The following is a 46,045-nucleotide window of genomic DNA, read 5'->3' on the forward strand; positions in this document are numbered from 1 at the left end:
CCTTCTCAGGCGGGTTGGCGGCGAGTTCCGCCAGGGCGGTCAAACGTCCGGCGGCCACGATCTGACCCGCGGCATTGCGGTTGGCCGGGACGAGTTCGAGCTCTTCGAGCCGGGCGAGCACGGCGGCCTCATCACCACCGAGCACGGCGGACATGCCGGTCGGCTCCAGTGCGCACGCCTTGGCCATCTCCGCACCGCGGATGGCGGCCAATCGCACCGCATCGTCGGCGGAGATGACTCCGGCGACCGCTGCGGCGGCGAGTTCACCGACCGAATGCCCAGCGACGATAGTATCGGCCGGAAGTGAATCCGACTCGATTTCCGCGAAAGCCAGCAGTGCGGCCGCGGCGACAAGCGGCTGGGTCACGGCGGTATCGGTGATCTCCTCCGCCGTCGCGGTGGTGCCGAGCCGAACCAGATCCAGGCCGGAGGCCTTGGACCAGAGGGCGAGGCGATCAGTCGCGCCGGGAAGGTCGAGCCAAGGCGCGAGCATGCCGGGTGTCTGGGACCCCTGTCCTGGGGCGAACAACGCGATCACACTCTCTAGACAACACTGTGAGGTGTGCCGCACGAGATGTCGACGCGAATGAACCTTGCCGAGCGCTTTTGTGGGAGTCCCACAAAAGCGCATGTGGGGTGTTCCGATCGACCGTTGCGCTGGATGCGTTACAGGCCTTCGTGCCCTACCGGGAATTGAGTGACTTCTGGGGTAGAAGTTGACGATTCGTTACGAGTTCGTGTCAAACGACCTACTGTGGCGGCAATCTGGAGCACATACGCATCCCGCGGATTCATCGGATCCCGACCGGTGATCTCCGCTATCCGCTTGAGGCGATAGCGCACCGTATTTGGATGAACGTACAGCTGACGCGCACACGTCTCGACCGCTCCACCGCAATCCAGATAGGCCTCGAGAGTGTCGGCCAGCGCCGATCCGGCGGCAGCCAACGGTAGGACAAGATACTCGTTCAAGGCGTCGATTGCAGCTCGGTCGCCCAACAGGGCGCGCTCCGGTAACAATTCGGCAGCGTGCACCGGTCGCGGAGCCCCGCGCCAGCCGACAACGGCCTCCATTCCGGCCAGTGCCTCCACCGCGCTGGCATGCGCGGCGCCGAGGGTGCGCATGGTCGGGCCGATCACCACGGGACCGTCGGAGAACACCTCGGCCAGCAGATCCGCGAGAAAGGGGGAGGCATAAGAGGTATCGCCCAGATTCCCGCTGACCACCATCACCAGCCGCGACCCCTGGACCACGGCCAGCGCCGCACGTCCGTGCCGCGCGGCGATGGTGTGCACCGCGCCGACCATCGAAACGCCCTGATCCCCCGGCGGCGTACCGACCAGCACCGTCGCCGGTGCGGTGGCGTCCCAGTTCAGGGTCGCGGCCCGCGAGAGCATGTCCGGGCCGGTATCGCCGCGCACGACCGCGTCCACGACCAGCGCCTCGAGGCGGGTATCCCATGCGCCGCGGGATTCCGCGGCGCTCGCGTACACCGAGGCGGCGGCGAATCCGAGCTCGCGCCCGTAGCGCAGCACCGCCTCGGTGAGTGCGACCAGCTGCCGGTCGTTGCGCGCGAGCGCGGGCAGCCATTGTTCGAAGAACTCCATGGCCACGCGGACCATGTCCACGGTCTGGCGCAGCGTCAACCGCCGTGCCAGATCCTGCGGGATCACTTGGAAGGCATCCAGGCTGAACCGGATATCGCTATCGGGATCCTGGAGCCATTCCAGGAAGTTCACCACCGCGGTCTGCACCAGCATCTGCACGCCCGCGCGTTGCGCGGCATCCAAATCGGCGAAGAACGGCAACCGATCCTGCATCGACCCGACCGCCTCGGTGGAGAGGCGTCCGGAGAACTGCTTCACGCGTTTGAGCAGCGTGTCCGGCAGCGGGTCGCGGGTTTGCCGGTTCGGGGAGAGCGCGCCCGTCGGCAGATACACCTCGTGCTCGGAAGAGCCCTCGGAGATCCGACGCGGCCGCGGCGGTTTACGTTCCACCATCCAATCGTCCGCTATGCCAGTTCATCTTCGGTGCCGGGAGCCGACTTCGGCGCGGCGTCGACATCATCGATGCGGTACTTGGCCGCCGCCTCGACAGCCTTGGCCGGATCGATCTTGCCGGTGCGGCCCAATGCTGCCAGGGCCGCCACCACGATCGACTGCGCATCGACGTTGTAGACCCGGCGCGCGGCGGGGCGGGTATCGGAGAAACCGAAACCGTCCGTGCCGAGCGTGGTGAAGTCACCGGGCACCCACTTGCGCACCTGATCCGGCACCGCGCGCATCCAGTCCGTCGCGGCCACATACGGACCATCGACCCGGGCCAGCGCCTGGGTGATGTACGGGACGCCCGCATCGGTGCCCGGGTTGCGCAGCTGGGCGATCTCCTTGTCGAGTGCCTCCTTGCGCAGCTCACCCCACGATGTCACCGACCAGACATCGGCCTGCACACCCCACTCCTCGGCGAGCAGCGCCTGGGCGCGCACGCCATCGGGCACCGTGACACCCGAGACCAGGATCTGAGCCCGCACATCGCCCGCACCGCCGGGCTTGTACAGATAAATGCCCTTGAGCAGCCCGGCGATATCGAGATCATCGGGCTCGGCGGGCTGTACATACGGCTCGTTGTAGAGGGTGATGTAGTAGAAGACGTCCTCGCCGCCGAAGCCGCCAGCCGATCCGTGCGGATGCGTGCCGGGTATTGCGCCGGGACCGGGCTCCGAAGTGCCGCCGCCATACATGCGACGCAGACCATCCCGCACGATATGCGCGATCTCGAAGGAGAACGCCGGATCGTAGGTCACCACGGCCGGGTTGGTGGAGGCCAGCAGCAGCGAGTGGCCGTCGTTGTGCTGCAGACCCTCACCGGTCAGCGTGGTTCGCCCGGCGGTTGCGCCGAGTACGAAGCCCCGCGCCAATTGATCCGCGGCCGCCCACAATCCGTCGCCGGTGCGCTGGAAACCGAACATCGAGTAGAAGATGTACAGCGGGATCATCGGCTCGCCGTGGGTGGCGTACGAAGTGCCCGCGGCGGTGAACGATGCGGTCGATCCGGCCTCGTTGATGCCTTCGTGCAGAATCTGCCCGACGGCACTCTCTTTGTAGGCAAGCATCAATTCCGCGTCCACGGAGGTGTACAACTGCCCGTTGCGGTTGTAGATCTTCAACGAAGGGAACCACGAGTCCATACCGAAGGTACGGGCCTCGTCCGGAATGATCGGCACGATCCGCTTGCCGATCTCCTTATCCCGCAACAGCTCCTTCATGAGCCGAACCAGGGCCATGGTGGTGGCCACGTTCTGCTTGCCGGAACCCTTGCGCACCGACTTGTACGCCTCGTCCCCGGGAAGTTGCAGCGGCTTTGCCGCAGTACGCCGTTCGGGCAGGAAGCCGCCGAGTGCCTTGCGGCGATCGAGCATGTACTGGATTTCGCGCGCCTCCATACCCGGGTGGTAGTACGGGGGCAGGTAGGGATCCTTCTCCAGTTCGGCATCGGAGATCGGAATCCGCTGCAGGTCACGGAAGTCCTTGAGATCCTGCAGGGTCAGCTTCTTCATCTGGTGCGTGGCATTGCGTCCCTCGAAATGCTTGCCGAGGGTGTAGCCCTTGATGGTCTTGGCCAGGATCACCGTCGGCTGACCCTTGTGTGCCATCGCGGCCGCATAGGCGGCGTAGACCTTGCGGTAGTCGTGACCGCCGCGCTTGAGGTTCCAGATCTCTTGATCCGTGAGGTCCTGGACCAGGGCCTTGGTGCGCGGGTCGCGGCCGAAGAAGTGGTCGCGGACGTAGGCGCCGTCATTGGCCTTGTAGGTCTGGTAGTCGCCGTCGGCGGTGGTGTTCATCAGGTTCACCAACGCGCCGTCGCGATCGGCGCCGAGCAGCGCGTCCCACTCCCGGCCCCAGATGACCTTGATGACATTCCAGCCCGCGCCACGGAAGAACGATTCCAATTCCTGGATGATCTTGCCGTTTCCGCGCACCGGGCCGTCGAGGCGCTGCAGGTTGCAGTTGATCACGAAGGTCAGGTTGTCCAGTCCCTCGTTGGCCGCCACCTGGATCAAGCCGCGCGACTCCGGCTCGTCCATCTCACCGTCGCCGAGGAACGCCCAGACATGCTGATCGGAGGTGTCCTTGATGCCGCGGTCGTGCAGGTAGTGGTTGAACCGCGCCTGGTAGATGGCGTTCATCGGGCCGAGGCCCATGGACACCGTCGGGAACTCCCAGAAGTCGTTCAGCAGCCGCGGATGCGGATACGACGGCAGGCCGTGGCCCGGACCGCCGTGGCTGTACTCCTGCCGGAAGCCATCCATCCGGTCGGTACTCAACCGGCCCTCGAGGAAGGCGCGGGCGTAGATGCCCGGCGAGGCGTGACCCTGGATGAAGATCGAATCGCCCCCGCCGGGATGATCCTTGCCGCGGAAGAAGTGGTTGAAGCCGACCTCGTAGAGCGCCGCCGAGGAGGCGTAGGTCGAGATATGGCCGCCGACACCGATCCCGGGGCGCTGCGCCCGGTGCACCATGATCGCCGCGTTCCAGCGGATCCAGGCACGGAAGCGTCGCTCCACCTCTTCGTCGCCGGGGAACCACGGCTCGTTCTCGGTGGGGATGGTGTTGACGTAATCGGTGGAGGTCAGGGATGGAATGGCGACCCTGCGCTCACCGGCGCGTTCCAACAGCCGGAGCATGAGGTAACGCGCGCGGCCCGGACCTTCCCGGTCGAGCATGTCATCGAACGATTCGAGCCATTCGGAGGTTTCCTCCGGGTCGATGTCCGGTAGATAGGACGCCACCCCTTCGCGGATAACCCGCACCCGCCCGCCGGAAGGCGGCACCTGCGGTCCGTTCGGATCACGCGGCGCGGAGTCGGTGCCAGCGGATTTCGCTGGCGCGGAAGAGTGGATCAGGTCGGTCAAATCTGCTCCTCGTACAGGGGTGGACAAGCTGATAGGCGTCTGTTTCCCCGGGCGGCACACTTGGTTGGCGGACCACCCGTTTTACGAAAGGTTCGGGCGCACCTCCATCCTTGCGGAAGATGTGGCCCAGGTCATCATGTCAGGGGCATCTGCAGTACGGTTCCGCAGGGAACGTGAGTCGAGGACCGCCGGTGAAACAGAGAGGCACGGAGGACAATGAAGGTGCTGGACCCACGCGGGTTCGCAGCAGTGTGCGCGGCAACGGCGGTCGTGGTCGGCCTGACCATCGCCGGTTGCGCGAAACACGTTGACGGCGTTGCCAATCCGAATGCCTCGGAGCTAGCGTCCTACAAGACCGAGGCGGCCTCTTCCTCCGCGGCGGCGACCTCCTCGCGCAAGGCCGCGGCACAGGCCCAGGCGATCAGCGACAATTGCGGTCAATTCCCCACAACCACGGGTGTCGGCGTTTCGAAGTACAACGAATTCGTCGATGCCCACGATGCGAACGCCGCAGACTACAACGCCAAGCGCGATACCGCCGCCCAAACCCTCGAAGACGCCGCGACCAAGGTCGAGACCGGGGTGAACAACGCCAACGGCGCACTGCCCCCGGACCTGCAGGCCAAATTCGCCGAATACGTCGCTGCCGCACGACAGCTCGCCGCGGAGACCCGCAAGATGACCTACACCGCCCCCGTCGGCGCGCTCAACGAGGCGAGCAAGCGGGTCAACGACGCACGCAATGCGGTCAAGGACGCCTGCCCCAAACGCTGAATTCGTCCCACGAACCGGGGGCCGGTGGCGAAAATCGGCCAACGACACGAGGTTGTCATACGACATTCCATGGGTATTTCGTCCGATCAGCTTGCGCTCGAGGCGATAACCATGTTCGCTTGCAACTACCTATTGTCTGGAGTTGAGGAGGACACCACCGTGGTCGCCGCGGCGGACGCGCAGAACTACGCTCAGAAGCTTGGCATTACACACGGCATGGTTGTCCAGGAGCTGGGCTGGGACGAGGACACCGATGACGACCTGCGGGCCGACGTCGAAGAGGCCAGCGGTGGGGAGATGGTCGACGAAGACTCCGACGAGGTAGTCGACGCTGTCCTGCTGTGGTGGCGAGAAGGCGACGGCGACCTAGCGGATGAACTGATGGAAGTCATCAGTCCGCTGGCCGACGAAGGCTTCATTTGGGTGCTCACTCCCAAGACCGGGCAACCTGGTCATGTCGATCCGAGCGATATCGCCGAAGCGGCACCCACGGCGGGTTTGACGCAAACATCGGCGATCAGCCTCGGTGCCTGGTCCGGCAGCCGCCTCGTGCAGCCCAAGGCACCCTCGAAACAGCGCTGACCGCTTTCGCTATGGTTTCGCCGGGCGGTGTTTCACCGCCCGGTGAAGCCCGACACGATGGAGGATCAGTGATGCCAGTCGAGCTCGGCCCGCTGGAAGTCGGCACGCTCGCGCCGGATTTCACACTCAAGGATCAGAACAACCAGGACGTCACGCTCTCGGACTACCGCGGCAAGAAGAACGTGCTGATCGTGTTCTATCCGCTCGCCTTCACCGGCATCTGCCAGGGTGAGCTGTGCAAGGTCCGCGACGAGTTGCCCAAATTCCAGAACGACGCCGCCGAAATCCTCGCCATCTCGGTCGGCCCGCCACCCACCCACAAGATCTGGGCAGCCGAACAGGGCTACATCTTCCCGCTCCTGTCCGACTTCTGGCCACACGGCGCCGTCGCCCAGTCCTACGGCGTCTTCAACCAGAAATCCGGCTACCCCAACCGCGGCACCTTCGTCGTAGACCGCGACGGCATCATCCGCTTCGCCGAAATGAACGGCCCCGGAGAGCCCCGTGACCAGGCGGCTTGGGAGAAAGCGCTCGCCGCGCTAGAGTCCTAGACCGGCCCGTCGGTCACCCACCGACGGATCCCGGGCGTATAGCTCAGTGGTAGAGCTCTGGTTTTACACACCAGCGGTCGGGGGTTCGAACCCCTCTGCGCCCACAAAAGAAGATCGAGATCAGCTCTCACCAGGCACTACGCCAAATCCGTTGGTTTTCGGCGATTACTACCGGCACACCTGCTTGGGGGTCTCGCGCGGCACCTTCTAGAAGCACGTCCCCGGACTCCGCAGCGGCGGCCGGGTGGCCATCGAGAAGTGACCACCCTCTCGCGCGTCTGGCCCTTCGAGGACCAGGTGCCACGTAAGTTGAGCTCGTGGAAGACGAGACCTCTACGCCGAGGATTCCTCGAGAGTCCGCCGGTCCGGCCGAACCTTCGCTGCCAGCGTCCTCGTTCGACCTGGCAGCACTTCAGCGCGATCTGCGGATCGCGACACGGAACGGGCGATACGCACTGGTCACCGCAGTTGCTGCAGCTGTGATTTCGGCTGGAATATCAGCGTGGGCATCCACCAGTGTGAAGAGCACGGAGATGAACCGACAGGAGCACTTCGCCGCAGCGCAGGCGGTGCGGAAGGATCGTCGTGAGGTGTATGTGGAGTATGTCGCTTCTGTTATGGACCTCGCCGGCCAGCTGACGCTGATCAGTGCCTCGTTGAGCGCCCATCCACCCGACCGTGCAACTATCGCAGCGGGATTGAACAAGCTTCCAGAACCCATACAATCGCATTTGCGCGCGGAAGCCGCAGTGCGGATCGTGGGCAGCGAGATGGGCCCCTTCCTCGCCCGCCGGGACCGCGCGCTGACGGCTTTGATGTCTGAACCCGGCTCCTCCTTGGCGGTGGTCAAAAGCCACCTCGAGCATCATTCGGGCGCACTCACAGATGACGACGAGTGGCGCCGGGTCGCGACTGCGGGGATCACGGCGATCGAGAAGTTCCTGAAAGACACCAGCATCGACGAGATCGCCGAACGGGCGCGGGCAGACCTGGGGTCTGGATGATCCGATGGCGACGACGCGATGAAGGCGTTAGCCGGATTCGTCGGCCTACCGCGACAACTGCGAACGGATAGCTGCGGGCCGCCGCCATTCTTCCCGCGATACCCATAGAGGAACTGCTACCTACCGCTCCGCTGCGCCAACGCTTGCCCGGCCCTGACCGCCGACAACATAGGTCATCGGCGGTCAGAACCGTATCGGGACCCCGAGAGTCGTGCCGCGGAAACTCTGGCAACGGAAAGGTGTCGGTCAGGCGACCGCGAGTTCGATAGCTCGCGGCGGCAACGCATAGCCCTCCAGGACGATGAACAGAAGCAGTGCATTGTTCGGCGGATGGTGACCAGACGGGACACCATGGGCGCGGGGTTCGAATGGAGCTAGATGTGGTGGGCTCGTGACGTTGGTTCCACAATGGCGATTCGAGGACGAGTTGTTCGGGTGGACGGATCGCTGGTTCACGCACCAACGAAGTACCGCAGCAGGCGACCGCTGACACCAATCTCATGAGACAACACAAATAGAATGACCAGGTGCAGCGAGCTGCAGCGAGAGATTCTTCGCGGGTCGTGGTGCTCGGGTCCGGGTTTGCGGGTCTGTGGGCGGCGCTCGGGGCGGCGCGGCGGCTTGATGAGCTCGGTGTGGCGGTCGGAACCGTTGAGATCACAATGATCAGTTCCACGCCGTACCACGACATCCGCGTGCGCGATTATGAGACCGATCTGAGCACCTGCCGCATCCCTCTGAGCGCTCTTCTCGATCCGGTCGGAATCACGCACATTATCGGCGAAGTGACGGCGATTGATGCTCTGGCGCGGGTTGTGGAATCCACCGCGGGGACTCATGGCTACGACCGACTGGTGCTCGCGTTGGGCAGCCAGGTGGTCAAGCCCGATATCCCTGGCCTGCGGGAGTTCGGTTTCGACATCGACACCCATGATGCGGCGATCGGACTGCAAGCCCACCTGCGGCGGCTCGGAAAGGGCCCCGCTGACGCGGCGGCCGCGACAGTAGTCGTCGTCGGTGCGGGTTTGACCGGAATTGAAGAAGCGACTGGGCTGCCCGCGATGCTCGCCGACGCCTTCGCGACACGCGCTGTCGCACCGCGGGTCATTCTGATCGACCACAACCCCTTCGTCGGCTCGGACATGGGCGCGTCGGCGCGACCGGTCATCGAGGCTGCGCTGGCTCGCATCGGGATCGAGACCAAGTTGGGCGTCAGGGTCGTCGCCATCGACGAGCGCGGCGTGACGCTCTCCTCGGGTGAAGTGGTGACCGCTGCCACCGTCGTCTGGTGTGCCGGCATGCGGGCCAACCCGCTGACGGCGGACTTCGGAATCGACCGCGACCGGCTGGGTCGACTACCCGTCGACGATTATCTGCGGGTCTGCGGTGTGCCAGGGGTATTCGCCGCCGGTGACGTCGCCACCGCGAAAATGGACGACGAGCATATGTCGGTGATGTCCTGCCAACACAGCCGCCCGATGGGTCGATGGGCGGGATACAACGTCATCGGCGATCTTCTGGGCAAGCCCATGAAGCCGTTGCGGATCCCTTGGTATGTAACGGTTCTCGATCTGGGACCGGCAGGCGCGGTATACACCGAGGGCTGGGAGCGCCACGTGGTCGCCTGCGGTGCGGAGGCCAAAGACACCAAGCGCGCCATCAACACCCGGCGTATCTATCCTCCATTGAGCCGCGACCGCGACGCATTGCTGGCCGCCGCCGCGCCCGAACTGCAGGCCGCGCCCGAGCACGGACCCGAGTCCACCCATTGACGACCAATCGCGCTGAAGGATAAAGAATCCGACAGAAGAGGCAACGATCTCGGTGGTGACGGCTGCCTTCCGCGCAGCACGTGTCTTGCCCCCGCGCTCGAAAACCGAAGGTTCTTACAAATACATCGCCGACCGACCGCACCCGATGCCCGCATGTGTGGGTGCGGACCACCCACTGTGAACGTGCCGACCACGCCCGACCGAGCTCCGCGGTTCAGCTACAGACGCCGAGTGCGCCGGTCCAGCTGGCGGTGTCGATACCGGCGCGCCTGGCCAGTGCGAACATGGCGGCGAGGTCGTTGTCGGTGCGCGGTTCGGGATCGGTCTCGGGGTACTGCTGCGCCTGCAATCGCACCATGGCCTCGGCGAAGGATCGAAGTCCGTTGTCGGTGAGAACGCCACGCTCGGCGTCGTCGAGCAGTTGGTCACACAACTCCCGCATACCGGCGTCGGTGGCATAGAACTCCAGCCGTTCGGCGATCTCGCCGACCGCGCCCGCCCGTGTCGTCAAAGCTGATATGCCGCAGTCGAGTCCGTCGTCGGCCAGATCGTCCGGGTAGGGCACCCGGTGCCAGGCCCCCTCGTCGAACCAGTAGATGCAGCCGACCATATAGTCATCGATCAGGCCCTGCAGGTAGTGCCGTGGCACCCATTCCGGCGCGCCGGCCAGGAGGTCGATCGCGGGCTCGTACCGCTTGACCTCGCTCGATTCGTCCTCCCCGACGAGCACCGCGCGGCCGTCGCCGAACCACTTCAGCACCCACCAGGTGCAACCGCAGTCGTCCCAGTGCAGGCCGTCGTCGTCGATCCAGTATCCCGAACGATGTTGCGGCAGCTCGCGCTCCTCGTCACGGTCGTAGGTCGCGATCGCTACGGCTGCCCACCGCGCCCACAGCACTCGCGCGTCCGGCAGGTCGTCGGGGTGCCCGGGCCGGTGTAGCTTCGCCAATGTTGTTCTCCTGGTTCGGGGTTCCGTGTCAGCGTAGCCTTGGGGTAGGCCGATATGTCATGGGAGGCAGAGACGCAAACGCCATCGTCGTCGACGGCGGCCTATCGTCCGTCTTCGTCCTCTATGCGCTGCCGAATCGCCTGCACCGTGCGATCTTTCGGGATGCGCTCGGGCCAGAAGATCACCGCTAACACCACGGTCAGGGGCAGCCCGAGCACGATCACCCACCCGAGCATGATCCACATGTCGGCACTCATCGGCGCACTCCGCCGATGAGCGACCAGCGTGCGAAAGTCTCACGTGGGCAAGCGCATTCGATGTCGCACGTACCCATCAGTCGATTCAGTGTCGCCGCGTCGATATGGCCGCAACTCGGGCGCAAAACCACGTCGGTGCCCGATGCCTCAGCCTGTTCGGCCAGACTCAGCGCCGAACCCGTGTCGGCCCAGCGCAGCACGTACCCCAACCGGCGCGCCAAGCGGCGCACTTGGGCCGAGTCCCATTCGGGTACCGGCGAACACGGGTCTATCCAGCCGAGCGCGTCCATGCCGCAGCCCTCCTGTCGTTGGCAAGCTCCCACCGCCGAGGACTTCGCATCACCCGGCAGCGGGGCTGAAAAAGACGCTAGGCGTGCGGCTTTGGGGAATGGAGTACTTCGACGGCTACAAGCGTCTACAGCCGGACTACGCACGTTAGGCTGGTCTTATGGACGAGTCGGACGCCGTTACCGGTGCCCGGCTGCGCGCTGCGCGCGAGGCGGCGAGGCTCAGCCTGTCCGCGCTGGCGGCGCGAACTCACTACTCCAAGGCATTGCTCGGCCTGTTGGAGACCGGGCAGCGTCAGGTCAGACCGGAACACGTCCGCGCCTACGCCGATGCCTTGGGGATCGGATCAGCGCTGTTCATCGAACCATCCGATGGGGAGCAGGCAGCGGCGGAATGGATTCATCGGGTTGCCGCGTCAGACCTCGGTGGAGACACTTTGGACCGCCTGGAGCTGGCGGTGGACGACTTGGCGGCGGGGTACCCGACGACTCCGCCGGGCGAACTGCTCATACGCATCCGGCAACATCTCGGCTATGCCGGACGCCTGATGGACAGCCGCAAGACCCTGACCCAGCACCGCCGGTTACTGGTCGCGGTCGGCTGGCTGTCGCTGCTGGGCAGCACCTGCCACATCGACCTGGGCGAAACCTCCGCCGCAGCGGCGCGGGGACACCTCGCCTGGAGGCTCGCGGACGAAGCGGGAAACCGTGAGATCGCGGCATGGTGCCTGGAAACACGGGCATGGCAGCAACTGACCGGCGGTGAGTTCACGGCAGCGGCCGAGTTATCGCGCGCCGCACAGTCCCTTGCCCCGGAAAACAGTTCGGCGTTCATCCAGGCGACTGCTCAGGAGGGCCGTGCTCTGGCGCGGCTCGGGGACGGCAAAGGCACCTACGGGGCGCTGCGCAAGGTCGCCAGGATGGTATCCGGGCTGAGCACGCCAGATCGACCCGAACACCATTTCCGCTACGACCCAGCGAAATCGGATGCCTATGTGGCCACCACGCTGGCGTGGCTCGGTGATCCGGCGGCGGAGTCCTACGCTCGGCACGTACTCGCCGATTTGGCGGGGGCCGCATCCGCCCGCCCGCGTCGCATCGCGATGGCGAACCTTGACCTGGGTCTGGCGCTGGCCGCCGCCGACAAGCCTGATGAGGCGGCGGACGTGGCGCTGGCCGTGGTGACCTCGGGCAACCTGGTGCCCTCCCACTACTGGCGCATATCCGAGGTGATCTCTGGTATCGAACACCGGAATGTCGCGGACGCGGCTATGGTGCGTGAAGCGTTCCGCGACACCTACGCCGTGTAGCAACCGCAGATTCGCGTACGTTTTCTACGCCCGAGCTGCTGCTCCATTGCGCATTCGATGGAGCACGTGACCATTCCGGCCAAGCCGCCTGCCACGGGGCCGCGCCACCGCCCGCTGCCATCCCAGATTCCGAGCACTCACACATCCGCTCGCACAGCGAAGTATTTGTCATGCACCACTCCAGTTCGGAGTGTTGCGACGACCACTAGAACGGGGTTCAGCCGATCGAGAGTTTCACCACCGGATTGGAGCCCAGGTCGGTGACGTATACGTTGCCCTCCGTATCGACCGCCACACCCTGGGGATTCTTCAGGCCGGTGAATGGCAGCGGGGTCGGCGTCGACGCGCCCGCCGCCACTCTCACCACCCATTTGCTGCCCCAGTCGACGACGTATAAGTCTCCCGCCGCGTCGACCGCCATACCCTGGGGATCTTTGAGCCCAGTGACCGGCAACGTGGTCGGCGCCGACGCGCCCGCCGCCAACATCAGCACCCGCTCGGTACTCAATTCGGTGACGTATACGTTCCCCGCTGCGTCGATCGCCACCCCCTGGGGATCGTGGAGCCCCGTGAACGGCAGCGTCGTCGGCGTCGACGCGCCCGCCGCCAACATCAGCACCCGATCATTACCCCGGTCGCCGACGTACACGTCTCCCGCCGCGTCGACCGCCACACCCTGGGGATCTTTGAGCCCGGTGAACGGCAGCGGGGTCGGCGTCGACGCGCCCGCCGCCAATTTCACCACCCGATCGTTACTCGTGTCGGTGACGTATACGTTGCCCGCCGTGTCGATCGCCACCCCCTGGGGATTATTCAGGCCGGTGAACGGCAGCGGGGTCGGCGTCGACGCGCCCGCCGCCAATTCCACCACCCGATCGTTACCCATGTCGGTGACGAATACGTTGCCCGCCGCGTCGACCGCCACATCGGTGAGCAGGCTGACGCCGGAGAACGGCAGCGCAGTCTGCGACGAATAGCCCGAGCCGATAGGTGTGGGCGAGTTGCCACTGCCGCCTGATTCTCGTTGGAAACCGATGAAGACAGCCACGGCGGCCGCCACCGTAACCGCGACCGCGGCGGCGAGCAGCCCGGCGGTCTTGGGCGACAATCTGATTCGCCGCGTGTGGCGCGCAGCCACGCCCCCGGTGGTGCTGACCGCGGAACCGTCCACCACGGCGCAGGCCGCCGCTGCCAGCTCGCGCACGGTCTGGTAACGATCGTCGGGGTTTTTGGCCATTCCCTTGGCGATGACCGCATCGAACTCAGGCGGTAGATCGGGTTTAGCGGTGCTGGGACGCGGCGGCGGGGTGTGCAGGTGATGGGCGATCACACCCTGCACCCCCGCTGAGCTCGCAAACGGCGGCCGGCCGGTCAGGCACTCGTACAACACGCACGTCAACGCGTATACGTCCACTCGGGCATCGGCCTTGATCTCCGAGCCGATCTCCTCCGGCGCCATGTAGGCGATGGTGCCGATGGTCTCGCCGATCGTGGTCAGCGTACGGTCGTCGGCGGCGTGGGCGATCCCGAAGTCGATCAGGGAGGCGAACTCATCGGCCCCCAGCAGGATGTTGGTGGGTTTGACATCGCGGTGGACCAGCCCGGCGTCGTGGGCCGCCTGCAGCGCGCCGGCCACCTGGGCGATGATCGCCACTGCTCGCCGCGGCGACAATGCCCCTTCTTGCGTGATTACCTTGCGCAGGTCGGTGCCCTCGATCAAGCGCATATTCAGATAGAGCCGACCGTCGATGTCGCCGAAGTCGTGGATGGGGATCACATGCGGCTCGGTCAACTGCGCTACCGCCCGGCACTCCCGGCGGAACCGCTCGCGCAGCTGCTCGTCATCGGCGAAGCGCTCGGGCAACACCTTGAGCGCCACCACCCGGTTGGTCAGCGAATCGTGCGCCCGCCACACCTGGCCCATGCCGCCCTGCCCCAGCAGCGACAGCAGCCGATAGCGTCCGAACACCTCCGCTGGCCCCCGAGTGCCGTTCCCGCCACTCACTACCGTGTCATCCATTGTGCCGTCCCATGACCACCCGACTAAAACGGTGTACTTGCTCGCATTCCCCCTGCCCGCGAGCGGGTGGCCCCATTAGTTGATTTAGCCAGGCCGACAGTCGAGTCGGCGCTCGTATTTCCCAGCCATGCTCGAGGCGGCAAGTACGCGGCCCGGCACTGGCCGGTGCGAGTGCGCGGATCGTGTCCGGAAATCCGCCAACAAACCTGTAGCAACTCCAGCGTACCTCTGAGCCATTCGACCAACTTCGTGAATTCGGCCGTCCAACACCACTCGGATGCCGAGCCATCTCGCATAAAACGCCGGTCCGACAGCGAACCGATCACGATGCCCAGGCGCTCGAACCGCCGCACTTCTTGCCCACGCCGAGGTCTACGGTCGCGCCGAACCGCCCTACCCGGCCGCGCTGCGGCAACTACTCCACAACGACGGGCTACTGCGTCGCGCCAACGAACTCGGTGCCGGCACCGGACTGGCAACCGAGCCGATGCTTCAGACCGACGCCATCGTCACCGCGGTTGTGCCCGGCCCAGCCCTTGCCGCCCCGCCTGAGCCGGTTCTCCATCAGCCCCGCGATCGTGGTGATCACCGCCCACTCGCGGCGGACGCCGTTGCCCGCTTCTTGATGGATGCCGACGCACAGCATCGATCTTCGTACAGATCGAGGAACGCCGAGGGGTTTGTGTTGACTACCGACCATCTCGAGCGCTGGAACGCTCACGAGGCTTCGACGGAGGCGATGATTCCGATCCATGAATTCGTTGGGAATCGGTGAGGCCGCAATATGGTCCGGCTCGCGTGCCTAATCGATCAGTGACGAAGAGGCCCGGAACGGCGGCCTCGGCTCCACGGATCGTTGGTATCCCCGAGAAAGCAGCGAAACCTCTCTTGCCACTTCACTGAATGCCTGGATCTTCGCGGTTGTGTTGTCCGCTCGCCAGAGCAGTCCCCACTCCACCGGCTCCGCGTCGCGGAAGGGAATGTAAGAGATCTCGGGCCGAGCGTAGTACTTCGCCGCGCTCATACCGACCGGCAGGACACCCCGTCCAGCACCGATCAATATCAGGAGCTCCTGGAACGTCGCGGCTGAAGGACCGAAGCTGATCGGCCGCCCGGCAGGCGTGGCGGACGGAATGCGTTCGTCGCGGAAGGATTTCGGCAGGGTCTCCGGTAACCGCAGCACGTCGACACCGGCCAGTTCCTCGACAGAGACGGAGTCCCGGCTCGCAAGCCGATGTGCCGATGACACAGCAAGCAGGCGAGGCTCGGTGATGAGGGTAGGTCCGGCGACGATCCCCTCTTCCCGCACGGGAAATGCGGAGAATGCGATGTCTACTTCGTTTTCGCGAAGCCAGGGCATGATCTCGTAGAGTTGGGCGTCCCGAATCCGAACAGCGCAATCCGGTTGCCGTTCATGGAACAGCTCCGCCGCCGCGGCAAGTAGCGTTCCACCTGCGGCGTTGACGAACGCGACGCGCAGCGTGCCCGTCACACCGCGAGCGGCTTCGACAGCCCGCTGGAAGGCGATGATCGTCTGGTTCCACGCGGGGCGAAGATCCTTGTCGAATTGCCGCCCGATGGGAGTGAGTTCCACTCGTCGGCTTGTGCGAGTGAACAGGTCCGCACCGACACTCCGCTCCAGTTTCCTGATCGTTTGACTGACCCGAGTCGTCGACACTCGCATACGCTCTGCCGTCCGACCGAAATGCAACTCCTCGGCTAGCGTCAGAAAGGCTTCCACCTCATGCCGCTCCAGCATGCTCCCACTCTCCGATCACCTCGCGGCTCCCAGCCCAGCATGTCCCGACCCAGGCCAAGCAACAACCCGGCACCCCTCGCCTGCATCTCGGCAAACCGCTTCGAATCGGCCGCTGTGCCTGGAGACATCCGGCAACCCGAAACACGCATGCGCGAACCCGTAACAGGGCCGCAAGCCACGCACCATCCCAGACGTCAGGTATTCGCCGTCCGGCGCAACGCCACCCGCGAATCTCGGAGGGCAAGCGGTGGGTGGTCCCCCTGCTGGTTCCGCCGCGATCGCGATCAGCTTCGACGGCCGAAATCTATTGCGCGGTGGCATTATCGACTGCTGAATTGCACCGAACGCGGCGCTAGGTGACGGCAACACGATCGCCGTTCCGCCTCGGATTAATGCACGCAGTGGGTGGAAACAGCGCACCGAACAAACGGCTTGTGACGCCGCCCAATTCAAGGCACGCCGTCGACCTCCCGATCCAGTCGCGTTCGCGGTGGCCGTGCAGGCCCGATCGTGGCTCGAGCAGTTCAGCCGCCTATTTCCATTTTGCCGCGCAACCGAGTCGTAGTGTTCGATATCGATCCTCGACCATCGTCAGTGATCTCCGACTGGACGCCTGAATGGCTCTCTGTGAGACCGGTGCTCACCGTGCAGGTCGCCGCTGGAAGCGCAAATCCCGGTGACCGATGTGAAGGCCACCTCCATCTCGGCCCAGCAGGGTCTTCATGTAGACCGGGCCAAGGCAGCGCGTTTGCCCCGAGTTCGGTTGGTTGACGGGTTCCTGACCGCTTCAGTTGCTGCTTTCGAGTGCTGTGGCCAGGGTCGGCCAGGATCGGGCTAGCTCGTCGGCCCAGTAGGGCCAGGAGTGGGTGCCGGCGAGCCGGAGGTTTTTGGTGGCTGGGATGTCGAGTTGGGTGAGTCGATCGGCGAATTGACGGGTGCAGGTGTTGGCGCCTGCTTCGAGTGGTCCGCCGTAGAAGACCGCATCACGCAGTTCAGGGTTGCCCGGCACATCGTGTTCGCCGGGCAGGCCGCTACCGGTCGAGAGATAGATCGCGGTGCCGCGCAGCGCCTCCGCGTGCACCGCCGGGTCGTGGGCGCGCCACTCCGGGTCGTCACGTTTGCCGAACATGTTGTCCGGATCGCCACCCCAGGTTTGCACTATCGCGCGGGCCTGCGTCTGCCCGAGCTCGGAGCTCAGCAGATAGCAGCCGCTGTGGGCGGCGACCGCCTTGTAGAGCCCGGGTGTCCGCGTCGCCAGCATCATCGCGGCTTCGGCGCCCATCGAGGTACCTTCGATCGCGTTGCGGCCGTTGCCGTTGAAGCGCGCGTCGATCACCGGTGGCAGTTCCCGGGTCAGGAACGTCTCCCATTTGTTGGTGCCGAGCACGCGGTCGGGGTGCTGCCAGTCGGTGTAGTAGCTGGCAGCGCCGCCGGTTGTCAGTACCACGTTCACGTCTTTGTCCGCGAAGAATCCCACCGCGCCGCCGTGCTGGGTCCAGCCGTTGTTGCCTGGCTCCGCGTTACGGCCATCGAGCATGTACACCGTCGGCCGAGGTTTGCTCTGATCGGTGGGCAGCAGCACCTGCACCTGCACGAGACGGCCCATCGCCGGTGATCGCACATACACCCGAAGCCAGCGATCGAGGATCGGCTCGATATGGTCGATCGCTGCCGGGCCCGGCAGGTATGCGCTCTGCGGTGGCAGCTCGGAATTTTCCGAAGACCCGGAACTCGGTGGTGGTGTCAGCGGTTCCGCGCCCGCAGGCGAGGGCGCGACCACCGCCACGCACAGCAGTGCTGTGGTGGTTATGACGATGTCGACGACCCGGTGCCGCGATCGACCGCGAGCACTGAATCGGACACGAGATTGTGGCGCGGTCAAACCTGCTCCCAGAACTATAGATCATGCCGCTGAACAACGGCCCGTTATCTAACGTAAGTATAGGCGCAGGTCGAATCAACACGATTTTGGGAGATGATCGTGAAGAGATATTCCACGATCCGGCTGAGATGGTCTTGAAGCTGAAGGCCGCCATGGCGGCCTGGACGGGCACCGGCGGAGATGACGCGTCACCTCGTCTTGTCGTCGAGTACGCCATGCGCGCTGAGCGTGGGGTCGGTATCGATGAACGCCACATCCGCCGAGATCAGCGGTACCGATGCTGCCGGAGGCACGCCGCGATCTTGCTCAGCTTTCGACTCGAGCCGCGACTGCTCCGAGGGAGCAAGGCTCGCGGTGAGCATTCCGTCCCAGGGGTCGGCGGCGTCGCAGCGATGCCGCTGCCAGTGCCCGAACACGAGCAGCAGATCCCGCCACGACACACTCGGGTGCAACTCGCCATGCCGGCCAACAACATGCGGTTGTTGGCGAGTTGCGGCCCACGCGCCGTGAAGTATTCCTGCACGATCGTAAAGCGGACTCGACTTGATTCAGTGCGCAGTGCGATCAAAGATCGTCTAGGGACCGGCTCGACAAATTGATTAATTGGTTTCCGATCAGTACCTTATGAGCACTAAAAGGAGAATTCAGGTTTTGAAGCATAGCTTGCCGAACATGCGGCCGCCGCGTCCGCGGATGCTATCACAATAGGCGCTGCCCAGTTCGCGTTTATGGACCCAGTAATGGTCGGGTATGCGATGCGGATACGAATATCGGACGGATGAGTTACCTATTCCGGGTTCTCCGAAATCCGAATGTAAGGAGACCGATGTACGCGGATCTGGATCGGCTCGGGCGTGGCAGCAATCACACCGGTGAGGCAGCTGATCATGTGCACGTGGCGCGCAATCATTTACGGTCGGTCGAGATGACCGTGGGTATGTTCGGTCGGACCGAGGTCGCCGCGAATGCCGAGGTCCTCGTATCCCGAGCCCACGAACGGCATGTCCGAGCGCTCGACGATCACCATCGAAGCCTGACGTGGATCGGTGAGAACACGGCCGGAGCCGCGACCGCGCTAGATGAGGCGGACCAGGCAGGCGCCGATGCCGTGCGCCGCGGGAACGCCTCCCACCGACAAGCGTGAATACGCCGAAATTGGTCGTTCTCTCGGTGTCCGAGCTGACGAAAGCCGCTGGAGGCGATCCGTGGCAGTTGCAGGATCAATTATTGGCGGGCAAGCCGTTTCGGATCAGCAAGATGGCCGAGGCATTCCATCGAGGCGGGTCGCATGCCGGGCAGGCGGACAGTGCATTCGAACGGGCTCGTAAGCATTTTCAGGATGCGTACACCTCCGGGGACCGATCCAATGTGATCGACGATTCCGCTGTCGTGAAGGACGCCAAGGCCAGGCTGGGTGGTTCGTCGAACACACTCCGCACCATCGGCACCCACCTGGAGGAAATCGCGGCAGCCCTCGCCGACGCTCAGAACATTACGCACCATCCGATCGATGCCCTCAATCATTCGCTGACCGAACTCGAATCGGAATACTTGAAGTTTCCGCGGTTCGGGCGAGCAGACATCCAGGCTATGCGGCGCCAGCAGCTCCAGTCGATAAAGAAGGCGGCGGTCGCCGCAGTGGCCGCGACCTATCGGCAGCTGAAGGGCACCGTCGCCGGCTACGAGAACCTTCTCGACGCGCGGATGAAAGAGCTCGAAAAAACCGGCTACCTCCCGCCGGTGCAGCTCGACGACGCCGCCTCGAACAACGACCCGAAAGCCGTGTACGAATGGTGGAATCTGCTCACTCCTGCTGAGCAACAAGCGTTGATCACCGAGCATCCGGATGTGATCGGGAATCTCAATGGAATACCGGTCGCCGATCGCAGCGCCGCGAACATGCAGGTCATGAACGCTGACATCCACCGGGTCGAGGCAATGGCGAAGGCCAAGGGCGTGTCGGTCGCAGCGATCCAGAAAGACCCGACGAAATACGGCCTGACAGCCGATGATCTCACGCGCTACCACAATGCGATCAACGTCAAGGCCGGCCTGGACGCCTACAGCGGTCGGAAAAAGCCCGGTCAGTTCGGGCCGTATCTGCCGACCTACCTGTATGCGTACCAGCCGCTCGCGTTCGATGGAAAGGGCAGGGCCGCAATCGCAATCGGCAATCCCGACACCTCACCCAATACCGCGGTCCTTGTACCGGGAGCGAGTCAGAGCGTTCGTGCCAGCGACGCATCCGACAAGGGATGGTTCGCCGTGCAAAGCGAACAAGCGCAGAATCTGTACGCCGAATCGAACAGAGCGGACCCGAGCCATCCGACCGCGGTCCTCGCCTGGATGGGCTACGACTCGCCGACCAACGGGATCACCGCTGTGCTGAGCGGCGACCCCACCGCCGAACGTGCCGGCGGAGAACTCCTGGCCCGGGACGTCAACGGGCTGAATGCGACCCATCAGGGCGGTCCGTCGCATTCGCACATGACCGTGGTGGGGTACTCCGCCGGGGCCATAGTCACCGCCGACGCGGCAGCCGCGAGTCACATGCACGCCGACGACGTGGTCTTGCTCGGACCAGTCAGTACCGACCAAGCGCACCACGCGGCCGACTTCCACTTGAACGACGGCGGACATGTGTACGTCGGCGAGGCATCCAACGACCTGAACGCGCACGGTGGGCATGCGATTTTGGATGCGCGCAGCCACTTGAGCGGGCAGGGCGGTGATGCCGATCCCACCGCACCGGAGTATGGCGCGACCCGCATCAAGGCCGAGACCCCGCCGAGCTATTCCTCGCCGCTCTACTACAGCGGACAGGCCCATCTGCACTACTTCACCGCCGGCAGCGAATCACTATATGCCACAGCCGATATCACGTCCGGGAACGCCGACCAGCTCGATGACCACGATATGCTGGCCACTCCCGACAAGAAGGTCCCGGCCCCGGGCCGAGCCGGATGGGAGGGCCTGGAAACGGTGCAGGAAGGCGAGACGACAGACGGCGTCGAGGATGACCATTACCACGACCTGAGATAAGTGCTTCGTCAGGCGATCGATCCGGCGCTCACGCCTTTCCCTTGAGTACGCCATCCGGCAGCTGTCCGCTTCTCGACAGATGCCGACCTCACAGCGGGGTAGCGGGGCCTTGTGATAGCGCGGCCACGGATAGCATCGATCTTCGTACAGATCGAGGAACGCCGAGGGGCTTGTGTTGACTACCGACCATCTTGACCGCTGGAACGCTCACGAGGCTTCGGCGGAGGCGATGATTCCGATCATTGGCAGGCTGTACCGCGAGAAGGGGGTGACCATCCTTCTGCACAGCCGGTCGCTGGTGAACAAGTCGGTGATCAGCATTCTGCGGACGCATCGGTTCGCGCGGCAGATCGAGGGTGAGGAACTTTCGGTCGAGGAGACGCTGCCGTTCCTCGAAGTGCTCAGTGGACTGGATCTGGGAGCATGCAAGATCGACCTCGGCCGGTTGGTGATGGCCTATCGCGCCGACGATCGCGGGCTGTCGATCCCCGAGTTCACCGCAACAGTGCTGGCCGATGTCACCGATGGCAATAAGGCCGAACCACAGGGACCCCGCGACGTGGTGCTCTATGGATTCGGCCGCATCGGCCGTCTGGTCACTCGTCTGCTCATCGAGAAGGTCGGCTCCGGCAATGGGCTGAACCTGCGGGCCGTGGTGGTGCGCAAGGGCGGCGAGGGTGATCTGGCCAAGCGTGCGTCACTGCTGCGGCGGGATTCGGTGCACGGGCAGTTCAACGGAACGATCAAGGTCGACACCGAGAACGACACGATCATCGCGAACGGCAATGTCATCAAGTTCATCTACAGCGATGATCCGACGACGATCGACTACACCGAGTTCGGGATCAACGAGGCGATCCTGATCGACAACACCGGTACATGGCGTGACCGTCATGGCCTGTCGCAGCACCTGCGTCCCGGCATCGCGAAGGTCGTTCTCACCGCGCCCGGCAAGGGCAACGTGCCGAATATCGTGCACGGGGTCAACCATCGCGACCTGGATCTCTCGGAGCAGATCTACTCGTGCGCTTCATGCACGACCAACGCGATCGTGCCGCCGCTCAAGGCGATGGATGACGAGTTCGGCATTGTCCGCGGTCACGTGGAGACGGTGCACTCGTTCACCAACGACCAGAACCTGCTGGACAACTTCCACAAGGCCGACCGTCGCGGGCGTTCCGCGCCGTTCAACCTCGTGCTCACCGAAACCGGCGCCCAGTCCGCAGTGGCGAAGGCGATGCCGGACTTCAAGGCTAAGATCACCGGCAGCTCGATTCGCGTTCCCACCCCGGACGTTTCGGTCGCGATACTCAACCTGCAGCTCCAGCGGGAGACCACAAAGACCGAGGTGCTCGAGTATCTGCGTCAGGTATCGCTGTCCGGACCATTGAGCCGCAACCTCGACTACACCGCCGCCACCGACGTGGTTTCCAGCGACTTCATCGGCTCCCGCGCGGCCTCCATCGTCGACGCCAACGCCACCATCGTCGACGGCGACACCGCGATCCTGTACCTCTGGTACGACAACGAATTCGGCTATTCGTGCCAGGTTGTGCGGACGGTGCAATACATCTCGGGCATCGAGTATCCGACCTACCCGCAGCTGGGCACAGATCGCGCCGACGACATCCCCACACCGGCCGCGACAGCCGCGGGGTGATTCGCCAACCTGCGCGGTAAACCGAAATCGGTCGGCCGTCGCAAGAGTCGGCATGCCAGGGCGATCAGCTCAGGAATTCGCGGACCGCCTGGAGCCATTGGTGCGGCTGATCGATGTGCGCCATGTGGCCTGCTTCTTCGATCACGACCGCCCGTGCGGCGGGAATCAGGGCAGCGGCCTCGGTGGTAAGTGTCGAGGGGAAGATCATGTCTTGTCGGCCGTGTAGCAGTAACAACGGCACGTCGAGTTCGGCCAGTCGCTGCGCCGCGTTCTCGTATCGGGGTGATGGCAATGTGCCTGCCAACATTGGCCGGATCCATTCGGCAGAGAATCGGATGGCCGCGAGACGCCGCAGGTAGTCGGGTAGGGCCGCTGGTCGCCAGATATTGGCCGAAGCCCCGGCCAGGGCTGCTGCGTGAGTAAGTCCGGCTCCGGCGAGCGAGCGGTCGGACCACACCTGCGCCTCCCTGGCTCGGCGCTCGTCCCGGACCCGCCATCCGGCGAAGGCGTCGGCGGGCACCGGCAGAATGCTGCTGGACGCAATGATCAGCCGTCGTACCCTGTCGGGCGCATGCAAGGCGAGACGTTGGGCGATCAGGCCGCCGTATGAGAAGCCCAGCACGTCGGCTCCGGCGACACCGTATGCATCGAGCAGCGCCGTCAGATCGCCGACAACAGTGTCCGGGGTGTATTCATCATCTCGAAGTCCCTGCGTCGAACGGCCACAGCCGCGCAGGTCCGGCAATATCAGCCGATGCGTCCCGGCCAACTCTACGAGCGGTTCGCGCAGATAACTGTGGTCCCAATCCGGCCCACCATGAATAACCAACAGCGTGCGCTGCGCTGGACCGGCAGAGTGTGCGACAAAGAGCATCACCTCGGGATCAGCGGACACCAGCACCCTCTGCTCGACAAACACTCCGCTCAGTCTTCCATCCGATTGCACGACAACAGTGCCGCACTCGCGCGAACCGCACCCCCGGTCGTCATGTCGCGAACCAGCCGCGCCACCCAACGTGGCGAGAACTTCGTCGAAAGTGCGGGTGCCGAGACACGCCTCGACGTGAGCGATCACAACTTACGAAACGAGTGACTCCTTGACACGGACCAAATGTTCGCGCTAACAATGTTTGCGTTAACATTGTTAGGAGCGTCACAGTGGCGGACACGTATGTGGTTGGTGTCGACTTCGGCACGTTGTCCGGGCGGGCAGTTGTTGTCAGGGTGCGGGATGGGGCTGAGTTCGCCAGCGCGGTAAGTGAATACCGACATGGGGTCATCGATCGGGCCCTGCCTGTGACGGGCGTTGAGCTGCCGCCGGATTGGGCGTTGCAGGATCCTGAGGATTACCTCGATGTACTGCGGACGGCGGTGCCCGAGGCGCTGGCCCATTCGGGGGTCAACCCCGCGGATGTCATCGGGATCGCTACGGATTTCACGGCGTGTACGGTGCTGCCGACGCTTGCCGACGGCACGCCGTTGTGTCAGATTCCGGAGTTGGCGGAGCGTCCGCACGCCTATCCGAAGTTGTGGAAGCACCATGCGGCACAGGCGCAGGCGGATCGGATCAATACCCTCGCCCACGAACGAGCCGAACCGTGGATCAATCGGTATGGGGGCAAGATTTCGGCGGAGTGGGAGTTCGCCAAGGCACTGCAGATGCTGGAAGACGATCCCGAGATCTACTCCAGGGCTGAGCGTTTCATCGAAGCCGCGGACTGGATCGTCTGGCAGCTGTGCGGTAGCGAGACCCGCAACGTCTGCACGGCCGGTTACAAGGGAATTCACCAGGACGGTAGCTGGCCGAGCAGCGACTACCTGGCTGCGCTGAATCCGGACTTCGCCGACTTCGCGGTCGGCAAGCTGGTCCACCCGCTGTCCCCGCTCGGAGGCCGTGCCGGAGGCCTGACCGAGCGGGCAGCGGGGTGGACGGGGCTGCGGCCCGGGATCGCGGTCGCGGTCGGCAATGTCGACGCGCATGTCACCGCGCCCGCCGCGCAGGCTGTCGAGAATGGGCAGTTGCTCGCGGTGATGGGCACGTCGACCTGCCATGTCATGAATAGCGATCACCTCGCCGAGGTGCCTGGCATGTGTGGCGTGGTCGACGGCGGAATCATCAGTGGCAGTTGGGGATACGAGGCGGGGCAGAGTGGGGTCGGCGACATTTTCGCGTGGGTTGTCGACTCGTCGCTGCCGGGGCGCTACCACGCCGAGGCGGCCGCGCGCGGCATGGACGCACATTCCTACTTGAGTGAGCTGGCGCAGCGGCAGCGGGTCGGTGAACACGGGCTGGTCGCGTTGGACTGGCACAGCGGAAATCGCTCGGTGCTCGTCGACCACGACCTGTCCGGAGTGCTGGTCGGCCTCACGCTCGCGACGAAACCCGAGGACATCTATCGCGCATTGCTGGAGGCCACCGCCTTCGGCACCCGCACCATCATCGAAACCTTCGATGCCGCAGGCGTTCCCGTTCGTGAACTGGTGATTGCCGGTGGCCTGCTGAAGAACTCGTTGCTGATGCAGATCTACGCCGATGTGACGCGGTTACCGCTGTCGATCATCGGCTCGGATCAGGGCCCGGCGCTCGGCTCGGCCATCCACGCCGCTGTCGCCGCCGGGGCCTACCCGGATGTCCGTGCCGCGGCCAAGTCGATGGGCCGGGTGCACCGCAACGCCTATCTTCCCGATCCCGACCGCGCCGCCGCATACGACGCCATCTACGCCGAATACCAAGCCCTACACGACCATTTCGGCCGCGGCGGCACCGAGGCGCTGCACCGGCTGCGACGCATCCGTAACGACGCACGAAGGGAAGTCGCCACCGCATGAGCGAGCGCAGCGAGCGAACGAATACACAGCCGAGCCGCTCGCGAACAGTGGGCACAGCTGAGCGAGCCGTCATTACCGGGCTGCGTGAGCAACTGGTCGATCTGCATCGAGAACTACTGCGCTGGGGTCTGGTGGTGTGGACCGCGGGCAATGTCTCCGCCCGGGTGCCCGGCGAGGAATTGCTGGTCATCAAGCCGAGCGGGGTGTCCTATGACGAACTCACCCCGAATTCGATGGTGGTCTGCGATTTCGACGGCAAGCTTGTCGAGGGCGATCTGGCACCGTCCAGCGATACCGCCGCGCACGCCTATATCTACCGGGCGATGCCCGAGGTGGGCGGTGTGGTGCATACCCATTCGACATACGCGAGCGCGTGGGCCGCACGCGCGGAACCGATTCCGTGTGCGCTGACCGCGATGGCCGATGAGTTCGGCGGCGAAATTCCGGTCGGCCCCTTCGCGCTCATCGGCAACGACGATATCGGCCGAGGCGTGGTCGCGACGCTGACGGGCCACCGCTCCCCCGCCGTCCTGATGCGCAATCACGGTGTCTTCGCGGTCGGGCGCGATGCGCGTGCCGCGGTGAAGGCGGCCGTCATGTGCGAGGACGTGGCTCGCACCGTGCATATCGCGCGCCAGCTCGGTGAACCGATCCCCATCGCGCAGGCCGATGTGGACAGCCTGCACGACCGCTACCAGAACGTATACGGCCAGCACTGAATTCCGGCCGCCGACAAAGGAGTACGTCCTCGATGAACCCGAAACCACGCATCGGCCTACTCGGCATCATGCAGGCCCTCTACGACGACATGATCCCGGGCATCGCCGAGCGCCAGGACCGCTACGCGCACGATATCGCCGAACAACTCGCCGATCTCGCCGACTGGACCGTGGGACGCCCGGTCAAGGACCGTCGTGACGCCGAGGCCGTCATGCGCGAATTCGTCAATGCCGATCTCGACGGCGTCATGGTGGTGATGCTCACCTATGGCCCGGCGATGCGGGTGGCCCGGTTGTTCAACGAGAATCGACTTCCGGTGCTACTGGCGAATATTCAACCCGAGCCGACCGTCACCCCGGCCTGGGATATGGCCGATATGACCTATAACCAGGGCATCCACGGCGCGCAGGACACCGCGAATGCGATGGTTCGTGCCGATCGGCCGTTCACCGTCGTCACCGACGACTGGAAAAGCCCGGAATTCGCTGTGCGCGTTGACCGTTGGGCACGGGCGGCACGCGCGGTAACGGCATGGCGGTCGCTGAAGGTCGGCGTATTCGGCTATGCCATGAACGATATGGGCGATATCCGCGTCGACGAGAACGCGCTATTGCGGGCGCTCGGCCCCGAGATCAGCTTCGTTGCACCCGGCGACCTCTACCGGGGCAGCCAGGCGGTGACCGATGACGAGGTGGCGGCGCTGATGGCTTGGGAGGACGGAGAATTCGCGATCGATCCGGCATTGACCGGCGTGGAACGCGAAGACCACGCCCGGATGCAGATCGCCATCGAACGCATTCTCACCGACCGCGGCTACGGTGCGTACTCGACGCACTTCGATGCGATCGGCGAGGACGGCCGTTTCCAGCGGCTGCCGCTGGCCGCGGCTTCGAGCCTGATGGCCAAGGGCTACGGCTATGGCGCAGAAGGCGATGCGATGGCCGCCGCCATGGTTTACGCGGGACATCAGCTGATCGGTGACGGCCATTTCACCGAAATGTATGCGATGGACTTCCCCTCCGACTCGATCTTGATGAGCCATATGGGCGAGGGGAATTGGCGCATCGCGCGCGACGATGAACCGGTCCGGCTGATCCGGCGCGAACTGGGCATCGGCAAGCTCGACGAACCGCCTACCTTCCTGTTCCGCTACCAGCCAGGGCCCGCGACACTGGCCTGTCTGGTTTCGCTCGGCGGCGAAAAGTTCCGAATGGTGGTGGCCGAGGGTGAGGTGCTCGACAGTCCGCAACTGCCCGCACTGGAGATGCCCTACGGCCAGTTCCGGCCCGCGAGCGGCGTGCGTGCCTGCATGGATGGCTGGCTCACCGCGGGCGGTCCGCACCACCAGGTCATGAATATCGGCTACCACGCCGCCGACTGGCAGGTCTTCTGTCAGCTCACCGGCATCGAGTTCGTCCAGGTCTAGTCAAGGAGTTGTGCCATGCCCACCATCAATCGACGCGGACTCTTCGCCGGCGCCGCCGGTGTCGCCGCGCTATTGGCCGCCGCCGCGTGTTCCGTTGAGGACAGCGGCAATTCGTCCGCGGCCGGCGGCATGATCGGCATCGCCATGCCGACGAAATCCTCCGAACGCTGGGTCGCCGACGGCAACAATATCGTCAAGCAGTTCAAGGACCTCGGCTATGACACCGATCTGCAATACGCCGAGGACGTCATCGAGACACAGGTCTCCCAGATCGAGAACATGATCACCCGTGGGGTCAAGGCGCTGGTGATCGCGGCGATCGACAACAAGTCACTCACCGGTGTCCTGCAGCAAGCCAAGACCAACAAGATCGCGGTGATCGCCTACGACCGGCTCATCCGCGACACCGTGAATGTCGACTATTACGCCACCTTCGACAACTTCAAAGTCGGTGTGCTGGAAGCCAATTACATCGTCGACCGGCTCGGTCTGCGCGATGGCAAGGGTCCGTTCTCGATCGAACTGTTCGCCGGTTCCCCCGATGACAACAACACCTACTATTTCTTCAACGGCGCCATGTCGGTGATCCGGCCCTATCTCGACTCCGGCAAGCTGGTGGTCCGCTCCGGACAGACCGCCGTCGATCAGGTGACCACCCTGCGCTGGGATGGCGCTACCGCCCAGTCCCGGATGGAGAACCTGCTCAGCGCCAATTATTCCACCTCGAATATCGATGCCGTGCTGTCTCCCTACGACGGCCTCAGCATCGGCATCGTCTCGGCCCTCAAGGCGGTCGGTTACGGCAGGGGCGATAAGAAGATGCCGGTCGTCACCGGTCAGGATGCCGAGAAGGCGTCGGTGAAGTCGATCATCGCGGGCGAGCAGACCATGACCGTGTTCAAGGACACCCGCGACCTCGCCAAACGCGCCGTGCAGATGGTCAATGCGATCTTGACCAGCGGCACACCGGAAACCAATGACACCACCTCCTACGACAACGGCGCGAAGAAGGTGCCGTCGTATCTGCTGCAGCCGGTGTCGGTCGATAAGGACAACTACCGGAAGGTACTCATCGACTCCGGCTACTACTCCGAGCGCGACTTCGCCTGACGACCGGAAGGCCCCGCATGGCCGAGTCAGGGCCCGGAGGAGGCAGCCTGCGTAACCACGGAGGACCCCTCGGGTATGCACAGAAGGACACAGCATGACCAAGCACATTCTCGAAATGCGCGCGATCACCATGGAATTCCCGGGTGTGAAGGCGCTCGACGCGGTGGATTTCGCGGTGGCCGATGGCGAAATCCACGCGCTGGTCGGCGAGAACGGCGCGGGCAAATCCACGCTCATGAAGGTGGTCAGCGGCGTTTACCCGCACGGCTCCTACACCGGACAGATCCGCATGGACGGTACCGATGTGACGTTCAAGGATATTCGCGGTAGCGAGGCCGCCGGTATCGCGATCATCCACCAGGAATTGGCGCTGGTGCCGCAGCTTTCGATCGCGGAGAACATCTTTCTCGGCAATGAACGGCTGCGCGGCTTGACCGTCGACTGGCAGGAGACCAATCGGCAGGCGATGCTGCTGATGCGGCAGGTCGGTCTCGTCGAGGATCCCGAAACCCTGGTCGCCGCTCTGGGTGTCGGGAAACAGCAGCTCGTGGAAATCGCCAAGGCGCTGTCCAAACAGGTGCGATTGCTGATTCTCGATGAACCGACCGCCGCGCTCAATGAGACCGACAGTGCGAGCCTGCTGGCACTGCTACGGCAACTGCGCGAGCAGGGCATCACCTCGATCCTGATCTCGCACAAGCTCAATGAGGTTTTGGCTGTCGCGGATTCGATCACCGTGCTGCGCGACGGCCGGACCATCGAGACCCTCGATGCGAAGGCCACAGAAGTCACCGAGGATCGCATTATCAAGGGGATGGTCGGGCGCGATCTCGACCATCGGTTTCCGCCGCGGGAGGATCCGCGGATCGGCGAGGTGTTCTTCGAGATCGCCGATTGGAATGTCGACCACCCGACCATTGCCGATCGCCGGATCGTGCGGGATGCGGCGCTGAATGTGCGGCGCGGTGAGATCGTCGGTATCGCCGGGTTGATGGGTGCCGGGCGTACCGAGTTGGCGATGAGTGTTTTCGGCCGGTCCTACGGTCGCAATATTCGCGGCACGATTCGCAAAGATGGTGCGATACTGAAGCTTTCGTCGGTGCATGACGCCATCGGCGCGGGGATCGCCTATGTCTCGGAGGACCGTAAGCAATACGGATTGATCCTCGATGAGGACATCCGGCGCAATATGACCCTCGCCAATCTGCCAGCGGTATCTCGGCACGCCGTCATCGATACCCACCGCGAAATCGTTGAAGCCGAGCGCTTGCGTACCCGACTGACGGTGAAGACGCCGACGGTATTCCAGAAGGTGGGCAACCTCTCCGGCGGGAACCAGCAAAAGGTCGTGCTCGGTAAATGGATATTCACCGAACCCGATCTGCTGATCCTCGACGAGCCCACCCGCGGTATCGACGTCGGCGCCAAATACGAAATCTATCTGATCGTTCAGCAGCTCGCCGCCGACGGAAAAGGCGTGCTGATCATCTCCTCGGAACTGCCGGAACTACTCGGGCTGTGTGACCGCGTCTACGCGATGAGCCAGGGCCGCATCACCGGTGAATTACCGAAACACGAAGCCACACAGGAGGCTGTCATGAAACTGATGACACGCGGAACCGCCGCAGCCGAGGCGGTACCCGAATGACATTGCTGGACAAGCTCGAAGACGACGACTCCACCGAGGTCATCGCAAAGGCGGTCGAGCAGAAACAGGTCGGCGCGCTCGCGGCCCTTCGCCGCACCCTGCGCGGCAATGTGCGCCAATACGGCATGATCGTGGCGCTCGTGGTGATCACGCTGCTGTTCCAAATCCTCACCACGGCGAAACTTTCCGACGGCGTCAGCCTATTGACGCCGCTCAATGTCACGAATGTCATCCTGCAGAACGGCTACATCCTGGTGCTCGCCATCGGGATGATGCTGGTGATCATCAACGGGCACATCGACCTATCGGTTGGATCACTGTGCGCACTGGTCGGCGCGGTTACCGGTATCGCCATCGTGCAGTGGCACTGGCCGTGGCCGCTTGTCGTGCTGGCGGCCGTGGCGATGGGCGCGGCCATCGGTGCGTGGCAAGGGTATTGGATCGCCTACGTCAAGATTCCGGCATTCATCGTCACGCTCGGCGGCATGCTGCTGTTCCGTGGTCTGGCGCAGCTGGTGCTCGAGGGCCAGTCGATCGGCCCGTTCCCGCAGGGCTTCGTGAATATCGCGGCCGGTTACCTCCCGAATTGGCTGCCGCTGCATGCCGTTCAATTCGCGGGGTTCAACGGGATCGCTATCCGGCTGCGTGTCGGTGAGCTGAATGGATTGACATTGCTCATCGGCGTGCTCGCGGTGGCCGCCCTGGTGTGGTCGCAATGGCGGGTGCGGCAACGCCGTCGTTCCTACGGTCTGCCTGCCGGACCGCGCTCGCTGTTCATCGCGAAGTCGGCGGCGCTCGGTGCGGTCATTCTGGCATTCAGCTTCGTATTAGCGTCCTACAACGGGATTCCGATTATCGGCGTTATCTTGATCGTGTTGATCGTGCTGTATTCGTTCGTGATGAACCGCTCGGTGATCGGGCGTCGGATCTACGCCGTCGGCGGCAATGAGAAAGCCGCACAGCTGTCCGGGGTGAATACCAAGGCCAATACGTTCTGGGTTTTCGTGAATATGGGTGTGCTCGCGGCGCTTGCGGGTGTCATCTTCGCGGCCCGGCTCGGCGCGGCGACGCCGAAGGCTGGACAGAACTTCGAACTCGATGCTATTGCCGCGGCATTCGTCGGTGGCGCGTCGGCCAGCGGCGGTATCGGCACGGTCGTCGGCGCGATCGTCGGGGCGCTGGTGATGGGTGTGATGAACAACGGCATGTCGATGCTCGGCGTCGGCAGCGACTGGCAGTTGGTCATCAAGGGCCTGGTGCTGCTGGCCGCGGTGGCATTCGACGTCTACAACAAGAAACGCGCGGCGGCCTGAGCCCGCATCACCGCTGGGCCGGTGCCGCCGTACTGTCGCGCGTGACCAGCGTCGGCAGCACCGACGGCGATGCCGGTTCGGCGGTGGCACCGTCGAATTCCAACAGCCGCAACAACATCTGCATACTGCGGCGACCCACCTCGTCGAAGTCCTGCCGGATGGTCGTCAACGGCGGCGAGAGGTAGGCGGCCTCCGGAATATCGTCGAAGCCGACCACGGAGATGTCGGCGGGTACCCGGATGCCGCGTTCGGTGAAGGCGCGCAGCATGCCGAGCGCCATCTGGTCATTGGCCGCGAATACCGCGGTCACATCGGGTTGCGCGGCGAGCAGTAGGCCGGCTTCATAGCCGGAGTGGGCACTCCAATCACCGCCGATCAACGGGGGAATCGGTGCCCCCGCGGCCTCCAGCGTGCTACGCCAGCCTTCGGTTCGGTCGCGTGCCTCCAGCCAGTCGCTGGGACCGGCGACCTGCCATACCGTGCGGTGCCCCAGATCGAGCAGGTGTTGCACGGCCAGCCTGGCACCCTCGACCTGATCAACCGAAACCGACGGCAAGCCGCTGTCCTGGCCGGCCTCGACCGCGACGGCCAGCAGGCGTTCGGGCAGATTGTGCAGTGCCGCCGCGGCGGCCATCTGCGGGGCGATGACGATGATCCCGTCTACGCCCTGATCGGCCAGACTGTTCGCGGCCGCCAATACACTGGAGCGGTCCACCGTCTCCAAGGCGAAGATGCTGACACCGTAACCCGCTGTGCGAGCGGCACGTTCGATGCCGAGCAGGGTGCACGCAGGTCCGTACAGAATGGTGTCGAAACTGACCACGCCGAGCATATTCGAGCGCCTGCTGACCAGCCCCCTTGCCATGGCATTGGGGCGGTAGCCGAGTTGTTCGACGGCGCGCAGCACCCGCTCACGGGTCTCCGGACGCACATTCGCGCTGCCGTTGAGCACCCGCGAGACGGTCTGATGGGACACTCCAGCGAGTTTGGCGACATCGGTCATCACCGCCGGGCGCGCAGCCGTCGGCCGAACCGCCGTTGAGGTATCCCCGGCGGCAAATCCGTCCCTGTCCCTCACATCCACCTTCCAAGCGTCGCGCCGAATATGTTGTCCCGGTTCCCCCAGGTTAACGCTCACACCGCCGATGACCGCAGCATGACCCGAACTGCCGCGCCGACCACGGCAACCGATATCCGGTAGTCGCCACCAGATTACGGACGCCAGAGCTCTTGACTAGAAGAATGTGAGCGCTAACACTATCAGGACTACCGCACCTCGGTGCAACACGTTTCACAATGCAAGGGAGAGCCTGATCGTGTTGAAGAGGCTTCTGATCACCGCCAGCGCACTTGTTATCACCGCAGCAACCGCCGTCGGCTGCGGCAGCTCGGGAAGCGACCAAACCGTACTCGGGTTCTCCCAGGTAGGCGCCGAAAGTGGTTGGCGCACCGCGAATACGAAATCCATCCAGGACGCCGCGGCCGCGGCTGGCATCCAGCTGAAATTCGCCGACGCCCAACAGAAACAGGAAAACCAGATCAAGGCGATCCGCACCTTCATCCAGCAGCGTGTGGACGTCATCGCCTTCTCCCCGGTCGTCGCATCCGGATGGGACACCGTCCTGAAGGAGGCCAAGGACGCCAAGATTCCGGTGATCCTCACCGACCGCGCGGTCGACTCGGCCGATACCTCGCTGTATGTGACCTTCCTCGGCTCGGATTTCGTCGAAGAAGGCCGCAGGGCGGCGAATTGGCTCGTGGACGCGACCAAGAATTCGACTGACACCGTGAATATCGCGGAGTTGCAGGGCACCACCGGATCCGCGCCCGCGACCGATCGGAAGAAGGGTTTCCAGGAGGTTATCGGCGCCGACCCGAAGTTCAAGATCATCGCATCGCAGACCGCGGAATTCACCCGCGCCAAGGGCAAAGAGGTCATGCAGGCATTCCTGGCCGCGCATCGGGATATCAACGTGCTGTATGCGCACAACGACGATATGGCGCTCGGCGCGATTCAGGCGATCGAGGAGGCCGGGTTGAAGCCGGGTAAGGACATCAAGATCATCTCGATCGATGGCACGCGCGATGCCTTCCAGGCCATGGCCGACGGCAAGATCAACGTGGTCGTCGAATGCAATCCGCTGCTCGGCCCGAAGCTGATGGACATCACCAAGGATGTCGTGGCGGGGCGCCCGACGCCCAAGCGGATCGTCACCGATGAAGGCGTCTACACCCAGGACCAGGCCGCCGCCGCGCTGCCAACCCGGACATACTGAGCCGGAGCGAGTGCATGTCGGAACCCACTGCCACACCGGCACTTCGGATGTCGGGCATCGTCAAGCGTTTCGCCGGGGTCACCGCATTGTCCGAGGTGGGCCTGCGGCTGTTCCCCGGTGAAATACACGCGCTGGTCGGTGAGAACGGTGCGGGCAAATCCACCCTCATCAAGGTGCTCACCGGAATTCACGACGCCGATGCCGGAACCATCGAACTCGACGGTCGCCCAGTGCGTTTCACCGGCCCGCAACAGGCGCTGCGGGCCGGGGTGAGCACCGTCTATCAAGAGGTGAATCTGTGCCCGAATCTGTCGGTCGCGGAGAACATCTACATCGGACGGGAACCGCGACGGGCCGGTCTCATCCGATTCGCCGCGATGCGTCGCGATGCCGCCCGGCTGCTGGACAGACTGCATCTGAACATCGATGTGGCTGCCCCGCTCGGCTCGTATTCGCTCGCGGTGCAGCAGCTGATCGCCATCGCGCGGGCCGTCGATCTGGACGCCAAGGTTCTCATCCTGGACGAGCCGACATCTTCGCTCGACACCGGTGAGGTCGAGCAGCTGTTCGCGGTGATGCGCCGACTCGCCGCCGAAGGCGTGGCGATCGGATTCGTCACCCACTTCCTCGATCAGATCTTCGAGATCTGCGACCGGGCCACGGTACTGCGCAACGGCACCCTGGTCGGCGAATATCCGGTGGCACAACTGAGCCAAAAAGATCTCATCGCGCACATGCTCGGCACGGCGTTGCGCACACTCTACGAGATCGAGCACGAGAAGCCGGATCCCGCGGTGGTGGCGCGCCACGATCCGCTGCTGCAGGCCTCGGGGATCGGCGGCCGACGCAATTCCGTCGCGCCGTTCGATCTCACTGTCCGTGATGGCGAGGTGGTCGGGTTGGCCGGGTTGCTCGGCTCCGGCCGCACCGAGGTGGCGCGACTACTGTTCGGCGCCGACCGCGCGTCCACCGGGAATCTCCGCGTCGCTGGCACACCGACGGCGTTGCGCTCGCCGCGCGCCGCGATCGACCATCGGATCGCCTTCTGCCCCGAAGACCGTAAATCCCAGGGCCTGATCCTGGACCTGTCAGTGCGCGACAATATCGTGCTCGCGGTCCAGGCGGCGCGCGGCTGGGCCCGGCCGCTGTCGGCGCGCAAGCGCGACGAACTCGTCGCCGGATACATCACGTCACTGCGGATCGTCCCCGCCGATCCGGATACGCCGGTGAAATTCCTCAGCGGCGGCAACCAGCAGAAGGTGCTGCTGGCCCGCTGGCTGGCCACCCGGCCGAAACTGCTGATCCTCGACGAGCCGACCCGGGGTATCGATATCGGTGCCAAGGCGGAAATCCAGCGGCTGGTCATCTCGCTGTCCGAGGAGGGCATGTCGGTGCTGTTCATCTCCGCCGAACTCGAGGAAGTGCTGCGGCTCAGTCACAAGGTGGCGATCCTGCGCGATCGGCGGTTGGTCGCCGAACTGGTCAACGATGCCACCCTGACCATGGACCGACTCACCGAAACCATTGCGAGCGGGGCCATTTCATGACGATCTTCCGAAACCATCTGTTCTGGCCAGCGGCTGCGCTCATCGCACTGCTGATCGTCAACGTCGCGTTCACGCCCGGATTCCTCTCGATCCGCATCCAGGACGGGCACCTCTACGGCAGCCTGATCGATATCCTGCGCTACGGGGCGCCACTGGTGCTGATCTCGCTCGGCATGACGCTGGTCATCGCGACGCGCGGCATCGACCTATCGGTCGGCACGGTCGTGGCGATCGCGGGTGCGCTGGCCTGTCTGCACATCAGCAATATGCCGGACCAGGCCGATGCCGTTGGGGTTGCCGTCGCCGTGCTGATCGCGCTCGGCGTGGCGGTAGTGCTGGGATTATGGAACGGAGTGTTGGTGGCGCGCTTCGGGATTCAGCCGATCGTGGCGACCTTGATCCTGATGGTCGCCGGACGTGGTGTCGCACAGTTGATTACATCGGGCCAGATCATCACGATCAACAGTCCGCCGTACAAGGTGATCGGCGGCGGCTATCTGCTCGGCCTGCCGGTGCCCGTCCTGGTCGCGGCCGCGGTGTTCACCGGCCTCGCGGTTTTATTGCGGCGCAGTGCGCTCGGGCTGCTGCTGGAATCGGTGGGCGGCAATGCCGAGGCGGCGCGTCTGGTCGGCATCCGGGCCGGTGGTCTGATCGTCGCCGTATACGCGGTCTGCGCCTGCTGTGCGGCCATCGCGGGACTGATGATCAGCTCGAATGTCTCTGCGGCCGACGGCAATAACGCCGGCTTGTGGATCGAACTCGATGCGATTCTCGCGGTCGTCATCGGTGGTACCGCATTGACCGGTGGGCGATTTCAGCTCGGCGGCACCGTTCTCGGGGCGCTGGTGATCCAGACGCTCACCACTACGATCTACACCGTCGGGGTGCCACCGGAGACGACGCTGGTTTCCAAAGCGGTCGTGGTGATCGCGGTATGCCTGGTTCAGTCACCGGCGTTCCGCGCCAAGGTATTTCGCCGTCGCGGCCAATCTGTCGGCATCCCATCGACATCAACGGAGGCGACCGTATGAACGCGCTGACCGCGACCGCGGCCAAGGCCCCTGTATTGCGCCGAGCAACGATTCGCGGACACCGCAGCCGGTACATCCCGGTACTGGCCACCGCGGCATTGTTCGCCGTCATCTACGGCGTCGGAGTGATCCGTTATCCGGCATTCGGCTACCCACAGGTTTTCGTGAACCTGTTCATAGACAACGCCTTTCTGCTCGTCCTGGCCGTCGGAACGACCTTCGTGATTCTCACCGGCGGCATCGACCTGTCCGTCGGTGCGGTGCTGGCTCTGTCCACGGTGGTCTCGGCGTGGCTGGTAACCGTGCACGGGTGGCCGCCGCTGCTGGTCATGCCGCTGATGTTGGTCGGCGGCACGCTCTTCGGGGCCGCGATGGGCGCGGTAATCCACTACTTCGAGATCCAGCCGTTCATCGTGACGCTGGCCGGCATGTTCCTCGCGCGCGGGCTGGCCTATGTCATCAGTACGGATTCGATCACGATCACCGACCCGGTGTACACCGACCTGGCGCAGCGGCGATTCCGGCTCGGCGGGGACGTATTCCTGACGGTGGGCATGATCGTCGCGCTGGTGATCGTCGCCGCGGCCTTCGTCGTCCTGCATTACACCCGGCTGGGTCGTACCGCGTATGCGATCGGCGGCAACGAACAGTCGGCGCTCATGATGGGCCTACCGGTGGCCAGGACCAAGGTCGCCGTTTACGCGATCAGCGGCTTCTGCTCGGCACTCGCGGGCATCCTGTTCACCCTCTACACCCTGTCCGGCTGGAGCCTGCACGCCGTCGGCATGGAACTCGACGCCATCGCCGCGGTCGTCATCGGCGGCACCCTGCTCACCGGCGGCTCCGGATTCGTCCTCGGCTCGGTACTCGGCGTACTGACCCTCGGCGTAATCCAGACCATCATCAGCTTCGAGGGCACCCTGAGTTCATGGTGGACCAAGATCTTCATCGGCGTCCTACTACTCGCCTTCATCCTGCTGCAACGCACCATCGGAACGCGCGACGGATAGGAACTCGCGACATGACTCCACAGCGGTGCCCAGGTTTCGTGCAGGTCGTGTCGAACCACCGCTCACTGCAGGCCGCCGTCGACGTCGATCACCTGTCCGGTGATCCATCCGGCATCGTCGGAGGCGAGGAAGGCGATTACCTTGGCGATGTCACGAGGCCGGCCGATGCGGCCGAGGGCTGTCGCCGCGATCAGCGCCGCACGTTCCGGCGTAGTAAGGATGTCGGCCAACATCGCGGTGTCGACGATGCCTGGGGCGACGGCGTTCACGGTTATACCGCGCGAACCGAATTCGGCGGACTGGCAGCGGGTCGCTGCTTCGACGGCCGCCTTGCTGGCGGCGTATGCGGTACTGGTCGCCGCGATGCGGCGGGCCAGGCCGGAGGAGACGTAGACGATTCGACCGCCGTCGCTCAAGTGCTCGGCCGCGACCACGGTGGTGAGGATGCCGCCCTCGACATTGGTTTCGAAATGCTCGGCGAGATGGTCGGCGTCGATGTCCTCGGTCAGCCCGCGTCGATAAACTCCCGCGTTGTTCACCAGGATGTCCAGTCGGCCGGTGTGCCGTGCCGCCGTGTCGACCAGCTGTCGGCGCTGGTCGGCATCCCGTAGGTCGGCCTGCACTAGGTAGGCGGATCCACCACTGGATTCGATGGCGGCGGTGACGGTTTCGGCCTCATCCCGATATTTTTCGGACTGATAATTCACGATGACGGTGGCACCGCGTCCGGCCAATTCCACCGCGGTGGCCGCCCCGATGCCGCGGGACGCCCCGGTAACGATGGCGACTTTCTGCTCGAGCCTCATTGACCGGCCTCCGGGGGGATATTGCGATTGAAGCGGAACATGTTGGCGGGATCGTAGATTCGCTTCAGCGACCGCAAGCGCGGATATGCGGCACCGTACGCACCGGGAATGCGATGGTCCTCATCGTCGTCGAGGTAGTTGACATAGGCGCCGGGCGCCGCGTGTGGTGCGACGGCGGCACCGAACGCCCGGGTCCACGCCACCTGCGCGAGATCGTCCTGTGCGGCATCCCAGCCGTTGACGACGAGAAACGAATAACGAGCGGTACGTCCGCCGAATGCGGTGTCGCGCTCGGGTACTCGCCCCACGGCACCGCCCAGGTGTTCCAGGAAGATCTGGGTAAACGGGGCACTGAGCGTGCGGCACTGCTCGACGATCACGTCGATGACCTGGTCGCTCAGCTCGGACAGATAGTGTCCGCGCAGGTGGTAGCGAGCGCCGGGTGGTGTGCTGCTGTCATGAACCACCTGCAACTCCGCGGTCCCCATATCCCGCACGGAGTCGTGCTGTGGGATTCCGAGCGGCGCGAGCGGTGCCAGGATGTTTGCCATGGCGTCCGCGGCTCCACTGTGGCACAACCCGATTCCGGCGCTGTGGCTGCCGTCCGGGTTACCGGAGTAGTAGAAGTGGGTGACCAGTTCGTCACCGGCGCGGGCGGTGATCTCGCGATAGGCCTGCAGGACGGCGCGGGCCTTCGCGGCCGGGTAGAGCATGACACCGGCCACTACTCGGTCGACCGGATGTAGCCGCAACGTCAGCGCGGTCACCACGCCGAAATTCGATCCGGCTCCGCGCACCGCCCAGAACAGATCGGGCTCGGTGTCGGTGTCGACGGTGCGCAGTCGTCCGTCGGCGGTCACCATCTGCACGGCCTGGACGTTGTCGCACGCGGTCCCGTAGCGGCGCATCAACCAGCCGAGACCGCCGTGCAGGGCGAATCCGGCGACGCCGACGGTCGCGACCGAGGCGCCGGTGGTGGCCAGCCCATAGCGGGCCGCCGCGGAGACGAGACTGCCCCAGCGCACTCCGGCCCCGACCCGGGCGAGGCGGCGGTCCGGGTCGATACTGATGCCCGACATAGCCCCGGTGGATGCGACGAGCGCATTGTCAGGCATCGACCGGGCCGCCACATCGTGACCGGCGCCCACGACCGCGAGCGGGATGCCGGCGCCGGCGGCGAAGTCGACGACGCAGCGGACATCGGTGGCGTCGGCGCAGTCGGCGATGAGGGCGGGATACCGACTCAGCCCCTTCCATATCCGTCGCCTGTCGTTGTAGGCCGGGTGGGTCGGATCGACGATGCGGCCCCGGAAGAATGCGGTCAGTTCGGCCGCACGGACGGTCATGGGGCCTCCACGGGTGCGGGAGAGCGGTGGTGAACTACTGCCGCCCAGTTGTCGTGTTCGCGATGCCACAGCGTCGAGCAGTACAGCGTGCGGTGCCGATAGGTGATCAGCTGTGTGATGTCGCTCAGTGGCAAAACCGTTGCCTCGGTCACGCTGGCTGGTATGTCGGGTGCGGATCGGTCACCCGGCCAGGTGTCCAGGGTGTGGCATCCCTGCGCCGTGACCAGCAGTGCGTCGGGAGCGAGCAAATCGCCGGAATCCGCGTGACCGAGCAGCTCGAGCAGGCGCCGCTCCCGCTCGACGATCATGAGATCCGCGGCGCGCTGGGTGATGCCCGGGGGCTTTCGGCGGATGAACGCGGCCGCCTGCTGCGCCGTGGCCAGCGAACTCCACATCGCTGCCGGGTCATCGAAGTTGTCGAGGAACGCATCGGCGAGGTCCTGGCTGTCCGCGGCCGCCCGGAGCACATCGATGACATGGTCCGGTGGTGGACCGAGCGCCGATCCCGTCCATTCGGTGACATCACGGGCAAGGTCCAAGAGCCGCTCCTCCCATCGATGACAGAACTGCTCGTCGAATATGGTGTCGGCGTCGATCATCCGGCCGAGTTCCCACGCCGCGGCCACGGCGAGGTTTGCTCCCTGCCCGGTGACCGGATCATTGAGTACCGCGGCATCACCGACCGCGATCGCGAAGCGGTGGGTGCCCAATCGGGTCCAGGGCCTGCGGACCGTCGGTGTGATCGCCCCTTGCAGCAGATCCAGCGGGCGAGTGAGGGCGAACCTACGAGTATCAAGGCGTCCGAGAATCTCGGAATCGACCTCGCGTAGTAGCTCTAATACCACCCGCGCGCACCCCGACGGGTCGTCGTAGTACCGCGGGCGCAGGCGGTTCGCCCACGGGCCGTCGCAGATGGCCTCGAAGGTGATACCGGCAACCCGGCCGGCCACGGAGTGCACCGGTGTCTGGAAGATCTCGCCGGCTCCGGGCACGATCTCGAAATGCATACCCAGCGGATCCGTATGCGCCACACCGTGGAACAGCCCGGCGAGGATCAGTCGAGCTGGATGCTCGGCGGAGCGGGATGCGATACGTGGAAACAGGGAATCCACGCTCCGGTGGCCGGTGGCAACCACCGTCGAGCCGTGTTCGGACGCGGAACGGGACACCGCCACCTCTGGGTCCGGAACCGGCACGATCGTGCCGCCGCGTTCCTGATAGTCGGCCAGCAGCCGTGGCAGGTAGAGGCGGAAGTCGACGTAACTGGCCTGGTGGGAAAGGTTCCCGCAGAAGGCGATCGGCGGATCGGTGTGTACGCGCACGTGCGCGCAATTCATGCCGAAGTCGGGAAAGTTCCAATGATCGACGCCGAGCGTCTGCTCGCGGGCCCTGGTCCGGCCGAACCGGCAGACGTTGTTGGGCAGCCGCCCCGCCCGGATCTGTTCGGGGCTCTTGTCGGCATAGAGCGTGGTCGAGATGCCGCGCTGCTGGAGTTGCAGGGCCAGATGCAGCGCGGATATTCCGGTGCCGACTATGCCGATGCCGTACATGGCGACTCCTCCCCCTGCTCGGCACCGACCAGTTGGGTGTAGGCATTCGCCAGCATCCGGGTGAGGATGCCGTCGGCGTGAAAGGCAGTGTCGCGGAACCAGCCGACCGAACGTACGCCGACCGCGGTTCCGGTCACGAACACCTCGTCGGCGATCACCAGATCGTTCGGGGTCAGCCGAATCTCGCGCGTCACGATGCCGTTCCGTGCGGCCAGCCGGAGCACGGTTTGCCGGGTGATTCCGTTGAGGAACGTGTGCGCCGGCGGCGTTAGCAGTTCACCTCGGTGCACGAGAAAGATATTGGAACCCGTGGTTTCGGCGATCCCGCCCGTATGATCGAGCAGCAGCGCGTCGTCGAATCCGCCGGCCCGGGCTTCGGCCAGCGCCAGTGATCCGACGAGGTAATTCGCCGAGGTCTTCGCCTGCACCGGCGCCATGGTGGGGGTCGGCCGGGTCCATCGAGACAGGCCGAGCCGCAGCGGTTTTCCGTCGTCCAGCGCCTGCTTCGGCCATGCCAGCACAGCGATGGCGAGATGCACGGTGGTGCCGGTCGGATCGATGCCGATCACTTCGTCCCCACGCCAGACCACGGGCCGGATATACGCCTCCGCGAAGTCGGCAGCAGCGACGGCGGTTTCGATCGCGTCCGCTATCTCCGTCGAGTCCCAGGGCAGTGCGATCCCGATCGCCTCGGCCGAAGTGCGCAGGCGGTTCACATGGGCCGACAGCGCGAAGGGGCGGCCGCCGAAACTCCGGATCCCCTCGAAGACGCAGGCCGCATTGTGCAGACCGAAGCTCAGCACCGGCAGATGCGCCGCGGCGGGGTCTACCAGCGCCCCGTCCATCCAGACAGCGCCGACCCGGCCCGCAGTGGTCAATCCACTCATACCCGTGCCTCACCAACGCTTCCTTGCGCCAACAGCACGGTGCGCACGCCGTGGCGATCGATGGCGGCGCGCAGCACGGCGACGGCCGTGCCGATCGAGGCCTGCGCCGCCGCGCGCACCGCGTCGAATTCCCTTGTCGGTGTTCCAGCAACGGATCCGATGTGGTTGCTGACCACATGGAAGCGGTTCGCGCCCAGCTTCAGCTTCGTCAGCTGCGCACCACGGCCGAGGTTGAACCGGTTGACGCCGTGCGCCGAACCCCAGTGATAAATCCGATACAGCGCCGTGGCATACAGATTCTGCGCCGCCGGCAGTGCCGCATGATCGATGCCTTGGACCAAGGCTTCCACGGTATTCGACTCGGGATGGTGCAGCGCGAGCACGGCCTGTACAGGTGTACCGTCGCGGCGGCGGTGCAGGAATACGCACATCCGTTCGCCGAGTGAAGATTTGGCGAGGTTGCGCAGGATCGGTAGGGCGAAGTGATTGCGGGTGTGCCCGTACTTCGCCAGATTCATCCGGTGCAGCCGATCGAAGGCCATCAGAATGTCCTCGTCGATCGCCGAACCGGTCACCACGTCCCACTCGAACTGCTCGTCCGCGCGTCGGACCAATCGGCGCAGTTCCCGAAAACGTGTCCCGCCCAGTAGCTTTCGCAGATCGTGATCGATGTCGTCGGCGGCGACGAACTCCGCTTCGATGAACCACGGCAGGTCGACGAAGTCGTGCCGAGCCAGCACCTGGCCGGCGTCGTCATCGCGAACCACCGGGTACAGCAACCATCGGGCGCCACCGGCGGCGGCCTCGTGACGGGCGGCGTCGAGTTCGGACTCGCTGGGAGCGGACGTATGCGGGCGGTAGAAATAGCCGCCGGTGAGCAGCGTGGCGTCGGCCGTCGATTCGATGCCCAGTGCCTCGACCACGGCCCGCCAGTGCAGGATCTCTCCCAGCGGAACAACGAGATTCGGCGTCTCATAGAGCTGGCATGCCGCCTGCCGCCACGGTCGAGTGTCGGCGCAGGGCTGCTCGGTGCTGACCCATCCTGCCGAACCATGCACGAGGGAGCGGGTCATGTTGACTCGCCCTGTTCGCTATCGCCAGGCGCCCGTGGCGTTTCGTGATGAAACACCGCCTGCCAACGACCCTGTTCGAGGCGCCACACGCTGCTGCAGTACACGACTCCCGGCAGCGGTTTGCCGTCGAATTCGCCCCATTGCCGCAGGCGATAGGTCAATGCCGCGACGTTCCCACCAGCCGGCACGACCCGAAGCTCGTCGACCATGAAACCTGCGCCATGGTCGAGCGCATCGAGGGCGTCGATGAGATCCCGTTGCCGCACCAGGCCCATCGTGGCGTCGAATCCGAAGCCATCCGGATGCATCAGCTCGGACAGGGTCGCCTTATCCCGGCCGAATACCGCCGCGAGCACGCGGAGTTCGCGCTCCTCGAACCGGCTGCGCAATTCGTAGTGGGTATCAGGCATGGCCGACCAGAGCCGCGCGCTGTGCGCACTCGGCGATCCGTTCGCCCAGCAACTCCATCATCTGCCATCCTTTTCGCAACATCTCGCCGACCTCGTCGGGAGTCCAGTCCCGTTGCTCGGCCAAGACCCGATAGCCCATGTCCATGTGTTCGGCGTCCGCACCGTCGTGCAGCTGGAAATACCGGCTGTCCGGGAACGACGACAGCCCGGCGGCGTGGAAGACCAGCCCGCTGCCTTCGAGCACCAGATGCGACAGGACCGAGCGCTCCACACTGGATGCCGAGGTCATGCGGTCGAGGAACCAGGAGGAGATCGCGGCAATCACCGGGTCCCAGCTGGCCGGGCGGTTGTCACGCAAGCGCGCCAAAAGTCGGTTGTGCCCGATCTCCTCACCGAGATGTTCGTCCGCGAGTGCACGCCCAGGGCCGTCACCCTCGCCGACCACCCGGGCGGCGATCACCCGTTGGAATGCGTCCGACCAGCCCTGCAGATGGTCCAGCAGGCGGTCACGCACCTGCGGCGGGTGCGCGCCGATCTCGCTGATCAGGCGCACCAGCGCATTGTTCTCGAAGGTCCGCAAATGCGCATCGTTTCCGGCGCGCACGGCCGCGATATCCGGGCGGTCGCCCGCGAACGACACCCGCGGATCGTCCGGATTCTCGTACAAGCCCGCGCCTTCGAATTGGATCGACAACGCCCAGAACCCGGTCGGCGGGGTGCCGATGAAGCCGTGCCGTGCGCCCGAAGGCACCACGACGATATCCCCGGCGTGGATCTCGGCACTGATATCGCCCAGCGTCCGGCCGGTTCCTTCCGCGATGACGATCATGCTCTTGGTCGGGTGCTGGTGCACAGACAGCTCTTCACCCGGCTGCAGCCGGACCCAACTCAGTGACAGCCGGGAGAATTCGGGGACGAATTTCCGCAGTGCGGGATTCCGATGGAAATCCTTGAGCAGGCCTATGTCATGGACCGTGCCGTCGACGACCACGGATGTGATTTCGGGTATCGCCTCACGCGCGACAACTTCCATGTAATTCCTATTCCACACTGCGCGGCAATCCCGGCAGAAATCTGCCGCGGGCGGGTGGGCCCGAGTCCGCGACGCCGACTTCCCTCATACTGTGTCGTTGTCGGTCGCGCCGGACCGTACCGATTCCGGCTGACGGTGAATTTAGGACGGCTGCTCGCGGGGAACATCCGCCAATCGGTACGGGAATATCCGCATTGTGTGGGGTGCACCACCGCGTGGGTTGATGTCCGTGCGAGCGATCGTTTCTCTGCGAGGAACATTTCGTTACAGGAACATTACAGAGCTACGGCTTTCCGTATCTGCCACAGAGCCGCTGACCCGATGTTCAGAGCGACTCCCATCAAATCTCGTCTCGAACGCGGTTGGCTTCCCCAATTCTGTACCGAGATTGCGGTCCGCAGCCGAAGGTGCGGATGTTTCTGCTCGATCTGGCGGATGTTCTGCGAGCACATCCGCCATAACGTGCCAAGCGTCGGGCGGCGGGCGATACACGCTCCAAAAGTGCGTGCATCGAAGGTCGTCGAACAGGTGCCATCGCCCCAGGGCAGAGTAACGACACATTAAACTGGAGGATCTTCCGGCATAAGGATAATACACACAGCTTCTCCGGCAGGTCGTTACGGCATTAACTCCGGAGTTGATCTTCCGCGCATACGACAGTCTTCGAACAGGTGCTGGAGAAGAAGATGGGTGTCGAGAAAAGTCAGCGCAAGGGACTTTCGGAAAAGGTTGTCGCAGTCGGTGTCGAGCGAATTCGTATTTCGGGGACCATCCGGGTCGGTGGGGTGAGTTCCCGGCACCTCGGCGTGCTGGCGCAGCTGCCCGGTCCATTGCCGCCGATCGTGGTGCACCGCGCGACGATGGAGGTGATCGACGGCGTCCACCGTCTGGTGGTCGCCCGCCGACGGAAGGCGGTGTCGATCGATGTCATCTTCTTCGATGGCGCACCGCAGGAAGCGTTCGTGCTCGCGATCGAACTCAACAGCGCTCGCGGACTCCCGTTGTCGCTTGCGGACCGCAAAGCCGCAGCCGGACGGATGCTCGCGGATTTTCCGGAATGGTCGAACCGGCGGCTGGCTGAGCTGGCCGGATTGTCCGACAAGACCATCGCCTCGCTGCGGCGTGGGGGGGGGGGGGGGGGCGCCCCCCCCCCCCCCCCGGGGGGGGGGGGGGGCCGCGCCCCCCCCCCCCGCCCCCGCCCCCCCCCCCCCCCCCCCCCCGCGCCGCGCCCCCCCGGGGCCCCCCCCCCACCGCGAACACCCCCCACC

The 46,045-nt window shown here is 64.6% G+C and carries 40 protein-coding genes and 1 tRNA gene (1 of these 41 cut by a window edge); 21 read left to right on the forward strand and 20 right to left on the reverse strand.

From position 1 onward, the window contains the following. The 3 genes from ACIBG0_RS33080 to aceE form a co-directional block, all read right to left on the reverse strand. Positions 1-538: the 5' portion of an ACP S-malonyltransferase gene (locus ACIBG0_RS33080; RefSeq protein ID WP_397037972.1), read on the reverse strand. The gene continues 377 nt to the left of window position 1, outside the view; the window shows 538 of its 915 coding nt (coding positions 1-538); the start codon lies at positions 536-538; the stop codon falls past the left edge of the window. Positions 539-666: 128 nt separating this feature from the next. Beyond that, complete coding sequence (locus ACIBG0_RS33085) at positions 667-2,001, reverse strand: PucR family transcriptional regulator (protein WP_397037973.1); 1,335 nt, start codon at positions 1,999-2,001, stop codon at positions 667-669. An 11-nt stretch (positions 2,002-2,012) separates the two neighbouring features. After that, a complete protein-coding gene (gene aceE, locus ACIBG0_RS33090; RefSeq protein ID WP_397038035.1) occupies positions 2,013-4,832 on the reverse strand; it encodes a pyruvate dehydrogenase (acetyl-transferring), homodimeric type in 2,820 nt (939 codons plus the stop codon). A gap of 297 nt (positions 4,833-5,129) precedes the next feature. Between aceE and ACIBG0_RS33095 the strand changes: the two genes are divergently transcribed. The 6 genes from ACIBG0_RS33095 to ACIBG0_RS33120 all read left to right on the forward strand — a co-directional run bounded on the left by ACIBG0_RS33095 (position 5,130) and on the right by ACIBG0_RS33120 (position 9,596). Beyond that, positions 5,130-5,687, forward strand: coding sequence for a hypothetical protein (locus ACIBG0_RS33095; RefSeq protein WP_397037975.1), 558 nt, complete (start codon positions 5,130-5,132; stop codon positions 5,685-5,687). A gap of 159 nt (positions 5,688-5,846) precedes the next feature. Beyond that, positions 5,847-6,269 carry a DUF3052 domain-containing protein gene (locus tag ACIBG0_RS33100; RefSeq protein WP_040688342.1) on the forward strand — a complete coding sequence of 141 codons (423 nt, stop codon included), beginning with the start codon at positions 5,847-5,849 and terminating at the stop codon, positions 6,267-6,269. A gap of 71 nt (positions 6,270-6,340) precedes the next feature. Continuing rightward, complete coding sequence (locus tag ACIBG0_RS33105) at positions 6,341-6,820, forward strand: peroxiredoxin (protein WP_397037977.1); 480 nt, start codon at positions 6,341-6,343, stop codon at positions 6,818-6,820. Between the two features lie 32 nt (positions 6,821-6,852). Beyond that, a tRNA-Val gene (locus tag ACIBG0_RS33110) sits at positions 6,853-6,924 on the forward strand. Between the two features lie 213 nt (positions 6,925-7,137). Next, complete coding sequence (locus ACIBG0_RS33115; protein ID WP_397037978.1) at positions 7,138-7,824, forward strand: hypothetical protein; 687 nt, start codon at positions 7,138-7,140, stop codon at positions 7,822-7,824. A gap of 527 nt (positions 7,825-8,351) precedes the next feature. After that, positions 8,352-9,596: an NAD(P)/FAD-dependent oxidoreductase gene (locus ACIBG0_RS33120; protein ID WP_397037979.1), complete on the forward strand. Its 1,245-nt coding sequence runs from the start codon at positions 8,352-8,354 to the stop codon at positions 9,594-9,596. Between the two features lie 214 nt (positions 9,597-9,810). On the opposite strand, the gene ACIBG0_RS33125 is transcribed toward ACIBG0_RS33120, so the two are convergent. The 3 genes from ACIBG0_RS33125 to ACIBG0_RS33135 form a co-directional block, all read right to left on the reverse strand. Then, on the reverse strand, positions 9,811-10,545 hold the full coding sequence (locus ACIBG0_RS33125) for a hypothetical protein (protein WP_397037981.1): 735 nt from the start codon (positions 10,543-10,545) through the stop codon (positions 9,811-9,813). Positions 10,546-10,646: 101 nt separating this feature from the next. Then, complete coding sequence (locus ACIBG0_RS33130) at positions 10,647-10,802, reverse strand: hypothetical protein (RefSeq protein ID WP_397037982.1); 156 nt, start codon at positions 10,800-10,802, stop codon at positions 10,647-10,649. Further along, positions 10,799-11,092 carry a hypothetical protein gene (locus ACIBG0_RS33135; protein ID WP_397037983.1) on the reverse strand — a complete coding sequence of 98 codons (294 nt, stop codon included), beginning with the start codon at positions 11,090-11,092 and terminating at the stop codon, positions 10,799-10,801. Before ACIBG0_RS33135 ends, ACIBG0_RS33130 begins: the two co-directional genes overlap by 4 nt. Before the next feature lie 158 nt (positions 11,093-11,250). On the opposite strand from ACIBG0_RS33135, the gene ACIBG0_RS33140 reads away from it, so the two are divergent. Further along, positions 11,251-12,399: a helix-turn-helix domain-containing protein gene (locus ACIBG0_RS33140; RefSeq protein WP_397037984.1), complete on the forward strand. Its 1,149-nt coding sequence runs from the start codon at positions 11,251-11,253 to the stop codon at positions 12,397-12,399. A gap of 217 nt (positions 12,400-12,616) precedes the next feature. Here the strand turns inward: ACIBG0_RS33140 and ACIBG0_RS33145 are convergent, their stop codons facing one another. The 5 genes from ACIBG0_RS33145 to ACIBG0_RS33165 all read right to left on the reverse strand — a co-directional run bounded on the left by ACIBG0_RS33145 (position 12,617) and on the right by ACIBG0_RS33165 (position 18,500). After that, positions 12,617-14,419, reverse strand: coding sequence for a serine/threonine-protein kinase PknD (locus ACIBG0_RS33145; RefSeq protein WP_397037985.1), 1,803 nt, complete (start codon positions 14,417-14,419; stop codon positions 12,617-12,619). A 433-nt stretch (positions 14,420-14,852) separates the two neighbouring features. After that, entirely contained in the window at positions 14,853-15,065 is a 213-nt protein-coding gene (locus tag ACIBG0_RS33150; protein ID WP_397037987.1) for a hypothetical protein, read from the reverse strand. Positions 15,066-15,221: 156 nt separating this feature from the next. Beyond that, positions 15,222-16,178: a LysR family transcriptional regulator gene (locus tag ACIBG0_RS33155; RefSeq protein ID WP_397037989.1), complete on the reverse strand. Its 957-nt coding sequence runs from the start codon at positions 16,176-16,178 to the stop codon at positions 15,222-15,224. A 787-nt stretch (positions 16,179-16,965) separates the two neighbouring features. After that, positions 16,966-18,060, reverse strand: a complete 1,095-nt coding sequence (locus tag ACIBG0_RS33160) for an alpha/beta hydrolase (protein WP_397037991.1) — start codon at positions 18,058-18,060, stop codon at positions 16,966-16,968. A gap of 188 nt (positions 18,061-18,248) precedes the next feature. Continuing rightward, entirely contained in the window at positions 18,249-18,500 is a 252-nt protein-coding gene (locus ACIBG0_RS33165; RefSeq protein ID WP_397037993.1) for a hypothetical protein, read from the reverse strand. Positions 18,501-18,886: 386 nt separating this feature from the next. Between ACIBG0_RS33165 and ACIBG0_RS33170 the strand changes: the two genes are divergently transcribed. The 3 genes from ACIBG0_RS33170 (at position 18,887) to ACIBG0_RS33180 (ending at position 22,762) form a co-directional block, all read left to right on the forward strand. Then, the gene (locus tag ACIBG0_RS33170; RefSeq protein WP_397037995.1) at positions 18,887-19,204 is read left to right on the forward strand and encodes a DUF2563 family protein; all 318 of its coding nucleotides are present in this window, start codon (positions 18,887-18,889) and stop codon (positions 19,202-19,204) included. Beyond that, entirely contained in the window at positions 19,201-21,102 is a 1,902-nt protein-coding gene (locus ACIBG0_RS33175; RefSeq protein WP_397037997.1) for an alpha/beta hydrolase, read from the forward strand. Before ACIBG0_RS33170 ends, ACIBG0_RS33175 begins: the two co-directional genes overlap by 4 nt. Positions 21,103-21,277: 175 nt before the next feature. Then, entirely contained in the window at positions 21,278-22,762 is a 1,485-nt protein-coding gene (locus ACIBG0_RS33180; RefSeq protein WP_397037998.1) for a glyceraldehyde-3-phosphate dehydrogenase, read from the forward strand. Between the two features lie 64 nt (positions 22,763-22,826). Here the strand turns inward: ACIBG0_RS33180 and ACIBG0_RS33185 are convergent, their stop codons facing one another. After that, a complete protein-coding gene (locus ACIBG0_RS33185) occupies positions 22,827-23,681 on the reverse strand; it encodes an alpha/beta fold hydrolase (protein WP_397037999.1) in 855 nt (284 codons plus the stop codon). A gap of 239 nt (positions 23,682-23,920) precedes the next feature. Between ACIBG0_RS33185 and araB the strand changes: the two genes are divergently transcribed. The 6 genes from araB (at position 23,921) to mmsB (ending at position 31,808) form a co-directional block, all read left to right on the forward strand. Further along, the gene (gene araB, locus ACIBG0_RS33190) at positions 23,921-25,591 is read left to right on the forward strand and encodes a ribulokinase (protein ID WP_397038001.1); all 1,671 of its coding nucleotides are present in this window, start codon (positions 23,921-23,923) and stop codon (positions 25,589-25,591) included. Beyond that, positions 25,588-26,310, forward strand: a complete 723-nt coding sequence (locus tag ACIBG0_RS33195) for an L-ribulose-5-phosphate 4-epimerase (protein ID WP_397038002.1) — start codon at positions 25,588-25,590, stop codon at positions 26,308-26,310. Before araB ends, ACIBG0_RS33195 begins: the two co-directional genes overlap by 4 nt. A 32-nt stretch (positions 26,311-26,342) precedes the next feature. Further along, a complete protein-coding gene (locus tag ACIBG0_RS33200; RefSeq protein ID WP_397038004.1) occupies positions 26,343-27,737 on the forward strand; it encodes an L-fucose/L-arabinose isomerase family protein in 1,395 nt (464 codons plus the stop codon). Positions 27,738-27,752: 15 nt separating this feature from the next. Beyond that, on the forward strand, positions 27,753-28,847 hold the full coding sequence (gene chvE / locus ACIBG0_RS33205; protein ID WP_397038006.1) for a multiple monosaccharide ABC transporter substrate-binding protein: 1,095 nt from the start codon (positions 27,753-27,755) through the stop codon (positions 28,845-28,847). Positions 28,848-28,941: 94 nt separating this feature from the next. Next, positions 28,942-30,495 carry a multiple monosaccharide ABC transporter ATP-binding protein gene (gene mmsA, locus ACIBG0_RS33210; RefSeq protein WP_397038008.1) on the forward strand — a complete coding sequence of 518 codons (1,554 nt, stop codon included), beginning with the start codon at positions 28,942-28,944 and terminating at the stop codon, positions 30,493-30,495. After that, complete coding sequence (mmsB, locus tag ACIBG0_RS33215) at positions 30,492-31,808, forward strand: multiple monosaccharide ABC transporter permease (RefSeq protein ID WP_397038010.1); 1,317 nt, start codon at positions 30,492-30,494, stop codon at positions 31,806-31,808. Before mmsA ends, mmsB begins: the two co-directional genes overlap by 4 nt. A 7-nt stretch (positions 31,809-31,815) precedes the next feature. Here the strand turns inward: mmsB and ACIBG0_RS33220 are convergent, their stop codons facing one another. Then, entirely contained in the window at positions 31,816-32,886 is a 1,071-nt protein-coding gene (locus ACIBG0_RS33220; protein WP_327096697.1) for a LacI family DNA-binding transcriptional regulator, read from the reverse strand. Between the two features lie 238 nt (positions 32,887-33,124). Between ACIBG0_RS33220 and ACIBG0_RS33225 the strand changes: the two genes are divergently transcribed. From ACIBG0_RS33225 to yjfF, 4 genes are read left to right on the forward strand one after another with little or no spacing between them, the layout of a single operon-like run. Then, positions 33,125-34,084 (forward strand): ABC transporter substrate-binding protein, encoded by a 960-nt coding sequence (locus tag ACIBG0_RS33225; RefSeq protein ID WP_397038013.1) that lies wholly within the window; start codon positions 33,125-33,127, stop codon positions 34,082-34,084. Positions 34,085-34,098: 14 nt separating this feature from the next. Continuing rightward, positions 34,099-35,631 carry a sugar ABC transporter ATP-binding protein gene (locus tag ACIBG0_RS33230; RefSeq protein WP_397038014.1) on the forward strand — a complete coding sequence of 511 codons (1,533 nt, stop codon included), beginning with the start codon at positions 34,099-34,101 and terminating at the stop codon, positions 35,629-35,631. After that, a complete protein-coding gene (locus tag ACIBG0_RS33235) occupies positions 35,628-36,662 on the forward strand; it encodes an ABC transporter permease (protein WP_397038016.1) in 1,035 nt (344 codons plus the stop codon). The genes ACIBG0_RS33230 and ACIBG0_RS33235 overlap by 4 nt, the downstream gene beginning before the upstream one ends. Beyond that, on the forward strand, positions 36,659-37,672 hold the full coding sequence (yjfF, locus tag ACIBG0_RS33240) for a galactofuranose ABC transporter, permease protein YjfF (protein ID WP_327096693.1): 1,014 nt from the start codon (positions 36,659-36,661) through the stop codon (positions 37,670-37,672). Before ACIBG0_RS33235 ends, yjfF begins: the two co-directional genes overlap by 4 nt. 62 nt (positions 37,673-37,734) lie before the next feature. On the opposite strand, the gene ACIBG0_RS33245 is transcribed toward yjfF, so the two are convergent. The 7 genes from ACIBG0_RS33245 to ACIBG0_RS33275 are packed head-to-tail and all read right to left on the reverse strand — an operon-like array spanning position 37,735 to position 44,777. Next, positions 37,735-38,478, reverse strand: a complete 744-nt coding sequence (locus tag ACIBG0_RS33245) for an SDR family NAD(P)-dependent oxidoreductase (RefSeq protein ID WP_397038019.1) — start codon at positions 38,476-38,478, stop codon at positions 37,735-37,737. After that, positions 38,475-39,824 carry an FAD-binding oxidoreductase gene (locus ACIBG0_RS33250; protein WP_397038021.1) on the reverse strand — a complete coding sequence of 450 codons (1,350 nt, stop codon included), beginning with the start codon at positions 39,822-39,824 and terminating at the stop codon, positions 38,475-38,477. Before ACIBG0_RS33250 ends, ACIBG0_RS33245 begins: the two co-directional genes overlap by 4 nt. Then, the gene (locus tag ACIBG0_RS33255; RefSeq protein WP_397038023.1) at positions 39,821-41,374 is read right to left on the reverse strand and encodes a styrene monooxygenase/indole monooxygenase family protein; all 1,554 of its coding nucleotides are present in this window, start codon (positions 41,372-41,374) and stop codon (positions 39,821-39,823) included. Before ACIBG0_RS33255 ends, ACIBG0_RS33250 begins: the two co-directional genes overlap by 4 nt. Continuing rightward, on the reverse strand, positions 41,356-42,261 hold the full coding sequence (locus ACIBG0_RS33260) for an aminotransferase class IV (protein WP_397038024.1): 906 nt from the start codon (positions 42,259-42,261) through the stop codon (positions 41,356-41,358). The genes ACIBG0_RS33255 and ACIBG0_RS33260 overlap by 19 nt, the downstream gene beginning before the upstream one ends. After that, complete coding sequence (locus ACIBG0_RS33265; RefSeq protein ID WP_397038026.1) at positions 42,258-43,334, reverse strand: GNAT family N-acetyltransferase; 1,077 nt, start codon at positions 43,332-43,334, stop codon at positions 42,258-42,260. Before ACIBG0_RS33265 ends, ACIBG0_RS33260 begins: the two co-directional genes overlap by 4 nt. Continuing rightward, positions 43,331-43,744, reverse strand: a complete 414-nt coding sequence (locus tag ACIBG0_RS33270) for a nuclear transport factor 2 family protein (protein ID WP_327096687.1) — start codon at positions 43,742-43,744, stop codon at positions 43,331-43,333. The genes ACIBG0_RS33265 and ACIBG0_RS33270 overlap by 4 nt, the downstream gene beginning before the upstream one ends. After that, entirely contained in the window at positions 43,737-44,777 is a 1,041-nt protein-coding gene (locus ACIBG0_RS33275) for a cupin domain-containing protein (RefSeq protein ID WP_397038028.1), read from the reverse strand. The genes ACIBG0_RS33270 and ACIBG0_RS33275 overlap by 8 nt, the downstream gene beginning before the upstream one ends. 686 nt (positions 44,778-45,463) lie before the next feature. Here ACIBG0_RS33275 and ACIBG0_RS33280 point away from each other — a divergent pair. Further along, positions 45,464-46,045: ParB N-terminal domain-containing protein (locus tag ACIBG0_RS33280; protein WP_397038036.1), on the forward strand; the 582-nt coding region annotated here is incomplete at its 3' end.

It is taken from the genome of Nocardia sp. NPDC050630 (genome assembly GCF_044457245.1).
Lineage (GTDB): Bacteria > Actinomycetota > Actinomycetes > Mycobacteriales > Mycobacteriaceae > Nocardia.

Coding starts and splice junctions, on each gene's coding strand:
- ACIBG0_RS33150 (WP_397037987.1), bottom strand. CDS start 15,065: ATGCTGTGCGTCGGCATCCATCAAGAAGCGGGCAACGGCGTCCGCCGC.
- ACIBG0_RS33235 (WP_397038016.1), top strand. CDS start 35,628: ATGACGATCTTCCGAAACCATCTGTTCTGGCCAGCGGCTGCGCTCATC.
- ACIBG0_RS33085 (WP_397037973.1), bottom strand. CDS start 2,001: ATGGTGGAACGTAAACCGCCGCGGCCGCGTCGGATCTCCGAGGGCTCT.
- ACIBG0_RS33270 (WP_327096687.1), bottom strand. CDS start 43,744: ATGCCTGATACCCACTACGAATTGCGCAGCCGGTTCGAGGAGCGCGAA.
- ACIBG0_RS33250 (WP_397038021.1), bottom strand. CDS start 39,824: ATGACCGTCCGTGCGGCCGAACTGACCGCATTCTTCCGGGGCCGCATC.
- ACIBG0_RS33140 (WP_397037984.1), top strand. CDS start 11,251: ATGGACGAGTCGGACGCCGTTACCGGTGCCCGGCTGCGCGCTGCGCGC.
- ACIBG0_RS33230 (WP_397038014.1), top strand. CDS start 34,099: ATGTCGGAACCCACTGCCACACCGGCACTTCGGATGTCGGGCATCGTC.
- ACIBG0_RS33275 (WP_397038028.1), bottom strand. CDS start 44,777: ATGGAAGTTGTCGCGCGTGAGGCGATACCCGAAATCACATCCGTGGTC.
- ACIBG0_RS33155 (WP_397037989.1), bottom strand. CDS start 16,178: ATGCTGGAGCGGCATGAGGTGGAAGCCTTTCTGACGCTAGCCGAGGAG.
- ACIBG0_RS33200 (WP_397038004.1), top strand. CDS start 26,343: ATGAACCCGAAACCACGCATCGGCCTACTCGGCATCATGCAGGCCCTC.
- ACIBG0_RS33170 (WP_397037995.1), top strand. CDS start 18,887: ATGTACGCGGATCTGGATCGGCTCGGGCGTGGCAGCAATCACACCGGT.
- ACIBG0_RS33260 (WP_397038024.1), bottom strand. CDS start 42,261: ATGAGTGGATTGACCACTGCGGGCCGGGTCGGCGCTGTCTGGATGGAC.
- chvE (WP_397038006.1), top strand. CDS start 27,753: ATGCCCACCATCAATCGACGCGGACTCTTCGCCGGCGCCGCCGGTGTC.
- ACIBG0_RS33145 (WP_397037985.1), bottom strand. CDS start 14,419: ATGGATGACACGGTAGTGAGTGGCGGGAACGGCACTCGGGGGCCAGCG.
- mmsA (WP_397038008.1), top strand. CDS start 28,942: ATGACCAAGCACATTCTCGAAATGCGCGCGATCACCATGGAATTCCCG.
- ACIBG0_RS33095 (WP_397037975.1), top strand. CDS start 5,130: ATGAAGGTGCTGGACCCACGCGGGTTCGCAGCAGTGTGCGCGGCAACG.
- ACIBG0_RS33195 (WP_397038002.1), top strand. CDS start 25,588: ATGAGCGAGCGCAGCGAGCGAACGAATACACAGCCGAGCCGCTCGCGA.
- yjfF (WP_327096693.1), top strand. CDS start 36,659: ATGAACGCGCTGACCGCGACCGCGGCCAAGGCCCCTGTATTGCGCCGA.
- ACIBG0_RS33130 (WP_397037982.1), bottom strand. CDS start 10,802: ATGAGTGCCGACATGTGGATCATGCTCGGGTGGGTGATCGTGCTCGGG.
- ACIBG0_RS33135 (WP_397037983.1), bottom strand. CDS start 11,092: ATGGACGCGCTCGGCTGGATAGACCCGTGTTCGCCGGTACCCGAATGG.
- ACIBG0_RS33265 (WP_397038026.1), bottom strand. CDS start 43,334: ATGACCCGCTCCCTCGTGCATGGTTCGGCAGGATGGGTCAGCACCGAG.
- ACIBG0_RS33255 (WP_397038023.1), bottom strand. CDS start 41,374: ATGTACGGCATCGGCATAGTCGGCACCGGAATATCCGCGCTGCATCTG.
- ACIBG0_RS33105 (WP_397037977.1), top strand. CDS start 6,341: ATGCCAGTCGAGCTCGGCCCGCTGGAAGTCGGCACGCTCGCGCCGGAT.
- mmsB (WP_397038010.1), top strand. CDS start 30,492: ATGACATTGCTGGACAAGCTCGAAGACGACGACTCCACCGAGGTCATC.
- ACIBG0_RS33245 (WP_397038019.1), bottom strand. CDS start 38,478: ATGAGGCTCGAGCAGAAAGTCGCCATCGTTACCGGGGCGTCCCGCGGC.